The organism is uncultured Barnesiella sp., assembly GCF_946496565.1.
GTDB lineage: Bacteria > Bacteroidota > Bacteroidia > Bacteroidales > Barnesiellaceae > Barnesiella > Barnesiella merdigallinarum.
In genome coordinates this window covers 1-57,671 of sequence record NZ_CAMMHD010000018.1, presented here as the reverse complement: position 1 = coordinate 57,671, position 57,671 = coordinate 1, and the positions used below count along the sequence as shown (strand labels likewise).

The window sequence follows — 57,671 nt, the reverse complement described above, 5'->3', positions numbered from 1 at the left end:
TGGTGCCGTGTATGCCAGCGACATCGAGATCTACGGCTCTATTCTGGGCGGTAACTCGGCTCCCGGCAAATCGGGCGGAGCCATCTATCTGCGCGAGGGTGGCCGTTCGCAGATTGTCAATACCGTGATATATAACAATACGGCATCCGTAGGCTCGGGCTATTATGCCGAGACGGGCACCGAGTCGCAACTGGTCAACAACACCATCGTGCGCAATGCCTGCGAGGGTAGCGGTTCGGGCAGTGCTACCTCGGGTTGCACCGTCTATGCAGCCTCGGCTACCGGCAACAAACTCACCAATACCGTTATTTGGGGGAACGACGATGCCGAGTGCATCAATACCAATAACTGGGAGATTGTGACCTCGGCCGCCGACGTCGATGAGTCGGCAGGCAGTTTCGATGTATTCCTCGACCGGGCCAACGCTGCGGTGATGGGACCGCGCTTCGGATTCCCCAGCGACTATGCCGGTGCCGAAAACTATTTTGCCATGGCCGACTTCTCGCTGCCTTCGCTCTCGACGCTCGTCAACCGCGGTACCAATGGCGGTACTCGCAAACTGAATACGACCATCGTGATGAACCCCGACGGTTCGGTACAGAGCTCGACCATCACCACCGATCCCGTGGTGCTCGACGGTTCGGGTAAGGGCTATTATGCCGCACAAAACCAGTGGGGGCGCGAGAATGTACCCGATACCCTCAACGGCAAGTGGCGTATCACCAAAGAGCCCGACACTTACCACATTATTAAACAGGATGGCGTGGACATGATCGACGTGAAGGAGTGGAAAGAGGGTATCATCGATATCGGAGCCTATGAGTACGAGTCGGTATCGCTCACACCCTTCGGTGGTAACATCCTGTATGTGAAGAGTACCGAGACCGTATCGGACAAGGAGAACAACGGTGTGTCGTGGGAACAGGCTACCTCGAACATCTACCAAGCCATACAGGTGCTGTTGCTCAGTCCCAACCAGAAAGACAAGTATATCAAGATTGCTTCGGGCGAATATGTGCCTTACTTGAAGGACGAAGCGGGTGGCTATTCGTTTGTGGTTTCGAAACCCTATGTCGAGAACCTCGGCAACATGACCAAGAGTCTGACCTTCCGGGGTGGCTATCCCGACAACATCACCGGTACCGACGTGACCATGGACAACCTGCGCGATCCGGTTCTGTACCCGACCTATATCCGGGGCAATCGCGACGACTCGAAGCACCTCATGTATATCGACAAGTCGATGGATACTGCCGGCGAGAATGGCGAACAGGCCCCCATATATATAGAAGGTATCACCTTCCTCGAGGGGAATGCCTCCGATGCTACGGGCGAGGGGGCGACCGGTGCCGCCATTTATGCGGGTAACACGAATACGACGATTCGCAACAGCATGTTTGTCTCCAACCGGGCAGCCGGCGAGCAGGGGGCGGCCGTATACCTGAACAAAGGCTACATCTACAACTCGGTGTTCCATACCAACGACGCCTGGGGTATCGCCATGAACGGTTCGGGAAACATCATCAGCAACACCATTGCCGATAATACCCGGGGTGGCCTCTATGCCCGCGGAGCCTCGGCCGCCGACCCGTTGCAGGTCTATAACAATATCTTCTGGCGCAACTATGCCGGTCAGACCCCGTCGGCCAGCGACTTGACCCACCAGATAGACGTCGACAATACTACGCTTTACAGCAATGCGATACAAATCGACGACGAGAGTGCCGAAGTCCCCAATGCCGTCTATGCTTATTGGAATCCCTCGGCTCGCGTCGTGCTGGGCGACAAGGCTGCCAATCTGAACAAGACCTTGAGTTCCGACAACGAAAACATGTCGTATGGTCCTCGTTTCGAGGCTCCCGACGAGTCGGAACCGCTGAACAAGAAATATGGTATACGTCCGGGACGTAAGCTCATCAATACCGGTTTCCGGTACATGGCGGGCGAGACCTATGACAAGGAGGAGAACGACCGCTGGTATACCGACCTCTTTGCCTACTATCCTTTCGGTTCGGTCGAGGAGCCGGTAGCTGCCGGCGATTCGTTGGCCCGCGTGATGTTTGTCGATGCCAGCGGCAGTCGTCGTATTGCCGGTAACAGTATCGACATCGGGGCCTATGAGTACCAGCGGTTGTTCTATCCTAACCTCTATGTAAAGCCCAACGGTTACGGATTGGGCTCGAGCTGGGACGATGCCATGGGCGACTTGCAGGAGGCTGTCTACTCGGCCTACTACTCGGGCGACCCCGAAGAGAGCGGAACCTACGGTACCGTGTGGGTGGCCGGTGGCGACTATGTGTTGCCCACTACCTTGCAATGGATGGCCAATGTGAAGGTCTATGGCGGTTTCAGAGGTACCAACGAGACCTCGATAACCCAACGGCAGGGTCTGCTCGAGGAGAATGCTCCCAACAGTGTCCTCTCGGTTGAGGCCGAGGGTGTGCCGGTAGTCCGCTCGGACAACGACCGCCTGGCCGGAACGATTGTCGAGAACTGGGCCGAGCTGAATGGTTTCCATATCAAGGGGGGCAAGAACAGTCCTGCCGTGATTGCTGCCGACTCGTTTGCCATAACCAACAGTGTCATCTACGACAATGTGAACCCCGACGGGGTGGCCGTCGAGAGCGACGGATTGCTCTACAATGTGCTGTTGCACGACAACGAGGTGGCCTCACATGCCGTCGAGTTGGGCGAACATGGAGCTGCCGTGCATGTGACGGCTGTAGGCGAAGTCGACCAGATTGTGGGCCCGGGTCGGGTCATCAACTCGATCGACGGTACCGCTACGATGGTCGCAGGCGCTCCCTATACACCGCACTATGTGGGAACCTATCTGCCCAATGAGTCGCATCTGCTTTACCAGCTCTCCGACCGGGACGATACTCCGCTCTTCAGCATAGGTGCGTTGCAAGTGCCGGGAGCGAACGGTACGACGGTTATCGACGGCTATACGGTTCCTAAAATCAGGGATGTCGACAGCTATGTCGATATTATCAACCTCTCGACCGATTGCGATGCACTGGGCAATAAGCGCATGCTCGGTCACAAGGCCTTGAGTGCCGACGGGCAGAGACGTCCCGACTATGGTTGCTTCGAAACCTGGAATACGGCCGACAACCTGGTTGTCAACCTGAACGATACCGATTATCCGCGGGCCGGTAGCGTGGTCTATGTGGGCAAGTCTGGCGAGCTGCGCATGACTTCGGCCTTTACACGCACCTTCTCGCCCTCCTTCCTGCTGTTGCGTCATTCGGCCGGATTGCGGGCCGGCAATCATGCCGTATCGCTCTACAATCTGGCTATCGAGCGCGACCTGAATCCGCTCATCGATGCCTCGACCGCCTCGTGGGATATGGTGAGCCTGCCCTTCTCGTTGGCAGTCGGTGGAGGGTCGTTGCAAAACGGCGTTACTATCGACGGCAATCCCGTCGAGGCCATACAGGCATCCGACGCGGTGAACGACAATGGTGGACAACAGTTGTATCTCTACCAATACGACGGAGCCAAACGGGCCGAGGATTTGTATAGTGCCGTAGCTCCTCAAAACAGCAAATACTGGACCTTCGAAAATAGTCAGATAGGCGCCAACGTGGGTTACCTCATGGCTATCCCTGTGGCAACCGATGCGGTGACCGTGCGCTTCACCAAGTCTTCATCGGCTCTGCCTGTTTATGAAGAGACGGCCAGTGGAGCGAAGAGTCTGCTCTTGCGGCAATACAATCTGAAGAATGTGGTGAACGGGCGTCCTCAGTTTACCTATAAGGAGAACATGGGCTGGAACCTCTTCGGTATTCCGTATCTCTGCTCCTACACCAGCGAGCAGATGAGCATCGACCACATTCTCTACTCGTATGATTCGGCAGCCCGCAGCTTCGTCGCCTTGAACTCGTGGGAGGGCAACACGATAGCTCCCTTCTCGGCTCTCTTCACCCAGACGGCAACTCTGCTCGAGTCGGAAGAACTGACCTTGGACAAACCCGCCATTCCGCTGACTACCTCGCCGGCACCGCACGGCCTCCGGCTGAGCATATCGGGCAACAACCCGGCGGCCGGCAGCGACTGTGTATCGCTTGTAGCCGATGTGATAGACGATGAGCCTATGGACTTCGACATGAGCAACGATGCGTTGAAGATGATGAGCTTCGACCTGCGGGTACCCCAGATTTACGTCTACAATGCCGACGGGGTGCGGTTTGCCCACACCCAGACGGCCGATGTCGAGGGCGAGACTCCGCTGGGAGTTTATACCGGCGAGGCCGGCGTCTACGAGATAGCTTTGACCGACGACTCGGACCTCGACCGTTACGAGCAGGTAATCCTGACCGATCACGTCATCGGCTCCAAGGTCGACCTGAAGAGGGCTTCGTATAGCTTTACCGTCGACGATAAGGCCGAAGAGACCGGGCGCTTCACACTCACCTTCGGCAAGCTGGATGACGAGATGCTTTCGCCCAGCTTCTATTCGCCCGAAAAGCGGCGGTTGCGTGTGGTGAACCTCCAAGGCGGTGAGACGATACGTGTCTACGATACGTTGGGCCGTCAGCAAGTGGTACGTCAGGCCGCCGGTGCAACCGACGAGTTTGAAATCGAGTCGGGTGTTTATGTGATACGGATTGGACAGAAAAATCCGGTTAAGGGGAAAGTGGTGGTGAAATAGACCGATGGGTCTATTACACCCTTAACCGGCTGAAAAACGATAAGAAACGAAAGGCGTGGAATCGACTTCCACGCCTTTCGTTTCTTTATGCCTGTTTATAAATAGGATTAAATTCGAAATCAGGCAATAATCAATTCGATACCGGCCTCTTCGATACTCTTGGCAATCGAGGGCGAGATGCCCGAATCGGTAACGATGACATCGACCTGGTCGAGGGTGCAGATTTTTCCGAAACCCCGTTTGCCGAACTTGGACGAGTCGGCCAGTACGATGGTGCGCAGCGAAGCGGCAATCATGCGTTGGTTGAGTCGGGCCTCGTCGATGTTCGATGTGGTGAGCCCGTAGTCGAGGTCGATGCCGTCGACACCCATGAAGAGCTTGGAGCAGGTGAGGTTGTCGAAGGCGTGAGTGGCCAGGTCGCCAATCACCGAGAAGGAGCTTTTGCGCAGCGTTCCGCCCAATTGAATCACGTGAACGTGTTCGAACCGGTTGAGCAGGATCGATACGTTGAGCGAGGCTGTGACTACAGTCAGGTTCAAGTCGTCGGTAATCTCCTCGGCAAAGGCATAGACGGTGCTACCCGAGGCCACGATAATCGAGTCGTTGGGGTCGACCAGTTTAATGGCTTTGTGGGCGATACGTCGCTTGGCATCGCTGTTGATGCGCTCTTTGATGTGGATATTGATGTCGGCCGTATGGGGATTTACCGGGCTGGCACTCCCGTGCGTACGAAACAAAAGTTTTTTTTCTTCCAGCAGTTTCAGGTCTTTTCGTATGGTAACGGGGGTTACGTCCAGTTCGCGGGCGATATCCAGAACCTTTACAAATCCTTGGGAATTGAGCTTGTCGAGAATGTATTTGTGTCGTTCTGCAATACTGAGCATATATATTATATAATGTATTTATACGACAAATATAAAATTTATTTGAATAAAGCCCAAATAATATAGATAAATATTTTTGAAAACGAAATGAAATATCTTTGAAACGAAAACGAAACGAAAAATATACACATATTTTCTTGTTTTATCTATCTTTTTTTATTTTCTTTGTATCACGAAAAGAAAGTAGAATCGCGAAGGTTGATAAGAAATCAAAAATTGAAAGATAAGAAAATGAAACGTAAGGGCTTGATAAAAGAGATGGCCGAGGAAAAGAGACCATGGGATTTGTTGGTGATAGGAGGCGGAGCTACCGGGCTGGGCGTGGCAGTCGATGCGTCGAGTCGGGGGTATCGCGTTTTGTTGGTCGAACAGCACGACTTTGCTAAAGCCACTTCGAGCAGAAGTACGAAGCTGGTTCACGGCGGGGTGCGCTATTTGCAGCAGGGCGATGTGTCTATGGTAATCGAGGCCTTGCACGAGCGTGGTCGCTTGTGGCGTAATGCGCCGCATCTGGTGAAAGACATGCGTTTCATTATAGGCAATTATCGTTGGTGGGAGCAGCCGTTCTACACGATTGGGTTGTGCTGCTACGACTTCCTGGCCGGCCGGCTGGGTTTGGGACGTTCGTTGCCGCTGTCGAAGAAACAGACGTTGAAGGAGCTGCCGGGTCTGCTGCACGACCACCTGCGCGGCGGTGTGGTATATCACGACGGACAGTTCGACGATTCGCGCATGGCCATTACGCTCATGCAGAGTGCTGCCGATCACGGAGCCGTGTGCATCAACTATATGAAGGTGATTTCGCTGCTCAAGGATCCTTCGGGCAAGATTCGGGGGGCCGTTCTGGAGGATACGCTCGAGGGCGGTACCTACGAAGTGAATGTGAAAGGGGTGGTCAATGCCACCGGCGTGTATGTCGACGACATCATGCAGATGGACAAGCCCGAGAGCCGCAAGAAGGTACGCCCCAGTCAAGGGGTGCATATCGTGGTCGATGCCGCCTTTCTGGGTGGAGAGTCGGCCCTGATGATTCCCAAGACCCGCGACGGCCGGGTGCTCTTCGGGGTGCCTTGGCACGGCAAGGCGGTGCTGGGTACGACCGATACGCCGCTCAATGAAAATTCGCTCGAACCCAAACCGCTCGACGAGGAGATTGATTTCATTCTCGACCAAGCCGGACAATACCTCACCCGCAAGCCCAAACGCAGCGACGTGCTGTCGGTCTTTGCCGGTCTGCGTCCGTTGGCTGCACCCTCGCACAGCGATTGCAAAAAGACGAAAGAGATTTCGCGCAACCACAAGATATATGTTTCCGATTCGGGCATGCTCACCATTACCGGCGGCAAGTGGACTACTTACCGGCAGATGGCCGAGGATGCGGTCGATAAGGTGGCCGAACTGATAGGGCTCGAACGTCGCCCGTGCGTGACGTGCAAGATGAGGCTGCACGGCTATCGCGAGCAGGTAGACCGCTCGACGTGGGACTACGTCTATGGAAGCGATGCCGACAAGATAGCCGCCATGATTGAGAATGATGCTTCGCTGGGCGACCTGCTCCATATCGGTTACACCTTCCGGGTGGCTCATGTGGTGTGGGCCGTGCGTGAAGAGATGGCGCAGACTGTCGAGGATGTATTGGCCCGCCGGGTGAGAGCCCTCTTTATGGATGCCCGCGCCGCTATCGACATGGCACCCCGGGTGGCCTCGATCATGGCTCGCGAGATGGGTAAGGACCGACGGTGGGAGGCCGACCAGGTCGAAGCCTTTACCCGTTTGGCGAAAAACTATATTTTGGCATGATTGCCTGGAAGAAAGAAGGATAGAGAATAAAAAAGATAGAGGATAATATGTTGAAGTTGTTCAGACCGGCTCCCGTCATCGACCCCCTTCCCAAGGAAAAGGTCGACAAGGAGTACAAGAAGTTGAGATGGCAGGTGTTCCTCGGTATATTCATCGGGTATGCCGGCTACTATCTGGTACGCAAGAACTTCTCGATAGCCATGCCGGCTCTCGAGGAGATGGGTTTCGACAAGGCCGATTTGGGTTGGGCTCTGTCGGCAGTTTCGATAGCCTACGGCATCAGCAAGTTTGTGATGGGAACCGTCTCCGATCACAGCAATGCGCGGGTGTTCATTCCGCTGGGTCTGGTCGCTTCGGCGGTGATAATGACCGTCATGGGTCTTATTCCTTGGAGTGTCGGTTCGCTCTCCATACTTTTTATGTTCTGCATCTTGTTTGTAAACGGTTGGGTGCAAGGTATGGGTTGGCCTCCGTGCGGACGGGTGATGGTGCATTGGTTCTCGGCCCGCGAACGTGGCGTGAAGATGTCGATTTGGAATGTAGCTCATAATATAGGTGGTGCGGTGATGGCCCCGTTGGCTGTCTTCGGTATCACCCTTTTTGGTAATTGGACCGGCGCATTCTACTTCCCGGCCATCGTAGCCGTGGGGGTAGCGGCCATAGCCTATCTGCTGGTACGCGACACTCCACAATCGTGCGGTCTGCCTCCCATCGAGCTTTATAAACCCGATGAGTGTATGCAGGCCTATTCGGCCGAACAGGAGAAGGAACTCTCTACCCGTGAGATTCTGTTTGGTCATGTGTTCAATAACAAGCTGTTGTGGGTCATTGCCTTTGCCAATGCCTTCATCTATTTTGTGCGTTACGGTGTACTCGACTGGGCGCCGATGTATCTCGAGCAGGTGAAACACATGGATTTGGCCAACAGCAGTTGGTCCTATTTCGCTTTCGAGATTGCCGGCATTTTTGGTACGATACTCTGCGGCTGGCTCTCCGACAAGGTCTTCAAGGGTCGCCGTTCGCCGGTAACCATTATCTATATGCTGTTGGTGATGGTCGCCGTCTACGTCTATTGGAACAGTGCCTCGGCTACGGTGACCAATGTGGCCATGGCCGCTATCGGATTTCTCATTTACGGCCCGGTGATGCTGATCGGTGTCTCGGCTCTCGACCTGGTTCCGAAGAAAGCCGCCGGTACGGCTGCCGGGTTCACCGGTCTCTTCGGGTATCTGCTGGGCTCGGCCGTCTTTGCCAACATCGGCATGGGCTATATCTTCGAGCACTTCGGCTGGGATGGAGGTTTCTTCCTGCTGCTGGGGGCCTGTGCCGTTACGGTGGTGCTGATGCTGTTTTGCAAAGAGGATAGGGCGGTGAACCGTCGATAACCCCGATAGCCGGAGAGTTGGTTCCGGCCGCTTTTCGGGACGATATAAGGAAACTTCAAAAACCTAATAAAAACCATAAATCAAAAGAATTATGAATTTACTAACAAACACACTGCACAGAAGATGGGCTTGCCTGCTGGTGGCTATCATCTTGATGTCTGGTCTACAGATGTTTGCTCAGTCTGGAGGTGGTAATTCGCTGTCCGGTAAGGTGGTCGACAAGTATGACCAACCCATTATCGGGGCCGTAGTCAAGGTTGCCGGAACCTCTATCGGGCGTTCGACCGATGTGGACGGAGCTTTTACTATGAAAAACGTACCCTCCGATGCGACCCTCGAGGTCACTTCTATCGGTTATGAAAAACAGAATGTTTCGGTCAACGGCAAGAACTTTGTTCTTATCAGGATGAAAGATGCCGATCAGCTGCTCGACGAGGTGGTTGTGGTGGGCTACGGTACCCAGAAGAAGGTGAACCTGACGGGAGCCGTGGGAACCATCAGCGCCAAGGAGATTAACGCCCGCCCGGTGAGCAACGTGGCCATGGCCTTGCAGGGTGCCGATCCTTCGTTGAACTTGACGATGCAGTCGGGGCGTTCCAGCGGTGGTTACGATATGAATATCCGCGGTGTATCGTCTGTCTCTACGTCCAATACCCCGCTGATTATGGTCGACGGTGTGGTGACCGAGCTGAATATGGTCAACCCCAACGACATCGAGTCGGTTTCTATTTTGAAAGATGCTTCGGCTGCCGCCATCTATGGTGCTACCGCGTCGAAAGGTGTTGTACTTATTACGACAAAGACGGGTGCCGACCAGGCCGGCAAAGCTACGGTAAGCTTCAACGGCCGGTTCGGTTGGTCGCAGAATACGACATCGACCGACTATATGACCTCGGGTTACGATCAGGTAAGTCTGGTCGACAAGGCCTACTACTCGCAATATGCTACCAACTTTACCAACTATACGGCCGAGGAGATGCAGATGCTTTATGAGCGTCGCAACGACAAGACCGAGAATCCCGAGCGTCCCTGGATTGTCCTGCAGGACGACGGTTCGTACCGCTACTATGCCAACTTCGACTGGTATCACTACCTCTTCCGCAAAACCCGTCCGCAACAAGAGTATAACCTCTCGATACGAGGTGGAAATGACCGGGTGAAATATTTCGTGAGCGGCCGGTACAACCGCGAGGAGGGTATCTTGAACGTAACCCCCGATACCTACGACACCTATTCGACCCGCGCCAAACTCGATGTGAAGGTTAAACCTTGGTTGCGTTACTCGACCAATGTCAACTTCTTCTCCTCGTCCTATAAATATAGCGGTCTTGCTACCATCAACTCGACCCTGATGGAGGTCGACAAAACCTTGATGGCTTCGTGGCCGGCCAAGACTCCCGAGGGGCTGCCGGTCTATGCCGAAACTCATGCCAACACTACCCTCAACGGTGCCGGTCCATATTTGGTCGACGACCGTTCGCACCATCAGAACAACCAAAAGTATATTATCATAGGCAACCGCTTCGACATCGATATTTTCAAAGACCTCGTCTTGACGGTCGATTACAGCTACAAATACCGCAACCGTCTCAACTCGGTGCGTAACTACAACCTGCACTACTCCAACAAACAGGGCGAGGAGAAGACCATCATTACCGGTAACTTCAAGGATTTCTATCGTGAAAATCACTACGAGACCAACGAGCACAACTTGAATGCCTATGCTACCTATACCCACACCTGGAACAAGGCGCATAACTTTAAGGCTCTGGCCGGTTATCAGTATCGTGGCTCTCGCGACACCTATTTGCAGTTGATGCAGCTGGCTCTGTTGAGCGAGAACATGTCGACCTTTGCCAACGCTACGGGTGATATTACTCGTGCTCAAACCATCTCCGAATGGCGTAACAGCGGTTTCTTCGGTCGTGTGAACTACGATTACAAAGGCCGTTATCTCTTCGAAGCCAGTGCCCGTTACGACGGTTCGTCGCGTTTCCGCAGCGATCACCGCTGGGTGTTCACCCCCTCGGCATCGGCCGGCTGGCGCATCAGCGAGGAGAGTTTCTGGGAGCCTATCAAAGATGTAGTCGACAATGCCAAGATTCGCCTCTCTTACGGTAAACTGGCCAATCAAGACACCGATGCTTATTCTTATATCGAGGAAATCTCTACCGGCAATACGATGAGCTATACGCTCGACGGTACCTCGAAATTGCAATATGCCAGTGTATCCAATCCCAAAACCAGTTACTTGACTTGGGAGACCATCGCTACCTGGAACGTGGGCCTCGACTTGTCGTTCCTCGACAATCGATTGAATTTCACCGGCGACTATTTCATTCGTGATACCGAGGGCATGTTGGGTAAATCGATTGTATTGCCCGGTGTCTTTGGGGCGGTAGAACCCGATGAGAACTGTGCCAACCTGCGCACGAAGGGTTGGGAACTTGCTGTGGGCTGGAACGACTCGTTTGCATTGATGGGCAAGCGTTTCAATTATAGCATTTCGGCTACATTGGGCGATAACAAAACGGTTATTACCAAGTATAACAACCCCGAAAAGAACTTGACCGACATCTACGAAGGTATGGAGTGGGGTGAAATTTGGGGTTATCGTGTAGCCGGCTTGTTCGCTACCGACGAAGAGGCTGCCGAATATACCTCGCGGGTAAACCAGGATGCTGTGAATACTCGTATCCTCACCGATAAAGTCGATCCTTACTACCGTGCCGGCGACTTGAAGTTTATTGACCTCGACGGCGACAATGTCATCAGCAAGGGTGACGAGACTGCCGACAGCCCGGGTGACCGTGAGATTATCGGTAACGAAACTCCTCGTTACTGCTACAGTTTCCGTTTGGGTGCCGACTGGAACGGATTCGATATTTCGGCTTTCTTCCAGGGTGTAGGCAAGAGAGACTGGTACCCCGATTATCTCTCGACCGGTTTCTGGGGTCCCTATGCACGCGCATTCACGAGCTTTATCCCGGCCAACTTCATGGACCAGTGCTGGTCTGAGGAGAATCCCAACGGATACTTCCCCCGTTTCCGTGGTTATCAGACTTTTGCTTCCAGTCAGCTGGGCGTGGCCAACGACCGCTATCTGCAAAATGCCTCTTACCTGCGGTTGAAAAACCTCACCATCGGTTATACCTTGCCGGTATTGAAAAAAGTCTTTACCAGATTGCGTGTCTATTTCACGGGTGAAAACTTGTGGTACTGGTCGCCGATGAAGAAGCATACCCTCTATATCGACCCCGAGGCTGCCGGACAGAACGACGGTACCGGTATGGCATACAGCTACTCGCGTAACTTCTCGGTGGGTGTGGATATTACATTTTAACGATTAAAACAGAACGACGATGAAAAAGTTTTTATATATATCCAGCGTGTTGATCGGAGCCGCTTTGTTCGGCTGTACCGATTTGGATTTGATTCCCGAGGATACGGTTACACCCGAGTCTTATTTCTCGAACGAAACGGAGTTGCGCCTGTGGACCAATGCCTACTATGCCATGCTCCCCGATGCCGACGATCTTAACGACATGTGTGCCGACGATGTGGTAAAGAATATCCTTTCCGATGTCCTTTTGGGCAACCGGCTTCCGGCCACCGAGGGCGGCTGGAATTGGGGCGACCTGCGCAAAATCAATTTCTATTTCCAACATTGCGGAAACTGTGACGACATAAATGCCCGCAACCACTACGACGGTTTCTCCTATTTCATGCGTGCCTTCTTCTATTACGAGAAGGTACAACGCTATGGCGATGTGCCTTGGTACGACGAGGTAATCGGGTCGAAAGACAACGAACTTCTCTTCAAGGCCCGCGATTCGCGCAAGGTGGTGATGGCTCATGTCATGGCCGATCTCGACTCGGCAATCAACAAACTGCCCGAGGCTCACACGCCTTACGAGGTGAACAAGTGGACGGCACTGGCCTTGAAGTCGCGTGCCGCCCTGTTCGAGGGTACTTTCCGCAAATATCACAACCTGGGCGACTGGGAAGAGATGTTGCAACTCTCGGCCGATGCTTCGCTCGAACTGATACAGAAAGGCGGTTACTCGCTCTATAAAGAGGGTAGCACTCCTTACCGCGACCTCTTTGCCAAACTCGAGGCTCCCGCCGAGGAGATTATCCTGGGCCGCCGGTACAGCACCGAGCTCTCTATCCTGCACAACACGCAGTGCAACTCGATGACCGGCAACCAGCGGGTATCGTTCACCAAACGCTTTGTCGACCACTACCTCATGGCCGACGGCTCGCGCTACACCGATATTCCCGGGCATGAGAAGAAACAGTTTGTCGACGAGGTGACCGGCCGCGACCCGCGTCTGGCGCAAACCATCTTGACACCGGGTTATGTGCAGATGGGTACTGAGAAAGAGATGATCAATACCTTGTCGAAATACACCTTGACCGGCTACCAGTATATCAAGTTCGTGATGGAACCCAAATACGACCAGTCGAACAAGTCGCCCATGTATTACCCGCTCTTCCGCTTGGCCGAGGTTTACCTCAACTATGCCGAGGCCAAAGCCGAGCTGGGCACCCTCACGCAGAACGACCTCGATATTTCGGTCAACCTCTTGCGTGACCGCGTGGGCATGCCGGGCATCGACCTGGCGGAGGCCAACAACAACCCCGACTCCTACCTGATGGCCGACGTGACGGGCTATCCCAACGTGACGAAGAGCAACATGACCGGTGTAATCCTGGAGATTCGCCGCGAGCGCACCGTCGAGCTCTGTCTCGAAGGTTTCCGCCAGTGGGATATGTTCCGTTGGAAAGAGGGAAAACAGTTTACTCACGAGTTCCATGGCGTCTATTTCCCCGGTGTGGGTAAATACGACCTCAACGGTGATGGGCGCAATGAAACAGCTCTTTGGAAAGACGAACCTGTATCGGGTTTGGGATTGACCAAATATCAGTTAGGAGTTGATTTCTTCCTTACCAACGATACCGAAGGCTATATGTGGCCTCATAAAGATGTGAAACGTACCTGGGACGAAGACCGCGACTACCTGTGGCCTATCCCCACCGAAGAACGTGTGAAAAACCATAATCTCACGCAGAACCCGGGCTGGGACGACGGTCTGTCCTTCTAAACCATCACGGAGAGAAGGAGATTGTACAGTCTCTTTCTCTCCGGTTACAGTTCAATAATTAACAATAAATCTAATCTAAAACAAAGTGGTTATGAAACGAAAATTGACTTCTTGCCTGCTTGTTGCAGGATTTATGTTGGCATCGGTGCCCGGCGCATGGGCCACGACCTACTTTATCAAGCCCGACGGGTCGGATATGAACGACGGCACGTCTTGGGAACAGGCGATTAGCTATGACTTTTTCGCCGAGAACATGGAAAACGGGAACTTTGCCGACGGCGACGTGTTCTGCTTTGCCGGTGGTGTCTACAAACTCTCTTCGCCCGATTTCGACGAGTATCTGTCGGTAAACCGCAGTGTAACTTTCCTGGGTGGTTTCGACCCCAACAGTACGGGAACGAACACCGATATTACCTATCCTTCGCCCTACGAGACCGTGATTTCGGGCGGTATCGAGAGCGATGAGGCTGCCGTGCCCGGCAACCGCACTCACTTGTGGTATATGGAGCGCAAAGACGGCGACCAGCCTGTGCGCATCAACGTGACGGTGAAAGGTTTTACCTTCAAACACGCTTTCCGCAACTACGACAGTGCCAGTAATTATAAAGGGGCGGTGATGGTGTTCAATACCGATTTGGATATGCAATGGTGTAACTTTATTCAAAATGGAGCCGCCTTTGTCGGAACATCGGGTTTGACACTTGTTGCTTCTGAGGCAAATATCTCTGATTGTGTCTTTTCAGAAAACTTTTCTAGTGAGAAGGGTGCTGCCTTAGGATTGTTTATAAGCTCGGCTTATGCAGGAGATGAATATCTGACGCAAGCTGTGGTTCAACGTTGCCAGTTTACCGATAATTATTTTACGACCGACTATTATCCTGAAGATAAATATGGCGAAGACGGTAAACCGGCTTATACCAATAAACTTCGCGGAACGGCAATCTTTTTGGGTAGTGAAGACGAGCGTCTCCGCCTCTATTTGGTGAACAGTTTGGTTGCCGACAACTATACCGAAGGATTTGGTGTTATAATGGGCTATCCCGGAACGACGATGTATATGATTTCCAATACAATCGCTAATAAAGATTATACCGCTGCACAAGAAACTCGTACGGTTTCCGCTAATAAAAATGCTACAAAGGATGTAGGCCGCGGTTTGGGGGTAATGAGCTATGGCGGATACAATTATATGGCGAATAATTATATTGTGAATGGTGTTTTAGGCGAATCCGCAGCTTCTAATCCTGCTATATTAATGAGCCGTAGTGGAGCTACCCGTCCCGGCAAATGGTACAGCGGCGGTTACAACCTCTCCGGTACGGCTTGGTATTGCACCACCTGGGCCTCGCCGAGAGACCGCACGCAAGACCCCTCGGTTCAAGACGACCATGACGACGGTACGGGCACAATCGTACAAGGAACTTATCTCTATTTGAGTGATACGGACGACGAATCGTTCACCTATGCCGATGTCTTCGGCGACAATACCTTCGGCGATAACGGCGGTTTCAGCCAGACTTTGGCTCCGGTTTCGCCCGTGAAGAGCTTGACGCTCGACGAGCTGAATGCCCTGAAGACCAAATGGAAATTGCCCGAGAATATCGACCTCACGGTTGACCAACGCGGTTTCAAACGTGCCTCGACCACTTGCGTAGGTTCGTATGATGCCGATGCTACCTCGGGTATTGCCGATGTAATCGCTGCCGACCGTCTGTCTGTCTGCACGCTGGGCAACGGCCTCTTCCGGGTAAACGGTGCCGAAGCCGAAGCTACGGTTTACAACCTGAGCGGTAACGTAGTGAAGGTGGTTCCGGCCGATGAGGTAATCGATCTCTCTTCGCTCGCCAAGGGTGTGTATATCATTCATGTCGATGGCGAAGCCTTCAAAGTGATTAAATAATAAGAATCTTTAATTAAGTAGTTTTTTCATCGGGTATGCTGCCGGTGTTTTGCCGGCAGCATATCTTTCTCAAAACGGTTGTCAATGCCATGATTTGTCGTGCCATGAAGATAAGTAAATGCCTGTTTTTGCTTTTGGCCCTTGTGACCGGTAATGCGTTTGCTTCGGTTACCTGGAAAGTGTGGAATACCGAATATCGGGTAGACACCACGTTTCATGCCCAAATAGGGCCCGGAACGACCCAGACCTCGTTGTTGCTCACAGGCCCCGATACCACCTTGACGGTATTTTATCTGACGGTCGACCTTACCAATCCCTATGTCGATATACGCACGGTGTGCGCCAAAGACCATCTGGCCGGAGCACAGACCGTGACCGATATGGCCGAGAGTCACAGCGTCGAGGGCGAAAGCCTCTATTTTGCCGGTATCAACGGCGGTTTCTTCGCCATGTCGGGGAAAGCCAACGACGGCAAGACCAGCATCGTGGGGCGGCCTCACCATGCCACCGTGGCCGAGGGTGAGATTTTCCGCACATCTACCTCGTCGATTTGCCGCCACTTTGGCATCACGGCCGACAAGGTCCCTTACCTGAGCAACGCCTCGGTCGATTTCACGGGAACCATCACATCGGCTACTCAATCTTATGAAATTTCGGGCGTGAATGTCGACGCCGCAAACAACAAACTGATACTTTATACCGATAAAATGCCGGGGCAAGTCACCCAGGTGACGAGCAACTCGTTCCCGCTCTATTACGAGATTGCCCTTTTGCCCAAATCGGGCGAGAATCTGGTGCCCGGCAAACCTTGCAAAATGAAAGTCTCGGGCTCGTGGGCCCGGGGTACCAACATGGCCGTGCCCGACGGCGGCTATGTCATCAGCGGGAAAGGCATGTCGGGAGTCTTTATCCAAAGCCTGAACGATGGCGATGAGGTAGAGGTATACCTGCCCATGTCGTTCGATGGCGAGGAGGTGCCGGTCGACAATCTGGTGACCGGCAATCCCAAGATACTGGGGAACGGTACCGTACTCGATACCGAGGACGAGCGGAAGGATGCCGTAGAGTGGCACCCGCGCACCTCGATCGGATACAGCCGGGATAAAAAGACATTGATTATGCTCGTCTGCGACGGGCGCACGTCGGTGTCGCGTGGTGTACGCACCCGCGAGCTGGCCGACCTCATGCGCTATGCCGGGGCTTACGAAGCCTTGAATCTCGACGGCGGCGGTTCGAGCACACTATATACCAGCATGCTGGGGGTGCGCAATCACCCCAGTTCCAACGGTGTGCAGCGCCAGGTGGGCGATGGCGTCTTTGTGGTCTCCACTGCGCCCAAGTCGATTTATATCGGAGGCATCGGCTTTGCTACGCCTCCGCACGTGCTGGCCAAGGGCGAGGAGTATACCCCCGAGGTATACGGTTATAACGCATACGGCCTATTGATAAGTACCGAAGTGACCAACTATACCCTCACCTGCGACGAGGGTATCGGGCACATCACCTCCGACGGCAAGAGCTTTGTGGCCGACGGCAGCGGCAAGGGCAAAATCTATGCCCGCACCCCGGCCGGCTATACTTGCGAGATGGAAATCTCAATCCGCGAGAATATCGAGGACCTCTATTTCCGGCTCGACTCGGTCATCAACGATTGCCACTACCGCTACCCGGTCGAGGTATTTATGACCAACCTCAAAGGCGAGGAGGTATCGATAGCTCCGCAAATGCTTTCGTGGCGCAGCTCCGACGAACAGGTGGCAGTGGTTGAGGAAGGCGTTTTGAGAGGCCTCGCGAGCGGTGTGGCCGAGGTTTACGGCTCGATGTCGGGATTTACCGATACGCTGCTGGTGAAAGTACAGGAGCCTGTGCGCCACTGCATGAACCTGAACGACGGTTCGGCCGACTGGATGCGGGTGTCGTTCGTGACATCGGCCGGGTTCAAGAATACCTCGGTTACCAATTCGGTCGACAAGGGGCTGGAACTCTCGTTCCTCTACAACAGTCCTTCGGCCAAGACCATCACCCTGTCGGGCAATATCCCGTTGTACAGCTTGCCCGATACGCTGCGCATACATGTCAATCCCGGCGAAGCCCGAATGAAGAGCCTCTCCTGCACGTTGCGGACCCCGTCGGGGACGCATACCGTCGACCTGCCTGTTCCGGCAGTGGGGCGGGAGAGTGTGGCCGATATTGTTTTCCCCGATGCGCTGGGCGAGACTATCGATATGGCCAACTATCCCATCACGCTGTCGTATCTGACCCTGGGCTTGGATATGAATACCTTGGGCGAGACCTATCACATGACGATTCCCGCCGTAGAGGTAATCTATAATTATTACAACGAAAATGCGTCCGGTATCGAGTCGGTGGCAAATGCCGGTCTCGCCTGGACGGTCGAGGGGCGCACGGTGCTGCTGGGCCGCACCGCCGACCGCATCGAACTGTATAACGTCGGTGGCGGGCTGGTGGCTTTGGCCCGGGAGAGCGACCGCATATCGGCTCCCGGCGTGGGCCTCTATGTGGTGCGTGTGGTAAGCGACGGCCAATCTGTTTCGCAGAAAATATGGATAACGAAATAATATGGGCAAAAATATGAAGAAAAGATTTTTAGGATTGCTGATAAGCTGCTGTTTTGCCTCGGTGCTCGTGGCTGCGCCCGTTTATCGAATGGGCTCGTACAATATACGAGGCAAAAACGATAGCGATACGGGCGACAAGTCGTGGGACGTGCGCAATGTATACGTGGTCAAGAATATCGTAGACCACGATTTCGATGTGATAGGTCTCCAAGAGAACAGTACCGACATGCTGCCCGATCTCGAAGAACTGCTGGGCGATGCCTATGCCAACCATTCGTGGGGTGCAGGCTCGGCCTCGGACAACCGCTCGGGCACACACACGACCGTTGTCTATAAAGCCGACAAGTTCACTTTGCTCGACAAGGGACAGTTCTTCCTGGCCGAGGACCCTACTGCTCCGGGGTTGCCGTTCGATACGGCCGTGCGGCGAATTACCGTATGGGTGAAACTGCAAAATAAGGAAACGGGCGAAATCTTTTTCTATTTTTCTACTCATCTCGACCATAAGGGAGAATTTGCCCGGGCCGAGACTGCGCGCCTGAATGTGCGCAAGATGCAGGAGATAGCGGGCGACTATCCCGCTTTTATCGTAGGCGATTTCAATGCCTATTATGACGAGAAAGCTATGTATAACACATTTAATGCTTATTTTAATGATAGTCGCAAGACGACACAATCTGCTCCGGTAGGGCCGGGTGCCACGTTTGGACCGTGGGACCCGACTCTTTCGGGCGGTGAGCCTATCGACTATGTCTTTTGCAATCGCGTGAATGTGTTGTCCTATGAAACGATAACCGAGGATTTCGGGCGGGGAGTCACCCCTTCGGATCACCTGCCTATCCTCATTACTTGTACCTTACAGGAGGGTGCCGAGGCCGGCAAGTGGTATGTGAGTGCTTCGGCTTCGGGTGCGGGCGACGGCTCGAAAGAGGCTCCCTTCGCTTCGTTGCAGGAGGCTCTCGATGCGGCTTCGAAACAAGATACCATTTATATGACCGCGGGGACCTTCTATCCCGTGGAGGCGGGTTCGCTCACGGGGCGTCAGGCCACGATGAATGTCTCGACGGGGGTCTACATTCGGGGTGGATACAATGCCGATTTCTCGGCCGTGACGGGCAAAACCGTCTTGTCGGGCGATTTGGGTCATAACGATGTAATCGACGAAACGGGGCGTATTGTCTCGGGAACCGAAGAGAATGCCTGCCATGTGGTGACGGTGGCCGACTCGTGTTTCCTCGATTTGGGGAATGTAGAGATTTCGGGCGGCTATGCCGACTTGTCGGGCTCCAACAGTGGCGGAGCCATCTATTCAGAGGGGATAGACCTTGTGCTGCGCGATGTGTGCCTGACCGACAACTACGCCTCGGGATATGGCGGTGCCGTATACACCAGAGGCAACCTCACGGCCGAGCGTACGACCTTTGCCCGCAATCGGTCGGGATTGCAAGGCGGAGCTTTCTATTTGATGTCTCCCGGCTGGCGCACCGACATAGACCACTCGTATTTCGAGCAGAACCGGTCGGTGCAAGGCAGTGCCGGCTACTCCGACGGCGTGGTGCTCTCTCGGGTGAGAGGCAACACATTTGCCGGTAACGTGAGCAACCGCAACGGGGTCTATACCCAAACAGGTTCCTCGATATATATGAACAGTGTTTTTGTCAACAATACTTTTGTCAACAATCGGTTGACAGCCACGAGCAACGCCCTCTCCGACAAGTCGAACGGCGGGGCGGCCATCTATTTCAATGCCGCGTCGGGGGCTCTCAACCTGGTCAACAATACCATCACGGGCAACACCGACTCGTGCTACACGAGCAGCGGTACCCCCTCGGCCAACTTCAACGGTTCGGCCGTTCATGTCATGGCCGGTAGTGTGAAGCTGGTCAACAACATCATTGCCGGCAACTTCTCGTCGGCTGCCGAGGCCGGCGAGGTCTATCTGGGAACTTCGGCCAAGCTGATGACCTCGACCTACAACCTCTACGGTGCTGCCGACCGGATGAACATCACGGCTAAAACGCGCGATATGGTATGTTCCAGCTACGACCGCAGCGTGCAGGACCTGAACGGCATGCTTCACAGCGAAGTGGTCGACGGCAAGCTGTGCCCCATATTGACCGATAACGGTGGCCATGCGCCTACGGTGCGGGTGCTGTCGGTCGCTTGCGGCAACAACAATCTGAACGTGCTGAAAGCTGCCTCTCTGCGCGAATCGTCTTTCTATATCGACATCGACGGCAACGGTAAGTATACCGACCAGTTGACGGTCGACGGCCGGGGTGTGGAGCGCAACACGAGCGGCTCGATGGTGGGTGCCTATGAGTATACCGGCGAGTCGGGAATAGAGGCGGCCTCGAGCGACAGTGGTCTCGACCTTTATGTATCGGAGAATCGGCTTTATGTATTGTCCGAAAATTCGTCGGCAAGCTACGCAATATATACCGCATCGGGCAGTTTACAAATCGAAGGCGAAGCGGTGCCGGGTACTCCGGTCGACCTTTCGTCGTTGCCCGCCGGTGTGTATGTGGTGTATGTCCACGACCGGGCCGGACAGGTAAAAGTGATTAAAGTATTGATAAACGAATAGTTAATTGTAAACAGGTAAAACAAGATGAAAAGGTTTGGTAAAGATTGCAAGTATTGGCTCTGGTGCGTGATTGTGGCACTGGGTGTTACATCGTGCAGCGGAAATGACGAACCGGGTGGAACAGGCAACAACACGCCCTCCTACCCGGTAACTATCGACACGACGTCGGTATTGGTGCAGCGCATCCTGAGTCGTACCGACTTGGTGACGAAAGTAACGCGGGTGACGACCGAAGAGCGTTTCCCCGGGCTGGTGCTTTCGGAGATTGACTTCAACACGGCCAAGGCCCGGCAACATGCCTATGTGGCCGAGGTCGATTTGTCGAAACTGACCATTGCCACCACTACACCCTATGGCGAGGTGAACGTGATGCCTACCCGGGTGAACACGATTCCCGAGCAGGCCAAGTATCTCGAGAACTCGGGCCGTCGGGTACATGTGGCGGTGAACGGTGGCTTTTGGGTATACAAAAAGGCTTCGGACGGAGAGATTACGCTCATCAAGCCCAAGGAGCTCTTTTGGAAAGACGGTTATCCGTTGAGCGACTGGTGGCAAGACCCCAATCACGAGTTTACCGTCTATATGACGCGCGACGGCAGTGTCGACATCGACGTGGCCAGCAACGTGGTCAAGCGCAGTGCCGAGATTTATCAGGCATTGGGCGGTCTGGGTTGTCTCATTCGCCGCGGCGTGTTCAACGACGGCATCAGCAGCATAGGTACCTATCTGTGCGATACGCATCCGCGCACGGCCATCGGGCTCTCCGAAGACAAGCAGACGCTCTATGTCGTGGTGGTCGACGGTCGTCGGGTGAACTATGCCGAAGGACTCGACATCTACGAGTTGGCCGACTTCATGTGGGGCATAGGCAGTTACGATGCCGTGAACTACGATGGCGGCGGCTCTTCGATTATGGTGCTGCGCGACGAGAATGTAACCGACCGGGCCTCGTTCGTGGTGCGCAACCGGCCCTCCGACGGCACCCCTCGCGCCGTGGGCAACGGCTTTGCCATTGTCGAGAAATAAGATACGTGTGTGAATGTTCCCCCCTTTGCACAGGGGGACGCTGTATTTCGAATAAAATCGGCTCTATCGGGAAGTTGGGAAAATTTTTCGATAGCTTGTACAGGCAGAGGCAGACCGTGGTTTGTCTCTGCTCTTTTTTTGCACTATCTTTGCGCCGGAGTGGGAGGTTACCTCTCCTGTGGCCGTGTTGTCGATGAGGCATGCAATGGCCGGTTCTAAAACAAGAAAGCTATGAGTGGTTTGATGTGTAAGACGCTGTTTATCGATTTGGACGATACGATATGGGATTTCCAGGCCAACTCCAAACTGTCGTTGCGGCAGGTGTACGACGAGTTTTCGCTCGGGCGTGCATTTACCGGTTACGAACAGTTCGAGAAGCTCTACATGACGGCTAATCACGAGTTGTGGGAGGAGTATCACCACAATCGGGTGACGAAAGATTTCCTGATTGTGGAGCGTTTTGCCCGTCCGTTTCGTGAGGCGGGCAGTGCGTTGAGCGGCGACATGGACTTCATCATGGCTCTCAACCACCGCTATCTCGATGTGTTGGCCCAGCAGAAGACGCTGGTGCCGGGGGCTATCGATCTGCTCGATTACCTCACGGCCAAGGGCTACCCGCTCTACATCCTGAGCAACGGCTTTGCCGAAGTGCAGGCTCGCAAATTGCAGTCGGGGGGTATCGATCGCTATTTCAAGCGGCTCATCCTCTCTGACGAGATAGGCATCACCAAGCCCGACCGCCGGCTCTTCGACTACGCCTTGCAGGTGGTGGGGAGCACCGCTGCCGATACGGTGATTGTGGGCGACAACTACGACGCCGATATTCTGGGGGCGATGAATGCCGGGTGGCGGGCCATCTATTTCAACCGTGACAACTTGCCCGTGACCGGGCCTCAACCCGACTATATGGTTACCGAGCTTTCTCAACTGAAGGCAATTCTGTGAGGCGGTGGCGGTTGAGTATGCCCGTGGGTATGGGAGGCGCCGGTGTGAGCCGGAAACTCCCGTCGGTCCTGTTTGGGTTTAATCTCGATTTTGTTTCTTTTGAGTGCGTCGAGCCTGCTCTTCGGTCCAGTCGTAGGAGCGCTGGCGATCGGCTTCGGTGACGGGGCGTATGACGCGGCAAGGGTTACCGCCGGCGATGACGTTGGCCGGGATGTCGCCGGTCACCACGCTGCCGGCTGCGATGATGGTATTGTCGCCGATGGTCACGCCGGGGGCGATGGTCACGCCGCCGCAAATCCACACGTTGTTGCCGATGGTGATGGGCCAGGCATACTCGAGCCACTGGTTGCGACGCTCCACGTCGATGGGGTGGCCGGCAGTGTAGAGGCCCACGTTGGGGGCAATGAGTACGTTGTCGCCGATGGTGATGGGGGCCTCGTCGAGCATCACGCAGTTGTAGTTGGCAAAGAAGTTTTTGCCTACGTGGATGTTGTGGCCGTAGTCGCACAGGAAGGGCGATACGATGGTGAACCGTTCGGGCGTGGTGCCCAGAATGTCGCGGAGCAGCTGCTCCCGCTCCTCGGTTTGCGAGGGTAGCAGGCGGTAGTTGAGTTCGAAAAGTTTATCGCGGGTGGCAAACAGTTTTTGCAGCAGTTCGGGAGCCGAGGCGTCGTACAGTTGCCCTCCCTCCATTTTTTCTTGTTCGGTCATCATCGGTTAAGGTTCGTTTAGGAAGTGAAGGCCGTCGATTTTCGACAGCCGGTTTTTGAGGTTCTCCATGCGGGAACGGCGTATGCGCAGGGTCATCTCGCAATCCATGTCGAAGAGTTGCGAGACGATGGTGGGCCCCTCCTCTTTGACGACACGCATCACCTCGTTCATCAGGGGGTATTCGAAACCGAACTGCACCTCGTCTTCGACCAGCCGCTCCACGATTTCGTTGGCGGCGATGGCTTCGGCAGCCGCTTCGCGGTAGGCCACGATGAGTCCGCTGGTACCCAGCTTGATGCCTCCGAAGTAGCGTATCACGACGATGAGGATGTCGGTCAGGTTGGCCGAGTTGATTTGCCCGAGTATCGGTTTCCCGGCCGTCCCCGAGGGTTCGCCGTTGTCGTTCGAGCGGAACTGGGTGCGCTCGTGTCCCAGCATGTAGGCCCAGCACACGTGGCGGGCATCGTAATACTCCTTTTGGTATTTTTCGAGTTCACGCTTCACCTCGTCGACGGTGGTCACGGGGATAGCGAAGGAGAGGAACTTACTCATCTTCTCCTTGTAAATTCCCTCCGAGGTGCGCGATATGGTCAGGTAGGTGTCATCCATATACAAAAAAAGAGCTTACCTCTGCAAAAGTAAGCTCTTTTTGGGGAATACGCAAGTATCAATATTTGTGTTCGTTGCTCTCCATTTCGCTGGCGGTGATGGGCTTCTTGTCCATGGCCCGCCATACATAGACGATGTAGGCCAGTACAAAGGGGATGAGCAGCGATACTACGCTCATGGTTTTCAAGGTGAAGAGGCTCGACGAGCTGTTGCAGATGGTGAGCGAGCTCTGCATGTCGGCAGCCGAAGGGTAGTAGGGGGTGTGGTTGTAGCCGGCGATGAAGAAGAGGCTGAGAACCACCAGCACGGTGCCGATACCCGAGAACCAGATGCCTCGGGTGAAGTGCTGCCCGAATACCGAGCGGATGAGGGCATAGAGCACCAGCACCACACCCACGAGGAACATGAAGGCTACCCACGGCATTTCAACGAAATTGTAGAAATATTTGTAGGGCCGGGTAAATACCTCGCCGGTGAGCGGGTTGGTCTCGTAGCCGGTAGCCATCAGGGTAGCGGCCACGAACGAGAGGAAGAAGAGCACGAACACGATGCCGTTGACCAGCACCTGTTTGCGTGCCCGTTCGAAGAGGGTATCGTCCTTGATATTGTTCATGAAGTAGAGGGCTCCTTGTGTGCGGGCCAGCAGGAGCACCGTGATGCCCAGCAACAGGTTGCGCACGTCGAGCAGAGCCTCCAGGCCGTTCCAGTCGTTGGTCCAGCTGCTGATGACCGGTGCCCCGGGAGTGGTGAGGTTGGCCTTGTCGACCACGAAATCGGCTCCGGTGAAGAAGGTACCCACGGCTACGCCCAGCAGTAGGGGGCCCACCACGCCGTTGACAAAGAGGAAGGCGTCGTAGGTCTTTTTGCCCAGGAAGTTGCCGCTCTTCGAACGGTATTCATACGATACGGCCTGTATGATGAAGCTGAACAGGATGGCCATCCACAGCCAGTAGGCCCCGCCGAAACTGGTGGAGTAGAAGAGGGGGAAGGAGGCGAAGAAGGCCCCGCCGAACACCACGAGGGTGGTGAAGGTGAACTCCCACTTGCGGCCCAGCGAGTTGACCATCATGCTCTTTTCAATTTCGTTTTTACCCATGGTCGCCAGCAGCGATTGTCCGCCCTGCACAAAGAGCAGGAATACCAGTATTGCGCCCAGCAGCGAGATGAGAAACCACCAGTATTGCTGGTAAAATAGTTCGTTCAGTTCCATAGCGTGTCTTTATTTTTTTTCGGTTCCTTTTTTGATTTGTTTCAACATGATACCCACCTCGGCGATGAGCAGGATGGTAAAGAGGGCGGCAAAGAGCCAGAAGGTGGTCTGTACCGAGGCTACCTCGATTTTCGAGATGGCGGCGAAGGTAGGCATGATGTCCTGGATAACCCACGGTTGGCGGCCCATCTCGGCCACAATCCAGCCGGCTTCGAGGCAGACGTATCCCAGCGGAATGGTGAGTATGGCTACCCACAACATCCATTTGAGGTTATGCAGTTTCTCTTTGTAGGAGAGGATGAGCACGAGGATGAAGAAGAGGATAAAGTAACCGCCCAGGATAATCATGATGTGGAACGAGTAGAAGACAAACGGCACGTGGGGAATGAGCTGTTCGACCGAGTCGACATAGCCGTAGCCGAAGTATTCGTAGTTGGCATCGAGTCGGGCCCGGGCCTCATTCATGGCCGTGGTGTCGTTGTTTTGCCGGGCCGTGTTGAAGTCGGCCAGAGCGGCGATGGCCAGGCGGCCGCGCTCCATCTTCTCCTGGGCCGAGAGCGCGATAATCTCCTCACCCTTGAGGTTCTTGTCGGGGTAACCGCCGTCGATGATGTCGTTGATACCCGGCACGAAACCGTCGACCTGGCGCGTAGCCAGTATTGAGAGCAGTTTGGGGATAGGTATGTCGAAGAGAAACTCCTTCTCGTTGTTGTTGAACTCCTTGGCCGGATTGAGAATACCGAAGGCGATAAGCTCCTGCCCCTCCTTGCCGTGGTAGACACCCTCCATGGCAGCCAGTTTCATGGGTTGCTTGTCGGCTACCTGATAGGCCGAACCGTCACCGGTGTAGGCTACGACGAGAGCCCCCACCAGACCTACCCAGGCCCCCACGCGGATGCTCTGTTTGGCCAGGAAGTTTTCGCGATTCTTAAGCAGATACCATGCACTCACGCCCACGACGAAGATACCGCCCAGCACCCAGCCGGCCGATACGGCGTGGAAAAACTTGTTGACAGCTACCGGCGAGAGTACCAGCGCCCAGAAGTCGTCCATGACATTGCGGGCAGTCTCGGGGTCGAACTTCATGCCCACGGGGTATTGCATCCACGAGTTGGCTACCAGAATCCACAGCGCCGAAATCGAGGCCCCTATGGCGGTGAGCCAGGTCGAAGCCAGGTGGAACCGTTTGCTCACTTTGTTCCAGCCGAAGAACATGACGGCGATGAAGGTCGCCTCCATGAAGAAGGCCATGATGCCCTCGATGGCGAGCGGCGCCCCGAAAATGTCGCCCACGAACCAGCTGTAGTTGGACCAGTTGGTACCGAACTGGAACTCGAGAATGATACCGGTTGCCACCCCGATGGCGAAGTTGACGCCGAAGAGGGTCATCCAGTATTTGGTAATGGTTTTCCATCGTTCGTCGCCGGTACGGTAGTAGATGGTTTCCATGATACTGACGATTATGCCCAACCCCAGCGTGAGGGGGACAAACAGCCAGTGATAAATAGCGGTGAGTGCAAATTGTGCCCTCGACCAGTCTACGAGCGTGAAAAGATCGTTCATAACTCCTGTGATTGTTGTTGTTGAGAATTATTGGTATTGGTGAGATTTTCGATGACGGCATTGGCCCGCTCCTCGTCGGTATCGAACTCTTTTTGCAAAATGTTGGGGAAAAAGAAGAGCCGCAGGATAAAAAACATGATGAACAGTTTGATAAGAATGATTGCCCAAAGTGTTTTTCCCAAGGTCATCGATCGGAATCCTTCAAGGTAGAATCGCCATACGCGCACTACGAAATTGTCGTTTTTCAAGGTTTGGTTTTCTTCCATAAGTGTATTGTATGTAGATGAAGAAAATTTTCGCAATATTCGGTAAAATTTGTGATTGATACAAATTTATAACCGTTATTTTTTATTACGAATCAATACTTTTTTCACAAGTAACGATTGGGGTGCAGGTTTGGTTTGGAATAATTTCCAAGAAAAAATAGAACAGTATCAATAATTTGTGTTACCTTTGTCACGCATTGGTTTCGAAACCCCGTCCGGGGCGTAGAATGAAAAGGGAATCGGGTGAAAATCCCGAACAGTCCCGCTGCTGTAAGCTCCCGTAGAGGTGCCGAGAATACTTGAAAGCCACTGATTATGACGATTGGGAAGGCCTCGGTTACCGGAGTAAGTCAGAAGACCTGCCATGCTTTTAGTCATTAGCTTTCGGGGGGTAGAGCTTGTGAATCTGCGGAAGGGTGGCCTACACGCGTCCGTCTGTTTACACCGACTTGTATCGAAAGAACCCGCTCCGAGGCTGTTAAAAAATAGTCCGATGGAAAGACTTTGTCGTTGGGTATCGTTTGTGTGTGCGATTGGGGTACTGGCTGCTCTGCCCGTGCGGGTGTGGGCCGATGAGACTTCGTCGACCGACTCGATACAGACCCGGTCGCTGGGCGAGGTAATGGTCACGGCCAACCGGTATAGCGAGGTGATACCCTCACAGAAACTCGCCGGCAAGGAGCTGCAGGCCCTCAACAGCTTTTCGGTGGCCGATGCCATACGCTACTTTTCGGGTATACAGATTAAGGATTACGGCGGTGTGGGCGGTTTGAAGACCGTCAACATCCGCAGCATGGGTACCAACCACATGGGTGTATATTACAACGGCATCCAGTTGGGCAATGCCCAGAACGGCCAGGTGGATCTGGGAAAATTCTCGCTCGAGAATATCGAGGAGATTTCGCTCTACAACGGGCAGAAGAGCGAGATATTCCAGTCGGCCCGCGAGTTCGGTTCGGCCGGTTCCATCTACCTCACCACCCGTCGGCCCAAGTTCAAGCCGGGCGAGAAGTCGCACCTGAAGGCCTCGTTCAAAACGGGGTCGTTCGACCTGGTCAACCCCTCGGTGCTCTTCGAATACAAGCTCAGCGAGAGCGTGAGCATGACCTTCAACAGCGAGTGGACCAACTCGAGCGGTAAGTACAAATTCCGTTACAAGCGGGTTACCCCCTCGGGCGAGGTGGCCTACGACACCACGGCTACCCGGCAAAACGGCGACATCGATGCCGTGCGTTTCGAGGGCGGTCTGCAGGGCTATCTCTCCAACGGTTTTTGGAAAGCCTACGTCTACCATTACAGCTCCGAGCGGGGTATCCCCGGCGCCATCGTCAACAACGTGTGGCGCAACGGCGAGCGGTTGTGGGACCGCAACACCTTCGTGCAAGGCGTCTATCAGCAGGATATTACCCGCAAGTACAGCCTCAAGGTCAATGCCAAGTATGCGTTCGATTATACCCACTATGTGAACAACGACGACAAGCTGATGCGGGTCGACAACCAGTACAAGCAGCGCGAGGTCTACGTGTCATTGGCCAACAAGTATTCGATACTCCGCAACTGGGACGTGTCGGTGGCCTACGACATGCAGTGGAACGGGCTGTCGGAGTACCTCTCGGCCAGCCGCTACACCCACTGGATTTCGGCCGCTACCGCCTTCTCGCTGGCCGACCGGCTGAAGATGCAGGCCAGCGTGCTGGCTACGCTGGTCGACGAGACGGCCGAGGGGCAGACCAAGGCTCCCAACAAGAGCAAGGTGACACCCGCCGTCTTCCTCTCGTACCAGCCGCTCAAGCGATACAACTGGGTGCTGCGAGCCTTCTACAAGCAGATATACCGCATGCCCACCTTCAACGACCTCTATTACACCGATATGGGCAACTCGGCCCTGAAGCCCGAGAGTGCCACCCAGTACAACGTGGGCTTTACCTATGCCGTGGCACCCAAGACGGGATTCCTCTCGGGATTCCATACCGGTGTGGATGCCTATTACAATCTGGTGAAGGACAAGATTGTCGCCTATCCCAAGGGGCAGCAGTTCCGCTGGACCATGCTCAACCTGGGGAAGGTCGACATCCGGGGTGTCGACGTGCAGGCCACGGCCACCTTCCGTCTGCCGCTCGAAATCGGGCTGATGACCAAGGTGCAGTATACCTATCAGGAGGCCATCGACATCACCAACCCCAGCGACAACTACTACCGCGACCAGATACCCTATATCCCCTGGCACAGCGGCTCGGCCATTCTGGGGCTCACCTACAAGGATTGGGGCCTCAACTACAGCTTTGTCTACGTGGGCGAGCGGTACAACCAGCAGGAGAATATCGAGTATAACTATGTGCAGCCGTGGTACACGAGCGACATATCGCTGGTGAAGTCGTTCAAAATCAAAGCTGTGAATCTGAAAGTGACGGCCGAGGTCAACAACCTGTTCGACCAGGCCTACGACGTAGTGCTCAATTACCCCATGCCGATGCGTAACTATCGGTTTGGCATAGCTATCGAATTATGATGAGAGGCAGAATTTTACATATAATTATCGGGATGATGCTGGCGATGCTGGTATCGATGACCTCGTGCCGGGAGGACGATGTGATTGTCCTCACCGAATACGAGTCGTTGCCGATGCTCGACCGTGAGTCGCCCTTTGCCGGGCTCTATCTGCTCAACGAGGGCAACATGGGGTCGAACAAATGTACGCTCGACTTTGTCGACTTCGAGCAGGGGCAGTATGCCCGCAACCTTTATGCCGAGCGCAACCCCAATGTGGTCAAGGAGCTGGGCGACGTGGGGAACGACATACAGATTTACGGTTCCAAACTCTATGCCGTCATCAACTGCTCGCACAAGGTCGAGGTGCTCGACGCCCGTACCTGCCAGCGTATCGGCCAGGTCGATATTCCCAACTGCCGGTATGTGGCCTTCGACGGCGGCTACGCCTATGTGTCGTCTTATGTGGGGCCGGTTGGCATCGACCCGAATGCCCAGCTCGGCGCCGTCTTCCAGGTCGACACGGCCACCCTCGAGGTGACGGCCGAGGTGACGGTGGGCTATCAGCCCGACGAGCTGGTGGTGCAGGACGGCCTCATCTATGTGGCCAACTCGGGCGGATACCGCAAGCCCAATTACGACTATACGGTCTCGGTGGTCGACATCGCCACGATGACCCAGATACGCAAGATTCCCGTGGGGATAAACCTGCATCGCATCCGGGCCGACCGCTACGGCAAGTTGTGGGTATCGTCGCGGGGCGACTACAAGTCGGTGCCTTCGCGCCTGTTTGTTCTGGAGAAGGACCAGCGCACCGGCCGCATGGAGGTGAGCGACACGCTCGATATTCCGTGTAGCGAGATGGAGATTTGCGGCGACTCGCTCTACCTCTACAGCGTGGCCTGGAGCGATATATCGCAGGAGAACCGGGTGACCTACGGTATTGTCGACGTGCGCACCGGCCGGTTGGTATCGGACAACTTCATCACGGACGGTACCGAGACCGACATCGAGGTACCCTACGGATTGAAGGTGAATCCCCAGAACGGCGACATTTATGTGACCGACGCCAAGAACTACGTGTCGAGCGGGAATCTGCTCTGCTACGGTCGCGACGGACGGTTAAAGTGGAAGGTCCGCACCGGCGACATTCCCGCCCACATGGCTTTTTTGAGCAAAAACTAACTCTTGAATATGAAACGAATTTTCTACTTTCTGTCGATTCTCTGGCTCGGTCTGCTGACCGCCTGCCAGAACGACACCCCCGCTCTGATTTCGCTGGGGCTCGACGATACCTATGTGGTAGAACGCATGAAGAAGTTGACCCTCCACCCGCAGTTTACGGGTGAGCGGTACGAGTGGCACCTTTCGTACGAATCGACGGTGGTCGACTCGCTCGTGGCCACCACCCGCGACTATACCTTCGTGGCCTACGAGACCGGTACCTACTGGCTGAAGCTGAACATCTACGACTCGGCCAACCCTGTCGAACACCTCATGCAGATTGTGGTCCGCCAGGAGGAGGTAGCTTACAGCCCCTACATCACCCGGGTGCATGAGTATCGCCCGGCTCCGGGGCAGTTTGTCAACGAGCTGCCCGAGTATAGCGAGGGCGATACCGAGGAGACCATGCGGCAGAAGGCCGAGGACTGTCTGGCCTACAATGCCGGTACGATGGTGTCGCTGGGCGGTTACGGCGGTTATATCGTCGTGGGATTTGACCATACGATTGTCAACCGTCCCGGCGAATACGACTTCAAGGTCTTGGGCAATGCCTTCTACTCCACGGGCAAACCCACTGCCGCATCGGGCGGCAGCAGCGAGCCCGGTATCGTGATGGTATCGGTCGATGTCAACGGCAACGGCCTCCCCGATGACGAGTGGTACGAACTGGCCGGCAGTGAATATCACAAGGAAGAGACGGTGAAAAATTACGGAATCACCTATTACCGCCCCGACGAAAACAAGACTCCGGTGCCCGGTACCGATACCAGCGTGACCGACTCGACCTATGTGCGCTGGACCGACAACCAGGGCGGGACCGGCTACGTGTCGAAGGTCGTTTTCCACAAGCAATCCTATTACCCGCAGTGGCTCTCCGACGAGACGCTCACGTTCGAGGGCACCCGCTTGCCCGACAATGCCGTCGACGAGAGCGGCAACGGCTCTTACTATGTGCTCTATGCCTACGATTGGGGCTATGCCGACAACCACCCCAACGACAGCGAAAAGTCCAACTTCAAAATCGACTGGGCGGTCGATGCCGAGGGCAATCCCGTGCATTTGCAGGGCATCGACTTTATCAAGATCTATACCGGTGTCAATCAGTTCAACGGCTGGTTGGGCGAGTGCTCGACCGAGGTGGCCGGAGTGACCGATTTGCACATCGAGGAAAAGTAAGAAAAAGAGAGATAGAATAGTAAGAATAAAATAGCGTATAGTGCGCACCGGTTCGGCCCGTTGAAGGCCGATTAAAAGGGAATCGGGTGTGAGTCCCGAACAGTCCCGCTGCTGTGAACTCCATCGAAAAGGAGCCGAGAGACAAGTCACTGATCCGTGCGATTGGGAAGGCCTCGGCTGCCGGAGTGAGTCAGAAGACCTGCCGTGCGTATTGTCCCGATAGCTTGCGAGGTATGAGCTGTGGCAAAAAACGATTCCGGGCCGGCAGGCCGGAGGCGGTTCCATGGGCAGGGGTAAACCATATCTTGCAAGTATTGAAATGGCAAAAACGATTGTTCAATTTTAATACTTAAAGATTTAACCGAAATGAAAAAGATTTATGTTTTCATGCTTTTGCTGTTTGCGGTGATGCAGTTGCCGGCACAGATACTTGTGCAGGGGCGGCCGCACCCTACCGCCGTGCAGCAGGTATCGCCTCGGGCTATTGCCGATGGAACCTTCACGATGGAAATGATTGAAAACTGGACCGGCGAGGGCGCCAACCGGGCGGCTCTGGCGGTGCAGTGGAATGTCGACGGCGAGGAGAGTGCCCTGGTGTGGGGCTTCCGCTGGGACGGCGAGGCTACCGGCGCCACCATGATTACGGCCATTGCGGCAGCCGACCCGCGGTTTGTCATTGCCTCGGAGTCGGGCACGGCGTTCGGCAGCACGGTCTCGGGCTTAGGCTACGATGTGAACAAGAGCGGCGATTTTGCCATCGTCAAGGATGGTGAGGTGCGGCAGGCCAACGAGTTGGGATTGATACCCATGTCGGGCTACTCCTACGACGGGTGGAGCTGTACCGACCCCGAGGACTATTGGCAGTCGGGGTGGTATCAGGGCTACTGGTCGTACTGGACGAAGTCGGCCGATAGCGATTCGTGGTATTACAGCAACATGGGAATCTCGGGCCGTAAGCTCACCGACGGGTGTTGGGACGGTTGGAATTTCTCGGCCGGCATGCAGTCGTATGACTGGAAACCGCTGGCCGCTGCCGCCAAGAACGGGCTCACCGAACCCTCGATAAAGAGTCAGCCCGAGAGCCTGGTGGTGTCGCCGGGCGAGCCGGCCGCTTTTGTGCCGGTATTCCGGGGCGACAGCCTCACCTATCAGTGGTATAAGGACAAGGTCGCCATCGAAGGGGCCGTGAAGGCTGTCTACTCGATAGCGTCGGCTACGACGGCCGATGCCGGCAGCTACTATTGTGTGGCCGGAAACCGGCTGGGCTCGGTATCGACCGACCCGGTCACCCTCACCGTGGGCGAAAAGGCCGTGGTGGCCATTCCGGGCGAGGCTCCCCACACGGCAGTCATCATGTATGACGACTCGTATGCAACCTTTTCGGGCACCTTGACCATACCCGCCACGGTCGAGCTCGATGGCCAATCCTGTACGGTGACCGCCATCGGCGACATGGCTTTCATGGGGTGTACCAAACTGACTTCGATAGAGCTCCCCGCCACGGTGCAGACGATAGGCGAGGGGACTTTCTACGGCTGTACGGGGCTGACTGCCGTGGCGCTGCCCGAGTCGGCCGCCACGATTGGAGCCGAAGCCTTCGGCGGTTGTACGGCACTGACTACGCTCACGACAAACGAAAATCTCAAGACTCTGGGACGTTCGGCCTTTGCCGGCTGTACGGCTTTGACCGCCGTAGCGTTGCCCGACGGTCTGACTACCATAGAGGCTCTGGCTTTCAACGGCTGTGCCAAACTGGCTTCGGCCTCGCTGGGCCATTCGCTCACGCAGGTAGGCGATTCGGCCTTTTACGGCTGCTCGGCTCTGGCTGCGGTGGAGCTTCCGGCTACGGTGACACGGGTGGGCGATTATGCCTGTTACGGTTGCAGTGCCTTGCAGAGCCTGACCCTGTCCGGGCAATCGGCTTTGCGCGAAATCGGGAAATATGCCTTTGCCGAGACGGCCATCGCCTCGGTGTCGCTGCCCGACGGGGTGACCTCGCTGGGCAGCCATGCCTTCAGCAAGTGCGCTTCGCTCACGACCGTATCGTTGGGCAACGGCCTCACGACTGTCGGCGACTATGCCTTTGCCGACTGCAAGAAGCTGACGTCGCTCACGCTGGGCAACCGGCTCACCGCCATCGGCGACCGCGCTTTCGACAGTGCCGGCCTCACCTCGCTGGTATTGCCCGCTACGGTGCAGACGATAGGGGAGTGGAGTTTCTTCAACTGTCCGCTCACGACCCTTACCCTCAACGACGGGTTGCAGTCGATTGGCAGCCGTGCCTTCTATGGAGCGGCGATACAGACCCTCGATATTCCCAACAGTGTCACCATGCTGGGCACCTATGCCTTCAGCAACTGCAAGAAGCTGGAGACCCTCACCGTGGGGAACGGCATCACCAAGATTGGCGACTATGCCTTCAACTCCTGCACGATGTTGTCGCAGATTGCCTGCCCCTCGGTGACCGAGATAGGAGCCAGTGCCTTCAAAGGGTGTTCGGCGTTGAAGTCGTTGCCCTTGAGCGACCGGATTGTGACGCTGGGAGCCTCGGCCTTCTCGGGCTGTACGGGCATTACCGAGTTGACGGTGCCCAACAGCATCACCTCGATAGGTTCCTACGCCTTTGAAAAGTGTACGGCATTGACCTCGGCCACGCTCGGCACGGGCATTGCTGCGGTACCCGACTATGCCTTTAGCGGCTGTACGGCTCTGGAATCGGTGGTATTGCCCGCCAACATTACGGCGATAGGAAAATATGCCTTCCAGAACAGCGGCCTCAGCCAACTGCCCCTGACCGAGCAGATTGTCGAAATAAGGGAGTATGCCTTCAAGGGGTGTGCGAAGTTGACCGAGGTCGATATTCCCGACCGGGTGACGACGTTGGGCGGCTATGTGTTCAGAGAGTGTACCGGCCTGCGTACGGCACGCATCGGCGGTGGGGTAACTTCAGTTCCCGACTATGCCTTCTACGGCTGTACGGTGCTCGACTCGGTGGTGCTCTCCGACCGGATTGTCGAGATTGCCGACTACGCCTTCTACAACTGCCGCGGGTTGAAACGATTGCCCGATGCTCCCGGAGTGACCACCTTCGGCCGCTCGGCCTTCTACGGTTGCACGGGGCTGGAATCGGCTCAATTTTCCGATAAGGTGACCACGCTGGGTTCGGCCCTCTTCTCGGGCTGTACTTCGCTCACCTCGATTGTGGTGCCCGACGGGGTAACTTCGTTGGGAGCCTCGGCCTTCTACGGTTGTTCGGCCCTGCAGTCGGCCGAGCTGGGTACCGGCGTGAAGGCGCTCGAATCGAACCTCTTCAGAAACAATACCTCGCTCACCCGGGTGGTGGTAAACGGCGCCATCGCTTCGGTAGCAAACTATACCTTTGGCGGCTGTTCGGCCCTCGAGAGCCTCTACATCAACAGCGCGCTCCCCTCGGGGGCCAGCTCGAACACCTTCGACAAGGTGCCCGAGAGCTGTAAAATCTATGTGCCGGCCGAGTCGTGCGGCGATTATGCCGAGGCCAACTACTGGAAGGCGTTCGACATACAGCCCTGGCTCACCCAACTCTCCATCGTATCGACTGCTCCCGAGATGACGCTCGACGGTGGCGAGTTGCTCGAAATCGACGGAAAGACAACCACCTTTGCCATCACCTTCAATCGCAGCCTCGTGGAGGCCGATGCCGTTACGGTCCGCCTGAAACAGGGCGATACCGAGCTTGCCGGGCAGACCTTCTCGCTCTCGAGCGAAGGGGCCGTGCTTACGCTCGTGCGTGAGGGCGAGGAGCTCCCGGCCGGCGACTATACGCTGGTGCTGACCACCTCGACGGCGACGCTCCGAATCTCCTTCCGGGTGGCTACTCCCACCGGCATCGAGGGTGTCGGGGCCGACAAGGTGGTGCTGACACGCGAATACTATTCGGTCGACGGCAAGCGGTTGCCCGCTCCCGTGCCGGGTATCAATCTGGTGAAGGTCGTGTATGACGACCATTCGGTAGAGGTTTTGAAAGTGTTTGTAAATACCGACCTCAGACGCTGAGCGACCGAGGTCATGGCATAGAGGGCAACCTCCCGGGGCTCGGCTCCGGGAGGTCCCCTCAAAAAAAGAGATAGAAGAGATGAAACGCTATGTACTCCTTTTGACCGCCTGGGCGAGCAGCCTGTTTGCGCTCGTCGGGGCCTACCCGCTGGCCGATATTGTCAGTTGGACCGGCGAGGGCGATACCGAGGTGGCGCTGGTGATTGCCTGGAACGACGGACGGTCGCCCGAGGCGCTGGCCTGGGGTTATCGGGGTACCGTCGAGACTACCGTCATTGCTATGCTCAACGAGGTGGTGAAGGCCGACCCGCGGCTCTTCTCGCTCACCCGCCGTCAAGGCGGATATACGGTCGACGGCCTCGGCTTCGACCTGAACGGCGAGAATACCGTCGCGCTCGTTGTGGGCGGCAACAGCACCTATCCCAAATACCAGACTTCGGGTCTCTTCACCTCGACTCCCGGCAACTACAACCGCTGGACCTGTACCGATGAGGAGGACCACTGGAATTCGCCTTCGGAGGCCGAGCCCGGGGTGTGGCGCTGTCTCGAACAACAGCCCGACGGCACTACGGTCGAGGCCGATGTAAATGCCACCCGTCTGCAAGCCGGCGCTACCTATCTGTTTCTCTACGAGAAGGCCGACGGCAGTCGCCCCGACTATACCGGGGCCGTGGCGGTGGAGCCCTACGAACAGGCCCCCGTCGATTACACGCAGGGCCTCTTTCTGGTCAATGAGGATTGGTATGGCTGGGACAACGGTACGGTCAACTTCCTCACGTCTGACGGACGTTGGGTCTATCGGGCTTTCCGTCGGGAGAATCCCGGCGAAACGCTGGGGGTGACCACACAGTATGGCGCCATCTATGGCGGGCGTTTCTTTTTTGTCTCGAAGCAGGCCAGCAGTACGGCCGATGCCTCGACCGGCGGTCGTCTGGTCGTAGCCGATGCCCTCACCCTGAAGAAGGTGGCCGCCTTCGACGAGATAGGGGGCGACGGACGGGCCTTTGTGGGCGTGGATGAACACACGGCTTACATAGGGACCTCGTCGGGTATCACCCGCTTCGACCTGGAGTCGATGAGCCTGGGCGAAGAGATTGCCGGGACCGCCAGCGAGGGCGGCCTCTATGCCGGACAAATCGGTGCCATGGTGCGGACCGGCGGCTATGTGTTTGCCGCCAAGCAGGCGGTGGGTGTGCTGGTAATCGATGCCACAACCCACACGTTGCACACCACAATCGACATGCCTACCATCTCGACCCTGACGCTGGGACGCGACGGTGGCGTGTGGGCCGCCGATGCCACGTCGCTCGTGCGCATCGATGTGGCTACACTCGAGACCCGAAGCCGCCTCTTGCCCGACGATTGCCGGGTATCCAGCACCTGGGGCGCGTGGAATGCGGGCAGTTTGTGTGCGGCATATCGAAATAATTTTCTTTATTTTGCAAACGAAAAAGGAAACCAAATTGCACGTTATCATATTCCGACCGACGAATTGGATGCCGACTTCTTCACCCTGCCCGACCAGGACAAGGCCTATGTGCAGCAGTTCCAGGGTGCCGGCCTGCGGGTAGACCCTCGAAACGACCGCCTGATTGTGACGGCGACCCAGAGCGGATACCTGTCGCACTACATGAACAACTGGGTGCATGTGGTCGACGGCCTTTCGGGCGAGCTGCTCGGTACGATAGAGCTCGAGCCCTACTACTGGTTCCCGGCCCTGCCGGTATTTCCCGACAACGAGGCGCCCGTCATCGCTCTTCCCGACCGGCTGTCGATAGGCCGTGAGCCGGTAAAAATCTCGTTGCTCGAAGCAGTGACCGATGCCGACAATCTGTCGGCCTCCATTGTGTCGGCCGTCGAGGTCGAGGATTCCTCGGTTGCTACGGCCCGCATCTCGGGCTATGACCTCACGGTGAGCGGCGTGAGCATAGGGGATACCCGCTTGACCCTCACGGTCAACTCGAACGGGAAAAAGGCGACCCGCACCGTCGATGTGCAGGTGACCGAGGCGAGCGGTATCGACGAGGCGATGTGTACTGCCGTCGAGGCCTGGCCCAACCCGGTGCACGACCGGCTTACGATTGTAGCCGTCGACGGTTCGGTATTCGGGCTGGTCGACCTGCGGGGCATACCCGTTTGCCGGGGTGTCGTCTCGGGTGGAAAAGCGGCCGTCGACCTGTCGTCCATTGCGCCGGGCATCTATGTGCTGACCGTCCAAAATGGCGGTAGCGTGAAAAATATGCGAATTGTAAAACGATAGTTATCAATCAATTAAATCATATAGCAATGAAGAAAATTTTACTTGCGTTGGCTGTTCTTTTGAGCGGCATGGCTTCGGCCGAAAACATTGTGTTGGATTTGTCTACCCCCAATGAACCTATTAATTATGACAAAGATGGCTTGTGGACCGAGGTCTTTAATGATAAAGCCAAGGTGAAATCCCAAGAGTTTACGTTTGCACACAGGTCGCCCTTTCCCCAGTATTCTTGCGGATTCTTTGCCAGTAAGATGACCACCATTTTAGCTTCGGCCGATTATGACGACCAATATGGGTGTATGGCCAAAGGGGGAGTAGCCGGTGAAGGTACTCCCTATCTGGGCGCATATTGGGAAACCAGTAATGAAACCGAAGACTGGAAATCGTGTGAAGTAAAGATTTCGTCTCCTCATTATGCCGTAGGTTGCTATGTGTGCAACAGTCCCTATTCCTATTATGTAATGAAAAACGGGAATAATTATGCCGCTAAATTTGAACAAGGTTCCTGGTTCAAGTTGGTAGCTCATGGCCTTGACGGGAATAGAGACGAAATAAGAACGGTTGAATATTATCTGGCCGATTACCGTTCGGAAAACTCCGACGAGTGGAAACTCAACGACTCGTGGGAATGGGTCGACCTGAGCTCACTGGGCAAGGTGTCTTCGATTTATTTCACGATGGAGTCGAGCGATACGGGCGAATGGGGCATGAATACACCCGGCTATTTCTGTCTCGATAAACTCACGGTGTCGACCGAACCTTCGTCGGTCGAAGAGCCTACGGTAGCTGCCGTTAAAGCCTACTACAATCGCGCCGATGGTGCCGTGCGCATAGAGTCAGCCGAGCCGGTTATGGCTGCTGTATACAACATGAACGGTGCTTTGGTGCTGAATCAGCATGTAGAGGGTACGGCTGCAATCGACATGAGCGCTTGTCCTTCGGGCGTATATGTAGTGCGCTGTGGCGATTATAGCGTGAAGATTGTAAAATAAATTTTATAGCAAGTGTATGATAATTTATTAGTTAAGTCCCTACTGCCATAGGGTATGGCGCCTCCGGCGAAGTGATTCGACGGAGGCGTTTCTTTTTTTTTTGATAGTCGTAATAGCTTGTATAATAGATGTATGGCTGCGCTTCTCAGGCCAAAAGTATTCGAGAAATCATTTTTTTTCATTTCTCCAGTAGGGGGAAAACAGACTCGGTGCGTTATCCTATCGAATCGCCTTCCACCAGAGTGGAGACAGAGGCGGACGAAATGAAATAATCCATTAAAATGAATTTGTAAATGAGAAGAATATTACTTGCTTTAATTGTAACTGTTATCTGGCCGATTACCGGGGCAAAGATTCCAACACCTGGACTTTGAATAAATCGTGGGAGTGGGTCGATTTGAGCCCGCTGGGAAGAGTCGCTTCGCTTTACTTCACGATGGAGTCGATCCGCCCAGGCGAGCGTGGACCCAAGACCCCGACCTACTTTTGCCTCGACCGTCTTACGGTTCTGACTGCGCCCTCGTCGGTCGAAGAGGCTGTGGCTCCTGCCGTCAAAGCCTATTACGACCGTGCGGCCGGGGTAGTGCGGGTAGAGTCCGATCGTCGGGTCGACGCCACACTTTACAGCCTGAGCGGAACTCCGGTTGTGACTCAGCCGATAGATGGTACTGCAACTATCGATATGACAGCCTATCCTTCAGGTGTTTATGTAATACGCTGTGGCGAGTACAGAGTGAAGATTGTAAAGTGACTTCTATAAAAAGTGTATGATGATTATTGTTAGCTAAGTCTCTACTGCTACAGTGAATGGTGCCTCCGGCGAAGTGATTCGACGGGGGTGCTCCCTTTTAAAGGGGCAGGCCTTCCCGGGGATTGAGCAGGAGCAGGATTTGTGCGATGATATGCTGTTTCCATTGAGGCAGAAACCGGGCATACTCCTCGGGATTGTCGTGGAAAAAGAGCTTTTTCGAAAGGTTACGGCTGAGGAACGGGAAGGTAATCTGGCTGTAAAAAGTCATAAAGAGGAACTGCATCGGTACCTTTTCGAGATGGTTCTTGTCAATCTCCTGTTTGAGCAGCTCGCCGATGTGGCTCAGGTACTGGTCGAACTTCAGGATGTAGAAGGTATCGATGAGGTGATTGACGTCGCGGTGAATCTCGCCGACGATAAATTTGGGTAGCGAGGGGTTGGCTGTGAAGATGTCGAAATAGATGTCGATAATCTCTTCCAGTTTCTTTTCGAATGGTTTGTCTTGCGAAAAAATGGCATCGATATGGGGCAGGAAATTGCTCACAATCGAGGCAAAGACCGCCTGGAACATTTTGTCTTTTGTCCTGAAGTAGTAGTGCAGCGTGGGGCGGTTTATTCCCACGACGGCCGCGATGTCGCTCATCGAGGTTTGCTCGAATCCTTTTTCGATAAACTCCTGTTTGGCCGCTTCGATAATGCGGGTTTCTATATTTTCGGTTGCTCCGCTTTTGGGGACGGTATGTGTCGGTTGGGTTTTCATGGTCGTTAGGCTCTTAAGTGGTGGGTGAAAAGCAACAATCGGTTGGTTACATTCACGCTGCTTACACCGCTGTCAAAATCCAAAGATAATAAATTTAATTCAGGATAGAGCATGCGCAGTCTCTTTTCGATGCCTTTCGATACAATGTGGTTGGCAATGCAGCCGAAAGGTTGTAGCGAAATGACATTGTGAATACCCTGTTTTGTAAACTCGATGATCTCGGCCGGGAGCAGCCACCCCTCGCCGAACTGGGCGGCACCCGATACTACGCCTCGGGTGTTTGCAGCCTCTTCGTAGATGTCGCTGAAGGGGACGAAGTAGCGGAACTCCGAGCCCGTGCGGTTGAACTGCGCTATCCGTTTGTCGATGAGCCGATAGGCCATCCGGGAGAGGAAGTGGGGGATGTGCTGCTTCGACAGGTACATCGACTCCTTGTTGTCCCGGTTGACGAATCCCTGCATGAAGAAGGGCAACAGCAGCGGCGGGGCAACCTCGATGCCCTGTTCGGTAAGGACGCGGACCACGTGCTGGTGGGCAAAGGAGTTGAACTTCAGGAAAATCTCGCCCACTACGCCTACGCGGGGGCACGTTTTGTCGAGGCAGATGCCGTTGAAATCCCGAGCGGCCCGGGCTGCATATTCGACCAGCAGAGACGGCGTGTTGTCGAGGATAGGCTTCTCGGCCATGGCCAGATATTGGTCGCGCAGACGGGCTGCGGCTCCCGGCTCCCGTTCCCGTACGACCGAGGCGTGGTAGAACTTGGAGATGGTATCGGTGTAGAGCAGGGCATTGAGGGCTACCGACAGTATCTTGCCCCACTTCAGTTCGAATCCCTCTTGTTCGTTTACGGCCTTTCGTCCCAGCCTCAGCGTGACGACCGGCACATGGCCGAACCCGGCATCGAGCATGGCCCGCTTGATAAGGGCCAGGTAGTTGGTGGCGCGGCACTGTCCGCCGGTTTGGGTGATGGCTACGGCCGTGTGGTCGAGGTCGTATCGCCCCGATTCCAGTGCCTTGATGATGTCGCCCACGATGAGGGTGGCCGGGTAGCAAACCTCGTTGTTGGCATATTTCAATCCCGTCTCGGCCGAAGCGGCATCGCTCGGAGGCAGCACTTCGACGTCGTATCCCGACAGTTTGAAAAGCGGTACCAGCATGGGTGTGATGTACTCCGACATGAAGGGGGCGATGATTTTTCGACGGCGGTCGCTCTTGTGGAATACCTGGGTCGTGCGGAATGCTTCGGTCGTGACGGGGCGATTGTTTTGTCGCAGGCTCTCGACCAGCGAGCGTACCCGCAGTTTCAGGGAGCCTATGTTGTTCACGTCGTCGATTTTCAACAGGGTGAATGGCTTGCCGTTGCGGTGCAGGATGTCGCGGATTTCGTCGAGCAGGAACGCGTCGGGGCCGCAGCCGAAGGAGGTCATCTGCACGAAGTGAATATCGTTACCTTGTCGGGCCACCCATTCGGCGGCCTTCAAGATGCGGTTCATGTAGGCCCACTGTTTGACGAGGTAGGTGTCGTGGGTATCGATTCCGTCATCTCCCCGCACGATGTCGTCGGAGATGACATTCACCCCCAGGTTGGCAATCATCTCGGAGAGTTTGTGCTGTACGAGCGGGTCGGTGTGGTAGGGGCGCCCGGCCAGTAGAATGACAGGTTCGCCCTTCTGTCGGCTCTCCCGTACGATGGCCTTGGCCTTTTGTCGGATGTCGATGGTGTATTGTCGCTGGGCTTGCCAGGCCTGCTTCACCGCTTCGCGGGCCTGTTCGTGCGGGATACCCAGTGTAGCCAGGTAGCGGGTGCACTGCTTGGTGAGCAGGTCGATGTCGGCAAAGGTGATAGCCGGCGAGTCGACCGGTATGTCGGGCGACATGGCACTGCGTATCACGTCGGAATATCCGGCTACGATGGGGCAGGTATAGCTGTTCGACATCTTTTCGTCGCTCTCGTGTTCGTAGACAACATAAGGGAGGAATATGCGGTCGACCTTCTTTTGTACGAGATTCTGGATGTGGCTGTGCACCAGTTTGGCCGGGAAACAGATGTTGTCGGACATGACCGTGTGCAGTGCCTTTTCGTAGCTGACGAAAGTCGACAGGTCGGAGAGCACGACCCGGATGCCGCAACGGGTGAAGAGGGCGTGCCAGAAGGGATAGTTCTCGTAGAGATTGAGTACCCGGGGAATCCCCACGACCGGCGAGCCCTGTTCGGGAGTCGCCCGGTCGAAAAGCAACCGGTACTTGTAGGGGTAGATGTTCTGGCCGGGATTTTCGCTTTCGCCCCGGTTGGTGAATATCCGTTCGCATTTGTTTCCCGAGTAGAAGGTGTTGCCGTTGGGGAAGGTGTAGCGGCATACGAAGCAACGGTTTTCGCAACCGCCGCACTGAATCTGACGACTGGTGTAGCCGGTCGAGGCAAGCAGCGAGTCGAGTGTGCGGGGTGCCGACTGCCGTTCCAGCGCCTGAAGGACACAACCATAGGCCCCCATCAGTTCGGGGTGGTTGCTTCGGGCTACCTGTCGGCCGGTTTCCAGTTCGAAGGCCCGCACGATAGCGTCGTTGTGCATGGTGCCTCCCTGCACGACAAGGGTATCGCCCAGCTCTTTGCTGTGCTTCAGTTTCAGTACCTTGTAGAGGCAGTTTTTTACGACCGAGTAGGAGAGGCCTGCGGCAATGTCGGCAATGGTGGCCCCTTCGCGCAGTACCTGTTTGATTTTCGAATTCATAAATACCGTGCAGCGGGTCCCCAAATCGCAAGGTCGCGAGGCGGTGCAGGCGGCTTGGGCAAAGTCGGAAACCTTGTAGCCGAGCGTGCGGGCGAAGGTCTCGATGAATGAACCGCACCCCGACGAACAGGCTTCGTTCAGCTCCATGCGGATGATGGCTCCTTGCTTGACAAAGATGGCCTTCATGTCTTGCCCGCCGATGTCGAGGATAAAACTTACCTCGGGCTCCATCTGCCGCGCAGCCTTGTAGTGGGCCATGGTCTCGATCATGCTCCCGTCGAGGGCAAAGGCCGCCTTGATAAGCTCTTCGCCATAGCCGGTCGAGCACGAGCCGATGATGTCGAGTCGGGTCTGCCGGTCGTCGCACTGTTTCTTCAGTTCGGCGAGTCCCTGGCGAACCGCCTCGATGGGGTTGCCCAGATTGGGGGCGTAGTGGGTGAAGAGGATAGCTCCGTCGGGGGCCACGGCTACAATCTTTGTCGTGGTAGAGCCCGAATCGATGCCGAGTACTGCCTGCTGGTGTCCCGGTGCAAGCGGCCGTGAGGGCCAGTTGTAGCGGGCCTTCTCGGCTTGCCATCGCTCATACTCTTGAGCCGAAGCAAAGAGGGGAGGCAAAGAGGCCTGGCGGGGTGTGTCGTTGTGCCGGGCGATGGCTTGTGACAGGCGCGAAAGCGAGGTGACTTGGTTCTCATCGGCACACAAGGCGCATCCCAGAGCGGGCAGCAAGTTGCCTCCGGCCGGGAGGATGAAGTCGCTCTCGGCAATTTGCAGGTAGTCGGCAAAGGCCTTGCGCAGGGCCGGGATAAAAGTGAGTGGGCCGCCACACAACAGGATGGGCGGGCGGAAGGTCCATCCCCGCGACAGTGTGACAATCGTCTGCACGGCTACGGCATGGAAAATCGAGGCGGCAATGTCGGCGAGAGGGACGTTGCGACTGACCAGGTTTTGGATGTCGGTTTTCGAAAATACACCGCATCGGGCAGCGATGGGATGGATGTGATCGGCCTGCAGGGCCAGTTCGTTCAATCGCTCGATGCTCACGCCCAACAATACAGCCATTTGGTCTATGAAGGCTCCTGTGCCGCCGGCACAGTTCCCGTTCATGCGCAGGTCGATATTCTCGCCTTGAAAGAGGACTACCTTGGCATCCTCTCCACCGATGTCGATCAAGGCCGAGGCTTCGGGGTATCTCTCCTGAGCGTACCGGGTGGCGGCTACCACCTCCTGTACAAACCCGGCCTGCAACTGTTCGGCCGTGCCCATACCTACCGAGCCGGTGACGGCGATGGCCGTAGTCACGTCGCCCAGTTGCTCGCGGGCTTCGCGAAAGTAGGTTTCGAGCAATCGGTTTACTTGAGCGTTGTGCCGTTCGTAACGCGAGAATACTACCTGTCCGTGGTTGTCGAGAATCACCATCTTGGCGGTCGTAGAGCCAACGTCTAACCCTGTTCTGTAATAGTTGGTCGCTTGCATGAGTCGATGATTTGAAGTCAAAAAAATAATTTGTCTTATATGTCTGACTATACTGTCAGACGCAAATGTAGAGATTATTCTTTGACCTTGGAACTCTTGTTAAATTTTTTTGGCTTTTCGGGTAGGACGCGGCTCTTTCTTCATTTGTTCGGATTTTCTGTTCGAAGATTCTGATTTAACACAATTTGGTTATAACTCCTCTTGAATTAACACAATTGATGCACTATTTCCTATATATTTGCGGCAGGTTACTAACAGAAAATAAAAGAGAAAGTCATGATTTATGTCTTGTTCATAGTTATTGCGTTGGTGAGCTTCGCCGTACAGCGTACGTTGCAGAGCAAATTCGAACGCTATTCGCAAGTGCCTATTCCCTATGGACTTACCGGTCGCGATATTGCCATGCGTATGTTGCAGGAGAATGGCATCAATAATGTCACGGTGACACAGATCGACGGTCGCCTGACCGACCACTACAACCCTACGACCCACACGGTCAACCTCAGCCGCGAGGTCTACTACGGCAACAGCGTGGCTGCTGCGGCTGTAGCTGCTCACGAGTGTGGCCATGCGGTACAGCATGCCCGAGCCTATTCGTTCCTGACATTGCGCTCGGCTCTGGTTCCGTTTGTCAGCTTTGCTTCAAACTGGGTACAATGGATTTTGCTGATTGGTATCTTCACCATACAGGTGATGCCTCAGATTATGCTTGTAGGTATCATTTTGTTTGCTGCCACTACGTTGTTCAGTTTCATTACGTTGCCGGTCGAAATCAATGCCAGTCAGCGGGCTTTGGCGTGGTTGAATCAGGCCGGTGTGACCGATGCCACGACTCACGACAAGGCACAAGATGCCCTCAAGTGGGCCGCCTACACCTATGTAGTAGCTGCTCTGGGTTCGTTGGCTACGCTGGTGTACTACATTCTCATTTTTGTGGGAGGTCGTCGCGACGAGTAAGGAACGATACCATACCGTTTGAGCCGATAGATGTACAAGCCGTTGCTCCGTGTGGGCAGCGGCTTTTTTTAAAAGATATAAAAGTAAAAGCTTTTTTGGTAAATATGAGCAATTTGCCTACTTTTGCGATAGTTTTTGTTTAAGGTCTAATTTTTTTGAATGGAATCGTTGGCAAAGTGCTTCGGGTGAAGTCTGCCGGCGAGACGGGTCGTTGATCGACCCGATAGAACGTATGAAGAAATATTGGTATAAGATTGTGTGGATAGCGTGTGCTATCCTATGTACTCAATTTGTCAATGCACAGCGCGTAGCGCTTAAGAGTAATGTAATCGACTGGGCCACACTGTCGCCCAACCTGGCACTGGAGATGCGGCTCAACAGCCGGCTGACCCTCGATATTAGTGCCACGGCCAATCCATTTACGTTTTCCGTTGCCGACGTAAAGGCCACACATGCCCGATTGCAACCCGAGTTGCGCTATTGGTTCAACCGTCCCATGGCCCGCCATTTCGTGGGCCTTAGCTTTCTGGGCGGGTTGTACAACATGAACATCAGGCAACATCTGTATCAGGGCGATATATGGGGCGCCGGGCTGTCGTATGGCTATGCGTTCGTATTGAGTAGGCACTGGAACCTCGAGGCTACGCTCGGTGTGGGTATGGCCCGGTTGCGGGCGTTCGATTATCGCGAAGGCGAGGAGAAACCCGCTACGCCCAACTTGCGCAAATGGTCGCCGATTCCCATTCGGCTGGGCCTTTCGTTTTCCTATATATTCAAGTGATAATAATTTGTGACTATGCTGATAAATAGATTACGCTCCTGCTGGGTGGCAGGCGCTTTGATTGGGGCTGCACTGCTGCCGCTGTGGGCTCGCGACATCAATGTGCGGGGAACGGTCACCAATATCGAGGGTGAGCCGCTCTACCGGGTGAGCATCTTCAACGCCGCTACCAACAAGCTGGTGGGGGCTACCAATGAGGATGGCAAGTATTTGGTGAAAATCGATTCGGAGGGCGATTTGCTCTTCTCGTCGCTGGGATATGAAGAGAAACAAGTAGCCGTGCGTGGCGAACTGACCATCGATGTCGAACTCGAACCTTCGGCCGTGGCGCTGAACGAGGTGGTGGTCTCGGCCAAACGCATCGTCGACAAGGTGGTGCCCGAGCCTACCGATATCGAGGTGAAGGGCAACTACTTCCATGTGAAGACCCGGGTGAAGATTCCCCGCGAACTCTTCACGACCGATGCCCGCATGATTATACAACCGGGTATCTACAATGTCTCTCGCGGGCAGATGGTCTTTCTCAAACCGGTAGTTTTCGACGGCAAGGAGTATGCCATCACGCAAGAGCGCATGTACGACTACGACACCCGGCAAGACCCCTTGTCGCAATATGTGCAGATAAAAACTACCTCGTCGCGCAAGGACGATTGGGTGGGCTACAACGACTCGACCTATGTCGAGAACCCCAACGACGACTTCCGTTGCGACATGATGGTGGCGATGGAGAACTACAACCGGGTGCTCTACCGCGATACCTTTGTGATTGCCCGCGGCGTGGTCAACCCGCTGCGGTTCCTCGAGTACGACATTCCCGGCAGTGCGGTGAAGAACGAGCGCTTTTTCCCGCAACCCGAGATGCAGTTGCGCGATACCCGGGGCGATGTGAATCTGACTTTCCGGGTCAACCAGAGCCGGCTCAACCTCGACGACGGCAACAACCGCGAGGAGATGCAACGGCTGGTAGCCCGCCTGCGCGAGGTCGAGAACGACCCCAATGCCCGGCTGAAGAGCTTCTCCATTGCGGGAACGGCTTCGCCCGACGGTAGTTACGAAAAGAACCTGAAGTTGGCCGGGCAGCGTATGTCGTCGGCCATGGATTGGGTGTTGAAAGAGCTGAACGAGTCGACTCGTCGGCAACTCGATATAAGTACCGATGCCGCGGTAGAGCCCTGGAGCCGGGTGGTCGAACTGCTTCGGGCCGACGGCAAGAACCAGGAGGCCGACGCCATACAGGCCATTATCGACCAATACCCCGACAATCCCAACCGGCAGTGGCGCAAGGTGGTGTCGCTGCCCTTCTATCGTCCGCTCATTACGGGCACCTATTTGCCGCAGTTGCGTCGGGTCAGCTACGAACTGCTCTTCTCGCAGTATCGCTACCTCACCGACGAAGAGATAAGGACTCTGTATCGGACCAACAGTGCCGAGCTCACCCGCAACGAGTTCTGGCGGTTGTACAACCAGGCCGGTTCGGCCGACGAGCGCGAGGCGATATGCCGGCGGGCTCTCGAGGTCTATCCGAAGTTCCTGGTAGCTGCCACCGACCTGGCAGCCCTCCTTATCGAGAAGGGTAAGCCCGATGCCGAGTTGCTCGTCCCCTATCTGAGTTTGCCCGAGTTGCCCGATGAAACCCGGCTCAACCAGGTAGTCGCCTGGATGGCGGTCGGCAAGTTCGGTCAGGCCGATTCGCTGGCCGCCGATTTGCCCGATACCGGGGTCTATCACAAGGCCAGGGTGTATGCGGCGGCTTTGAACGGCAGGTACAGCGAGGTGATACAGGAGGTTTCGGCCGATTCGCCCTTCAACGAAGTGTTGATGTTGCTGGCCATCAAAGCCAACGACCAGGCTTGGGAGAAGGCCAAGCTGTTGGGTAACTCGGCCCGCGAGAACTACATCAAGGCCGTTGCGGCCAATCGTGTCGACGAAGTGGTGCTCGCACTCTCGTATCTGGAAAGTGCGTTCAAGAAAGACCCGTCGCTGCGCGATGTGGCCAGCATCGATGGCGATGTGCTGGAATTGTTGCAACAACATGATGATGAGGAGTAAGTATGAAAAGGAAAAATTCGAAATACAGTATGCGTGGTTGTAAAGGGGCAGTAAGGTGTGCCTGCCTGTTGATGGTGCTGTGTGCGTGGAGCGCGTCGGCCCAGACACAGGAGGCTGCGAATAACGATACGACCCAGTTCAACGGATTGAATTACATGTTACAGCGTCCGGCCAGAAACGAGCGCTTTGCCCGGAAAAAGTTTGGCGACCACCTCTTCTTTACGGGCGAGGCGGGAGTCACTGCCGTCCGCTCGGCGGGGACTCTCTTTTCTACGCCGGGGTTGGGGCTGCGTAGCGGTCTCACGGTGGGCGACTGGTTCACCCCCGTACATGGTGTGCGGCTGGGCCTGAATGCCGGGTTGCACAATGGACTGGGCGAGGTCAACCCCTATTTTGCCGGACTCTCGGCCGACTATCTGATGAATCTCTCGGCCTTGTTGCACAAAGACAATGCGTCGCGCATCTTCGAGCTGATAGGGGTAGCCGGCGGTGAATATCAACTGTTGTACCGCCGGGGCAACTGGACCCACGGCGGAGGTTTCAGACTGGGTATGCAGACGCGCTTCAACTTCTCGCCGCTCACCTTCTTCTACCTCGAGCCGCGGGTAGGTATCTATACCGACGGCATCGACGGCATCTCTACCTGGATGCGATACGACTGGGAGGCCTCGCTCATGGCCGGTCTGGGGTATCGGTTGCTCTCGGCGCCGGTACGTCGGCACGAATCGTTCTGGGGGGCTAATCAAGGTCTCTTCTTCTCGTTGGCAGGTGGTCTGTCGTCGACCTTGACCAGTTCGTTGAACCCGTTGCTCGACTCGGGTTATACTGCCATGGTATCAATTGGCGAGCAGTTCACGCCGGTATCGTCGCTGCGCTTGTCGGGGACGGTCCGTTATCTGAAAACCGACCGGAATACCCATAAGGCATCGGTAGGAGCCCAGCTCGATTACCTCTTCAACATGCACGCCCTCTTCGGTGGATATAACCCTGGTCGGGTGTTCGAGATGTCGGGCCTTTTGGGAGCTGGTTATAACAAGGTGGCTGTCGATGAAAAGCTCCAGAGTCGCTGGAGTGTGGGGGCCGGTTTGCACGGCGAGTTCCGCTTGTCTGGAAATCTGGGCCTGTTCATAGAGCCTCGGGTCGATGTCTTTGCCAACGGAGCCTGGGGCGACCACCTGAGTGCGGTAGACCCGTTGGCTTCGGTATGGGCCGGACTTACCTATCGGCCGGTTTCGCCTGCAATCAATCGCTCGACTATCGAGCAAGACCCGTTCGACTTGCCTCGGAGCATCGGCGACCTCTACCTGACGATAGGCGGTGGCTTTGCCAGTGTGCTCAATACCTCAATCTCCGACCCGTTACCCAACAAGGGTTATCGCCTGTTCGGCGGTATAGGCACCTGGTGGAATCCGGTTTCGGGCGTGCGGTTGCTGGCCAATTTCTCGTCGCTCGATGCCCGCTTTACGACGCACCACACGTGGGCCGTGGGTGGTCAGCTTGACTATCTGTTCAACCTGACTAACCTCTTCTATGGTTATGATCGCAGCCGCCTCTTCTCGCTGAGTGGGGTGGCCGGTCTCAATTACGATTTTGTATCGTCGGAGGGCTATTTCCAGCACAGCGTGGGTGCAGGTGTAGGTCTGCAAGGTCTCTTCCGGCTCAACGATATGTTTGGCTTGTTCATCGAGCCCCGTCTGATTGTAGGGCAGGATAACCGTTGGGAACAGCAGCTTATCTCGAGCATCGATGTCGTGCCCACGATTACGGCCGGTCTCACCTATTCGCTCTATGGCTACGGGCGCACACATGGTACGATGGAGAAGGCCCAGGAGTTTCGCCACGAAAACTTCGTAGACCATATATTTTACGGAGCAGGCGTAGGTGTTGCCGGTATTATGCACCGCAATTTGGTTTTTCATCCGCTCGACCGCATCGGGCCCATGGCTTCGGCTTATGTGGGCAAATGGTTTACGGGGGCATCGGGTGTGCGGCTCTCGGCCGGTGCCGGCGCTTATCGCGACTCTGAGATCGGGTATCGCAAGTTCGGCCTCGTGCAACTCGATTACCTGTGGAATATCAACTCGACTCTCTACGGCTATAACCCGTCGCGCATCTTCGAGACTCACCTGGGGGTAGGTGCCGTGCTCTCCTATGCTACCGGCAACCACACGGGATTCTACCCCGGTGCCGCCCTGAGTCTGCAAGGGTTGTGGAATGTCGGTTCGGGTATCGGCTTGTTCGTCGAGCCTCAACTGCGGGTATTCGGGAAGAACTATTCGCGCGAAGGCATGGCCAGTTTGCCGATTGACATGCTCACCTCGGTGAACGTGGGCCTTCAATACCGGCTCAACCACTACGACTACCAGGCCAATCATGCCGCCTACGATACCGACAACAAATATTTCGTGTCGGTAGGCTATACGGGCCGCTGGCTCCGGAAGTCAGGCCTGCAGTTCGCTTCGGGTTATGGAGCCACCCTCTCGCTGGGTAAGTGGTATACTCCGCTGTCGGCCTGGCGTTTGGGCTTGGACTACGGCTACTATCGCACCCAACCGCAATATATGGCCTTGTCGCTCTCGGCCGACTATCTGTTCAATCTCTCGGCCTTTACCGTAGGGTATAATCCCGACCGCTTCTTCGACCTGCTGGTATTGGGTGGTGTGTATGGCGGCGTGGGCAATTGCCGGAAACAGAACGAATTTGTGTATGGAGCCCGGGCCGGCGTTCAGGGACGGTTCAACCTCTCGTCGGGGATAGACCTGTTTGTCGAGCCGCAACTCGTGGCTTCGCACCTGCCTCACACCTATGGCAGTGTCGATACCGAAGCCCGCGTGCTGGTGGGCCTCAACTACAAGCTGGGCCGCAATGCGGTAGAGGGTGGCCGTCGTGCTCCCGACCGCAACACCTTTGTATCGGTATCGGTAGGCCCTTCGCTCTTCAGCGAAACGATATTGATGGACCGTTACCGCAAGGTGTCGGTCGCTACCGACATTGCACTGGGTCGTTGGTTTACGGCCGCATCGGGTGTATCGGTAGGGTTGGGCTATGACTTCATTACCCCGAGAACTTCGCCTACACTCAACGTAGGGACGCTCCATGCCGACTATCTGCTCAACCTCTCGTCGCTGCTCGAGCCCGACCCCGATCGTCGGTTCCACTTGATTGCCTCGTTGGGTACCGGTCTGGGCTGGAGCAACTACAACCGCGATGGCGGTATAGGCTGGGTGGCTCGCGGTGCCGCTCAGTTGCGCTGGAACGTATCGCGCACGCTCGACCTCTTTGTGGAGCCTTCGATGACCCTCTGGGACGATAAGCTGTTCGAAACCAACACTCACCACTTTATCGGCGTAGGCCGGGTTTCGGTAGGAACCGCCTATCGGTTTTGACGCACGACTATGATATTGCAGGCACCCGACTCTCGAGCGTGAGTCGGGTGCCTGCGTTTTTCAGAGGTCGTGGCCAGGGATACCTGTCGTCGGCTTTCGGGGCAGGATATTCGGAAGGGGGGGTGAATACCGGCTTTTTTCTCAAGGATAAAGAACCAACTATATCGCGGAGTATGTACGCTATATCACTTTTTTGCATTATCTTTGCTCGGTAAAAAAGCGAAGGCAGCAGATACCCGATAGGTTTCGATTGGACAGCCGGGCCGTGAAGCCTGCAATCGGCAAGGTGGCTGCCGGGATAGATTGAAGCCGGGAGCTCTCCCCGCGAAGAACATAAAATAGACAATGAAAAATATGATGGCAAAACCTTCCATTCCCAAAGGTACGCGCGATTTCTCGGTCGACGAGATGGCCAAGCGCAATTACATATTCGATACGATAAAACAAGTTTTTGCTCTCTATGGGTTCCGGCAGATTGAGACGCCGGCCATGGAGACCCTGCAGACCCTCATGGGCAAATATGGCGAGGAGGGTGACAAGTTGCTCTTCAAGGTGCTCAACTCGGGCGATTTCCTCTCGGATGTTTCGGAGGCCGACCTGGCCGAGCGCAACCTCAACCGCTTGGCTGCCCGCCTGTGCGAGAAGGGGCTCCGTTACGACCTCACCGTGCCCTTTGCCCGCTTTGTGGTGATGCACCGCAACGAACTTACCTTCCCCTTCAAGCGTTATCAGATTCAGCCCGTGTGGCGGGCCGACCGTCCGCAGAAGGGGCGTTATCGCGAGTTCTACCAGTGCGATGCCGACGTGGTGGGCTCCGACTCGCTGCTGAACGAGGTAGAGCTCATCGAGATGATCGACGAGGTATTCTCCCGTCTGGGCATACGGGTAGCCATCAAGTTGAACAACCGTAAGATATTGAGCGGTATAGCCGAGTGGATAGGGGCTCCCGAGAAGATTGTCGACATTACTGTGGCCATCGACAAACTCGACAAGATGGGGCTCGACAAGGTGAATGCCGAACTGATGGAGAAGGGGCTTTCGCAGGAGGCTGTGGCCCAACTGCAACCCATCATCCAGTTGCAGGGCAGCAACGAGGAGAAGCTGCAGGTGCTGCGCCGCGAATTGGCTGGCTCGGAGACGGGCTTGAAGGGTATCGACGAGCTGGAGTATATCTTGCAGAAACTCTCGGCCTCGCCGTTGCGCTCGACGCTCGAGATAGACTTGACATTGGCGCGCGGCCTCAACTACTATACGGGTGCCATTCTCGAGGTGAAGGCGCTCGATGTGCAGATAGGCAGCATCACGGGTGGCGGCCGCTACGACAACCTCACCGGTGTATTTGGTCTGCCGGGTGTATCGGGCGTGGGCATCTCGTTCGGTGCCGACCGCATCTTCGACGTGCTCAACCAGCTCGACCTCTATCCCAAGGAGTCGATGCAGTCGACACAGGTGCTCTTTGTCAACTTCGGGGAGCGCGAGAGCCAGGTCTGTCTGGGCCACCTCGCTCGGTTGCGGTCTGCCGGCGTGCGGGCCGAAATCTATCCCGAACCGGCCAAGATGAAGAAACAGATGAGCTATGCCGACTCGATAGGGGCCCAGTATGTGGCTCTGGTGGGCGAGACCGAAATCGCCGCCGGCAAGATAGCTCTGAAAAACATGACTACGGGCGAGCAGTCGTTGCTCTCGCTCGACGAGGTTATTGCCCTTTTGCGTAATCGGCAAGAAACGATAAAAGAAAATAAAACCATAGATAGATTGAATCGATGAGCTCGAAATTGGAATACACCGGCTTGACTGAGGCCGAGGTGTTGAAAAGTAGGGAAAAGTATGGCGAAAACGTGTTGACGCCACCGGCCCGAACCCCGATGTGGAAATTGTTTCTGGAGAAATTCTCCGATCCTATCATTCGTATTTTATTGGTAGCTTTGTTGCTGTCGATAGCCGTTTCAGTCTATCACGTGGCAACTGGCGAGGCCGGGGCTTCGGCCCTGTTCGAACCGGCCGGCATCGCCCTGGCTATCCTGCTGGCTACGGTGGTGGGCTTCCTCTTCGAGATGAGTGCCGCCAAGAAGTTCGACATTCTCAATCAGGTGAACGACGACCTGCCCGTGAAGGTGGTGCGGGGCGGACATATTGTCGAGATTCCCAAACGCGAGGTGGTGGTGGGCGACATCGTCATGCTCAATGCCGGCGACGAGATACCGGCCGACGGTATTCTGCTGAGTGCCGTCTCGGTGCAGGTGAACGAGTCGTCGCTCACGGGTGAGCCCATGGCCACCAAGACGACGGTCGAAGCCGACTTCGACAAGGATGCTACCTATCCCTCCAACGCCGTGATGAACGGTTCGACCATGCTGGGCGGCTATGGCGTGATGCAGGTGACTCAGGTGGGCGACGCTACCGAGTATGGCAAGGTCTATACCGGTTCACAAATCGAGAACAATACCCAAACTCCGCTCGACAAGCAGCTCAATACGCTGGCATCGTTCATCACGAAGGCCAGTTATGTGATTGCCGCTATCATCTTTGTGGCCCGCACGGTCATCTACCTCACCGACCATCCGGTGCTCGACTGGCTCAGCTTCGGCAGCTACCTGCTCTCGACGGCCATGATTGCCGTGACCGTTATCGTGGTGGCTGTGCCCGAGGGGTTGCCCATGAGTGTGACCCTGAGCCTGGCCATGAGTATGAAGCGCATGCTGGCCAACAACAACCTGGTGCGCAAGATGCACGCCTGCGAGACGATGGGTGCGGCTACGGTCATCTGTACCGACAAGACGGGAACCCTCACCCAAAACCAGATGCGGGTGAGCGAGGCTGCTTTTGACTACGCCTCCGACTCGAATATCAAAGCGATTATTGCCGAAGGCATTGCCGCCAACTCGACGGCTCACCTCGACGAGGGTGCCAACGGGGTGAAGGTGCTGGGTAACCCCACCGAGGGGGCTCTGCTGCTGTGGCTGGCCGACCAGGGTGTCGACTATGCCGAGTTGCGCAACCGGGCTCATGTGGTGGAGCAGCTCACCTTCTCGACCGAGCGCAAGTATATGGCTACGGTGGTCGACTCGCCGTTGCTCAACCGTCGGGTGATCTATGTAAAGGGTGCCCCCGAGTATGTGATGAATTTCTGTTCGCAGATGGTTACGGCCCAGGGGCTCGTGCCCATGGAGAGCAGCCGTCCGGGCGTGGAGGCGAAACTGTTGCAGTATCAGAACCAGGCCATGCGTACTTTGGGCTTTGCCTATGCGCTGGTAGGTCCCGACGAGCCTTACTTCATGGCCGGCCATCTGTCGCCTCATATCCACCTCACCTTCCTGGGTGTGACCGCTATTGCCGACCCCGTGCGCAAGGAGGTGCCCGAGGCTGTGGCCGAGTGCCTGAATGCCGGCATCAAGGTGAAGATTGTGACGGGCGACACCCCGGCTACGGCTCGCGAGATAGCCCGCCAGATTTCGTTGTGGAAGCCCGAGGATGGCGACCGCAACATCATCACCGGTACCGAGTTTGCCAACCTCTCCGACAAGGAGCTGCTCGAGCGTATCCCCGACCTGAAGGTGATTGCCCGCGCCCGACCTATGGACAAGGAGCGGCTGGTGAAGTTGCTGCAGTCGCAAGACGAGGTGGTGGCCGTGACCGGCGACGGTACCAACGACGCTCCCGCCCTCAATGCCGCCCAGGTGGGCCTCTCGATGGGCGACGGCACCTCGGTAGCCAAGGAGGCCAGCGACATCACCATCATCGACAACTCGTTCGGCAGCATCACCAAAGCGGTGCTGTGGGGCCGTTCGCTCTATCGCAATATCCAGAAATTCATTCTCTTCCAGATGACCATCAACGTAGCGGCCTGCCTCATCGTGCTGCTGGGGGCCTTCCTGGGCACCGAGTCGCCGCTCACCGTCACGCAGATGCTGTGGGTGAACCTCATTATGGATACCTTTGCCGCGCTGGCTCTGGCCTCGCTGCCGCCCGACGAACGGGTGATGCGCGACAAGCCCCGCCACCTCAACGACAATATCGTGACCCGTGCCATGGGCAAGGGCATCATCGGTACCGGTATCGCCTTTGTGCTGCTCCTCTTCGGGCTGCTGCAATACTTCAAGCATGTCGATGTCACTTCGATAGCCCAGTTCGACCTGAGTCTCTTCCTGGCCAACTTCTTCAACTTCAGTCCCGTGCACGAAGGCCTTACCCGCTACGAGCTTACCCTCTTCTTCTCGATATTCGTCTTCCTGCAATTCTGGAACATGTTCAACGCCAAGGCCTTCGGCAATGTGCAGTCGGCCTTCAGCCGCTTGAACACCTGCAAAGGCTTCCTGTGGGTAACGCTCATCATCCTGGCCGGGCAGATACTCATCGTGAGTGTGGGCGGTGCGCTCTTCAGCGTGACCCCGCTGCAGCTCATGGATTGGGTTTATATCTTTGCCGCTACCTCCATTGTGTTGTGGATTGGCGAGATTTATCGACTCATTCGCAGAATTGTGGCATAAATTGTTGATAAAAAATGCGCCGATTTGTTGCGTAGTCCAAAATAATCGTTTATCTTTGCACCGCATTTGACAAGTGGTCGGTACAAAAATAGACATGATGGCGAGATAGCTCAGTTGGTTAGAGCGCATGATTCATAATCATGAGGTCCCGGGATCATACCCCGGTCTCGCTACGAAGAGAGCTTCAGGTAACTGGAGCTCTTTTTCGTTAAGTTCATATAGCACTTGAAGTGAGGCTTGGTGCTTTTTATTATTGTGGCGAAGGGTTAGGGCGTCCCGATGCAGCATCGGGAAGGTCCCGGGATCATACCCCGGTCTCGCTACGAAAAATAAAAGTTGCCTCACGATTCAGTGAGGCATTTTTTTACCTCCTCCAATGTATTACGTTTATATCCTCTATTCACGTACACGCAATCGATACTATGTAGGTTATACTCACGATATAGCCACTCGCTTGTCGAAGCACAATGCGGGAGCTACGCCGAGTACCCGAAGCGGCAGGCCTTGGGAATTGGTGTATAGCGAATCCTATACGGAGAAAGGGGCCGCCATGGCTCGGGAGAGAGAGATAAAGAATAAGAAGTGTAGAATATATATCGAGCAGTTGATAGCGAAGGGTTAGAGCGTCCCGATACAGTATCGGGAAGGTCCCGGGATTATACCCCGGTCTCGCTACGAAGAGAGCTTCAGGTAATTGGAGCTCTTTTTTTTTTGTATGTAGTCATTCCGCGCCCCGACGCGGAATCCAGAAAATACCCGCAAAGGAGACAGTCCGCAAAGGGGGGGGGAATACCGCATGAGGTAAATACTGGCAAGGACTCCGTAAATGAAAGCCTCGCTTATCCTCTTCTGGACCCCGCATCGAGGTGCGGGGTGACGTTCTTGTCATTCCGCGCT

32 protein-coding genes, 1 tRNA gene and 2 riboswitches (1 of these 35 running past the window's edge) are annotated in these 57,671 nt (G+C 55.4%); of the genes, 25 read left to right on the top strand and 8 right to left on the bottom strand.

What is annotated here, in order from left to right:
• On the top strand, nt 1-4,657 hold the final stretch of the coding sequence (locus tag Q1K76_RS09995) for a choice-of-anchor Q domain-containing protein (protein ID WP_300132999.1). The gene continues 9,071 nt to the left of window position 1, outside the view; 4,657 of the gene's 13,728 nt are visible here — the last part of the coding sequence; the start codon falls outside the window, past its left edge; it ends in the stop codon at nt 4,655-4,657.
• 119 nt (nt 4,658-4,776) lie between these two features.
• On the opposite strand, the gene Q1K76_RS09990 is transcribed toward Q1K76_RS09995, so the two are convergent.
• On the bottom strand, nt 4,777-5,541 hold the full coding sequence (locus Q1K76_RS09990) for a DeoR/GlpR family DNA-binding transcription regulator (protein ID WP_300132996.1): 765 nt from the start codon (nt 5,539-5,541) through the stop codon (nt 4,777-4,779).
• A gap of 231 nt (nt 5,542-5,772) precedes the next feature.
• Between Q1K76_RS09990 and Q1K76_RS09985 the strand changes: the two genes are divergently transcribed.
• The 9 genes from Q1K76_RS09985 (at nt 5,773) to Q1K76_RS09945 (ending at nt 22,871) form a co-directional block, all read left to right on the top strand.
• Nucleotides 5,773-7,341, top strand: a complete 1,569-nt coding sequence (locus Q1K76_RS09985) for a glycerol-3-phosphate dehydrogenase/oxidase (RefSeq protein ID WP_300132993.1) — start codon at nt 5,773-5,775, stop codon at nt 7,339-7,341.
• A 47-nt stretch (nt 7,342-7,388) separates the two neighbouring features.
• Complete coding sequence (gene glpT, locus Q1K76_RS09980; protein WP_300132990.1) at nt 7,389-8,726, top strand: glycerol-3-phosphate transporter; 1,338 nt, start codon at nt 7,389-7,391, stop codon at nt 8,724-8,726.
• A gap of 91 nt (nt 8,727-8,817) precedes the next feature.
• The gene (locus Q1K76_RS09975) at nt 8,818-12,069 is read left to right on the top strand and encodes a TonB-dependent receptor (RefSeq protein ID WP_300132987.1); all 3,252 of its coding nucleotides are present in this window, start codon (nt 8,818-8,820) and stop codon (nt 12,067-12,069) included.
• A gap of 19 nt (nt 12,070-12,088) precedes the next feature.
• Nucleotides 12,089-13,834, top strand: coding sequence for a RagB/SusD family nutrient uptake outer membrane protein (locus tag Q1K76_RS09970; protein ID WP_300132984.1), 1,746 nt, complete (start codon nt 12,089-12,091; stop codon nt 13,832-13,834).
• Nucleotides 13,835-13,925: 91 nt separating this feature from the next.
• Nucleotides 13,926-15,734 carry a T9SS type A sorting domain-containing protein gene (locus tag Q1K76_RS09965; RefSeq protein WP_300132981.1) on the top strand — a complete coding sequence of 603 codons (1,809 nt, stop codon included), beginning with the start codon at nt 13,926-13,928 and terminating at the stop codon, nt 15,732-15,734.
• Nucleotides 15,735-15,838: 104 nt separating this feature from the next.
• Nucleotides 15,839-18,313 (top strand): phosphodiester glycosidase family protein, encoded by a 2,475-nt coding sequence (locus Q1K76_RS09960; protein ID WP_300132978.1) that lies wholly within the window; start codon nt 15,839-15,841, stop codon nt 18,311-18,313.
• Between the two features lie 13 nt (nt 18,314-18,326).
• Nucleotides 18,327-20,900, top strand: a complete 2,574-nt coding sequence (locus tag Q1K76_RS09955) for an endonuclease/exonuclease/phosphatase family protein (RefSeq protein ID WP_300132975.1) — start codon at nt 18,327-18,329, stop codon at nt 20,898-20,900.
• Between the two features lie 24 nt (nt 20,901-20,924).
• Nucleotides 20,925-21,926, top strand: coding sequence for a phosphodiester glycosidase family protein (locus Q1K76_RS09950; protein WP_300132973.1), 1,002 nt, complete (start codon nt 20,925-20,927; stop codon nt 21,924-21,926).
• Between the two features lie 231 nt (nt 21,927-22,157).
• Nucleotides 22,158-22,871: a YjjG family noncanonical pyrimidine nucleotidase gene (locus Q1K76_RS09945; RefSeq protein ID WP_087408775.1), complete on the top strand. Its 714-nt coding sequence runs from the start codon at nt 22,158-22,160 to the stop codon at nt 22,869-22,871.
• Between the two features lie 78 nt (nt 22,872-22,949).
• On the opposite strand, the gene Q1K76_RS09940 is transcribed toward Q1K76_RS09945, so the two are convergent.
• Genes Q1K76_RS09940 through Q1K76_RS09920 form a run of 5 tightly spaced genes read right to left on the bottom strand, consistent with a single transcriptional unit; the run spans nt 22,950 to nt 27,230 of the window.
• Entirely contained in the window at nt 22,950-23,585 is a 636-nt protein-coding gene (locus Q1K76_RS09940) for a sugar O-acetyltransferase (RefSeq protein ID WP_300132970.1), read from the bottom strand.
• A 3-nt stretch (nt 23,586-23,588) separates the two neighbouring features.
• Nucleotides 23,589-24,191, bottom strand: coding sequence for a YigZ family protein (locus Q1K76_RS09935; protein WP_087408827.1), 603 nt, complete (start codon nt 24,189-24,191; stop codon nt 23,589-23,591).
• Nucleotides 24,192-24,249: 58 nt separating this feature from the next.
• Nucleotides 24,250-25,401, bottom strand: a complete 1,152-nt coding sequence (gene cydB, locus Q1K76_RS09930; RefSeq protein ID WP_300132968.1) for a cytochrome d ubiquinol oxidase subunit II — start codon at nt 25,399-25,401, stop codon at nt 24,250-24,252.
• Nucleotides 25,402-25,410: 9 nt separating this feature from the next.
• Nucleotides 25,411-26,964: a cytochrome ubiquinol oxidase subunit I gene (locus tag Q1K76_RS09925; protein ID WP_087408773.1), complete on the bottom strand. Its 1,554-nt coding sequence runs from the start codon at nt 26,962-26,964 to the stop codon at nt 25,411-25,413.
• A complete protein-coding gene (locus tag Q1K76_RS09920) occupies nt 26,961-27,230 on the bottom strand; it encodes a DUF4492 domain-containing protein (RefSeq protein WP_087408772.1) in 270 nt (89 codons plus the stop codon). The genes Q1K76_RS09925 and Q1K76_RS09920 overlap by 4 nt, the downstream gene beginning before the upstream one ends.
• Nucleotides 27,231-27,411: 181 nt before the next feature.
• Nucleotides 27,412-27,612, top strand: a riboswitch (cobalamin riboswitch).
• 111 nt (nt 27,613-27,723) lie between these two features.
• Here Q1K76_RS09920 and Q1K76_RS09915 point away from each other — a divergent pair.
• The 7 genes from Q1K76_RS09915 (at nt 27,724) to Q1K76_RS09885 (ending at nt 40,152) form a co-directional block, all read left to right on the top strand.
• Entirely contained in the window at nt 27,724-29,739 is a 2,016-nt protein-coding gene (locus Q1K76_RS09915; protein ID WP_087881022.1) for a TonB-dependent receptor, read from the top strand.
• Nucleotides 29,739-30,902, top strand: a complete 1,164-nt coding sequence (locus Q1K76_RS09910) for a DUF5074 domain-containing protein (RefSeq protein WP_300133026.1) — start codon at nt 29,739-29,741, stop codon at nt 30,900-30,902. Before Q1K76_RS09915 ends, Q1K76_RS09910 begins: the two co-directional genes overlap by 1 nt.
• A 9-nt stretch (nt 30,903-30,911) precedes the next feature.
• Nucleotides 30,912-32,117 carry a cell surface protein gene (locus Q1K76_RS09905; RefSeq protein ID WP_300132965.1) on the top strand — a complete coding sequence of 402 codons (1,206 nt, stop codon included), beginning with the start codon at nt 30,912-30,914 and terminating at the stop codon, nt 32,115-32,117.
• 31 nt (nt 32,118-32,148) lie between these two features.
• Nucleotides 32,149-32,339: riboswitch (cobalamin riboswitch) on the top strand.
• A gap of 144 nt (nt 32,340-32,483) precedes the next feature.
• Entirely contained in the window at nt 32,484-36,152 is a 3,669-nt protein-coding gene (locus tag Q1K76_RS09900; RefSeq protein WP_300132963.1) for a leucine-rich repeat protein, read from the top strand.
• Between the two features lie 79 nt (nt 36,153-36,231).
• Nucleotides 36,232-38,412 carry a DUF5074 domain-containing protein gene (locus tag Q1K76_RS09895; protein ID WP_300132960.1) on the top strand — a complete coding sequence of 727 codons (2,181 nt, stop codon included), beginning with the start codon at nt 36,232-36,234 and terminating at the stop codon, nt 38,410-38,412.
• A 26-nt stretch (nt 38,413-38,438) separates the two neighbouring features.
• Nucleotides 38,439-39,401 (top strand): DUF4465 domain-containing protein, encoded by a 963-nt coding sequence (locus tag Q1K76_RS09890; RefSeq protein WP_300132957.1) that lies wholly within the window; start codon nt 38,439-38,441, stop codon nt 39,399-39,401.
• A 304-nt stretch (nt 39,402-39,705) separates the two neighbouring features.
• Nucleotides 39,706-40,152 (top strand): DUF4465 domain-containing protein, encoded by a 447-nt coding sequence (locus tag Q1K76_RS09885; protein WP_300133023.1) that lies wholly within the window; start codon nt 39,706-39,708, stop codon nt 40,150-40,152.
• Nucleotides 40,153-40,249: 97 nt separating this feature from the next.
• Here the strand turns inward: Q1K76_RS09885 and Q1K76_RS09880 are convergent, their stop codons facing one another.
• Nucleotides 40,250-40,912 (bottom strand): TetR/AcrR family transcriptional regulator, encoded by a 663-nt coding sequence (locus Q1K76_RS09880; RefSeq protein ID WP_087408765.1) that lies wholly within the window; start codon nt 40,910-40,912, stop codon nt 40,250-40,252.
• Nucleotides 40,913-40,917: 5 nt separating this feature from the next.
• A complete protein-coding gene (locus Q1K76_RS09875) occupies nt 40,918-45,114 on the bottom strand; it encodes an acyl-CoA dehydratase activase-related protein (RefSeq protein ID WP_300132954.1) in 4,197 nt (1,398 codons plus the stop codon).
• Nucleotides 45,115-45,390: 276 nt separating this feature from the next.
• On the opposite strand from Q1K76_RS09875, the gene Q1K76_RS09870 reads away from it, so the two are divergent.
• The 8 genes from Q1K76_RS09870 (at nt 45,391) to Q1K76_RS11900 (ending at nt 57,396) form a co-directional block, all read left to right on the top strand.
• Nucleotides 45,391-46,071 carry a zinc metallopeptidase gene (locus tag Q1K76_RS09870; RefSeq protein ID WP_087408763.1) on the top strand — a complete coding sequence of 227 codons (681 nt, stop codon included), beginning with the start codon at nt 45,391-45,393 and terminating at the stop codon, nt 46,069-46,071.
• 232 nt (nt 46,072-46,303) lie between these two features.
• Complete coding sequence (locus tag Q1K76_RS09865; RefSeq protein ID WP_143240939.1) at nt 46,304-46,852, top strand: DUF3575 domain-containing protein; 549 nt, start codon at nt 46,304-46,306, stop codon at nt 46,850-46,852.
• A gap of 15 nt (nt 46,853-46,867) precedes the next feature.
• Nucleotides 46,868-48,901, top strand: coding sequence for a carboxypeptidase-like regulatory domain-containing protein (locus Q1K76_RS09860; RefSeq protein WP_298662923.1), 2,034 nt, complete (start codon nt 46,868-46,870; stop codon nt 48,899-48,901).
• Nucleotides 48,902-48,903: 2 nt separating this feature from the next.
• Nucleotides 48,904-52,287 carry a hypothetical protein gene (locus Q1K76_RS09855; protein WP_300132950.1) on the top strand — a complete coding sequence of 1,128 codons (3,384 nt, stop codon included), beginning with the start codon at nt 48,904-48,906 and terminating at the stop codon, nt 52,285-52,287.
• Between the two features lie 354 nt (nt 52,288-52,641).
• On the top strand, nt 52,642-54,054 hold the full coding sequence (hisS, locus tag Q1K76_RS09850; RefSeq protein ID WP_298662919.1) for a histidine--tRNA ligase: 1,413 nt from the start codon (nt 52,642-52,644) through the stop codon (nt 54,052-54,054).
• Nucleotides 54,051-56,774, top strand: a complete 2,724-nt coding sequence (locus tag Q1K76_RS09845; RefSeq protein WP_300132947.1) for a calcium-translocating P-type ATPase, PMCA-type — start codon at nt 54,051-54,053, stop codon at nt 56,772-56,774. Before hisS ends, Q1K76_RS09845 begins: the two co-directional genes overlap by 4 nt.
• A gap of 99 nt (nt 56,775-56,873) precedes the next feature.
• Nucleotides 56,874-56,947: transfer RNA gene (locus tag Q1K76_RS09840), tRNA-Met, on the top strand.
• Nucleotides 56,948-57,150: 203 nt separating this feature from the next.
• Complete coding sequence (locus Q1K76_RS11900) at nt 57,151-57,396, top strand: GIY-YIG nuclease family protein (protein WP_366944495.1); 246 nt, start codon at nt 57,151-57,153, stop codon at nt 57,394-57,396.
• The last annotated feature ends 275 nt before the right edge of the window (nt 57,397-57,671 follow it).

What these genes read in the sequence shown, in the direction of transcription:
- Q1K76_RS09990 (WP_300132996.1), bottom strand. Translation starts at nt 5,541, where the DNA reads ATGCTCAGTATTGCAGAACGACACAAATACATTCTCGACAAGCTCAAT.
- Q1K76_RS09985 (WP_300132993.1), top strand. Translation starts at nt 5,773, where the DNA reads ATGAAACGTAAGGGCTTGATAAAAGAGATGGCCGAGGAAAAGAGACCA.
- glpT (WP_300132990.1), top strand. Translation starts at nt 7,389, where the DNA reads ATGTTGAAGTTGTTCAGACCGGCTCCCGTCATCGACCCCCTTCCCAAG.
- Q1K76_RS09975 (WP_300132987.1), top strand. Translation starts at nt 8,818, where the DNA reads ATGAATTTACTAACAAACACACTGCACAGAAGATGGGCTTGCCTGCTG.
- Q1K76_RS09970 (WP_300132984.1), top strand. Translation starts at nt 12,089, where the DNA reads ATGAAAAAGTTTTTATATATATCCAGCGTGTTGATCGGAGCCGCTTTG.
- Q1K76_RS09965 (WP_300132981.1), top strand. Translation starts at nt 13,926, where the DNA reads ATGAAACGAAAATTGACTTCTTGCCTGCTTGTTGCAGGATTTATGTTG.
- Q1K76_RS09960 (WP_300132978.1), top strand. Translation starts at nt 15,839, where the DNA reads ATGAAGATAAGTAAATGCCTGTTTTTGCTTTTGGCCCTTGTGACCGGT.
- Q1K76_RS09955 (WP_300132975.1), top strand. Translation starts at nt 18,327, where the DNA reads ATGAAGAAAAGATTTTTAGGATTGCTGATAAGCTGCTGTTTTGCCTCG.
- Q1K76_RS09950 (WP_300132973.1), top strand. Translation starts at nt 20,925, where the DNA reads ATGAAAAGGTTTGGTAAAGATTGCAAGTATTGGCTCTGGTGCGTGATT.
- Q1K76_RS09945 (WP_087408775.1), top strand. Translation starts at nt 22,158, where the DNA reads ATGAGTGGTTTGATGTGTAAGACGCTGTTTATCGATTTGGACGATACG.
- Q1K76_RS09940 (WP_300132970.1), bottom strand. Translation starts at nt 23,585, where the DNA reads ATGATGACCGAACAAGAAAAAATGGAGGGAGGGCAACTGTACGACGCC.
- Q1K76_RS09935 (WP_087408827.1), bottom strand. Translation starts at nt 24,191, where the DNA reads ATGGATGACACCTACCTGACCATATCGCGCACCTCGGAGGGAATTTAC.
- cydB (WP_300132968.1), bottom strand. Translation starts at nt 25,401, where the DNA reads ATGGAACTGAACGAACTATTTTACCAGCAATACTGGTGGTTTCTCATC.
- Q1K76_RS09925 (WP_087408773.1), bottom strand. Translation starts at nt 26,964, where the DNA reads ATGAACGATCTTTTCACGCTCGTAGACTGGTCGAGGGCACAATTTGCA.
- Q1K76_RS09920 (WP_087408772.1), bottom strand. Translation starts at nt 27,230, where the DNA reads ATGGAAGAAAACCAAACCTTGAAAAACGACAATTTCGTAGTGCGCGTA.
- Q1K76_RS09915 (WP_087881022.1), top strand. Translation starts at nt 27,724, where the DNA reads ATGGAAAGACTTTGTCGTTGGGTATCGTTTGTGTGTGCGATTGGGGTA.
- Q1K76_RS09910 (WP_300133026.1), top strand. Translation starts at nt 29,739, where the DNA reads ATGAGAGGCAGAATTTTACATATAATTATCGGGATGATGCTGGCGATG.
- Q1K76_RS09905 (WP_300132965.1), top strand. Translation starts at nt 30,912, where the DNA reads ATGAAACGAATTTTCTACTTTCTGTCGATTCTCTGGCTCGGTCTGCTG.
- Q1K76_RS09900 (WP_300132963.1), top strand. Translation starts at nt 32,484, where the DNA reads ATGAAAAAGATTTATGTTTTCATGCTTTTGCTGTTTGCGGTGATGCAG.
- Q1K76_RS09895 (WP_300132960.1), top strand. Translation starts at nt 36,232, where the DNA reads ATGAAACGCTATGTACTCCTTTTGACCGCCTGGGCGAGCAGCCTGTTT.
- Q1K76_RS09890 (WP_300132957.1), top strand. Translation starts at nt 38,439, where the DNA reads ATGAAGAAAATTTTACTTGCGTTGGCTGTTCTTTTGAGCGGCATGGCT.
- Q1K76_RS09880 (WP_087408765.1), bottom strand. Translation starts at nt 40,912, where the DNA reads ATGAAAACCCAACCGACACATACCGTCCCCAAAAGCGGAGCAACCGAA.
- Q1K76_RS09875 (WP_300132954.1), bottom strand. Translation starts at nt 45,114, where the DNA reads ATGCAAGCGACCAACTATTACAGAACAGGGTTAGACGTTGGCTCTACG.
- Q1K76_RS09870 (WP_087408763.1), top strand. Translation starts at nt 45,391, where the DNA reads ATGATTTATGTCTTGTTCATAGTTATTGCGTTGGTGAGCTTCGCCGTA.
- Q1K76_RS09865 (WP_143240939.1), top strand. Translation starts at nt 46,304, where the DNA reads ATGAAGAAATATTGGTATAAGATTGTGTGGATAGCGTGTGCTATCCTA.
- Q1K76_RS09860 (WP_298662923.1), top strand. Translation starts at nt 46,868, where the DNA reads ATGCTGATAAATAGATTACGCTCCTGCTGGGTGGCAGGCGCTTTGATT.
- Q1K76_RS09855 (WP_300132950.1), top strand. Translation starts at nt 48,904, where the DNA reads ATGAAAAGGAAAAATTCGAAATACAGTATGCGTGGTTGTAAAGGGGCA.
- hisS (WP_298662919.1), top strand. Translation starts at nt 52,642, where the DNA reads ATGATGGCAAAACCTTCCATTCCCAAAGGTACGCGCGATTTCTCGGTC.
- Q1K76_RS09845 (WP_300132947.1), top strand. Translation starts at nt 54,051, where the DNA reads ATGAGCTCGAAATTGGAATACACCGGCTTGACTGAGGCCGAGGTGTTG.
- Q1K76_RS11900 (WP_366944495.1), top strand. Translation starts at nt 57,151, where the DNA reads ATGTATTACGTTTATATCCTCTATTCACGTACACGCAATCGATACTAT.